This is a genomic window from Rhodococcus sp. 06-462-5, from assembly GCF_002258315.1.
GTDB lineage: Bacteria > Actinomycetota > Actinomycetes > Mycobacteriales > Mycobacteriaceae > Rhodococcoides.
Map to the genome: position 1 here is coordinate 57,672 of NZ_NOYD01000028.1, position 55,087 is coordinate 112,758.

General features: G+C 64.1%; 65 protein-coding genes and 1 tRNA gene (1 of these 66 running past the window's edge). 44 read left to right on the plus strand and 22 right to left on the minus strand.

Going from position 1 to position 55,087, the window contains the following annotated elements; genetic code table 11:
• Positions 1 to 1,447, plus strand: partial view of a VWA domain-containing protein gene (locus CH251_RS14805; protein ID WP_094613809.1) — the 3' portion only. The gene continues 500 nt to the left of window position 1, outside the view; only the last 1,447 of its 1,947 coding nucleotides appear in the window; its start codon lies beyond the left edge, outside the window; its stop codon occupies positions 1,445 to 1,447.
• Here the strand turns inward: CH251_RS14805 and CH251_RS14810 are convergent, their stop codons facing one another.
• From CH251_RS14810 to rpmB, 7 genes are all read right to left on the minus strand, one after another.
• Positions 1,448 to 2,020 (minus strand): DUF1707 domain-containing protein, encoded by a 573-nt coding sequence (locus CH251_RS14810; RefSeq protein WP_094613810.1) that lies wholly within the window; start codon positions 2,018 to 2,020, stop codon positions 1,448 to 1,450.
• A gap of 25 nt (positions 2,021 to 2,045) precedes the next feature.
• On the minus strand, positions 2,046 to 2,510 hold the full coding sequence (locus CH251_RS14815; protein WP_094613811.1) for a hypothetical protein: 465 nt from the start codon (positions 2,508 to 2,510) through the stop codon (positions 2,046 to 2,048).
• A gap of 46 nt (positions 2,511 to 2,556) precedes the next feature.
• Entirely contained in the window at positions 2,557 to 3,483 is a 927-nt protein-coding gene (locus tag CH251_RS14820; RefSeq protein WP_094613812.1) for an AEC family transporter, read from the minus strand.
• An 82-nt stretch (positions 3,484 to 3,565) separates the two neighbouring features.
• Entirely contained in the window at positions 3,566 to 3,820 is a 255-nt protein-coding gene (rpsR, locus tag CH251_RS14825; protein ID WP_008719028.1) for a 30S ribosomal protein S18, read from the minus strand.
• Between the two features lie 16 nt (positions 3,821 to 3,836).
• Positions 3,837 to 4,142, minus strand: coding sequence for a 30S ribosomal protein S14 (gene rpsN, locus CH251_RS14830; RefSeq protein WP_094613813.1), 306 nt, complete (start codon positions 4,140 to 4,142; stop codon positions 3,837 to 3,839).
• A gap of 2 nt (positions 4,143 to 4,144) precedes the next feature.
• On the minus strand, positions 4,145 to 4,315 hold the full coding sequence (rpmG, locus tag CH251_RS14835; protein ID WP_170944568.1) for a 50S ribosomal protein L33: 171 nt from the start codon (positions 4,313 to 4,315) through the stop codon (positions 4,145 to 4,147).
• Entirely contained in the window at positions 4,312 to 4,548 is a 237-nt protein-coding gene (gene rpmB, locus CH251_RS14840; protein ID WP_008719020.1) for a 50S ribosomal protein L28, read from the minus strand. The genes rpmG and rpmB overlap by 4 nt, the downstream gene beginning before the upstream one ends.
• 137 nt (positions 4,549 to 4,685) lie before the next feature.
• Here rpmB and mrf point away from each other — a divergent pair, with 137 nt between their 5' ends.
• The 6 genes from mrf (at position 4,686) to CH251_RS14870 (ending at position 10,816) form a co-directional block, all read left to right on the plus strand.
• Positions 4,686 to 5,918, plus strand: a complete 1,233-nt coding sequence (gene mrf / locus CH251_RS14845) for a ribosome hibernation factor-recruiting GTPase MRF (protein WP_094613880.1) — start codon at positions 4,686 to 4,688, stop codon at positions 5,916 to 5,918.
• Positions 5,915 to 6,175 carry a type B 50S ribosomal protein L31 gene (locus CH251_RS14850; protein ID WP_094613814.1) on the plus strand — a complete coding sequence of 87 codons (261 nt, stop codon included), beginning with the start codon at positions 5,915 to 5,917 and terminating at the stop codon, positions 6,173 to 6,175. Before mrf ends, CH251_RS14850 begins: the two co-directional genes overlap by 4 nt.
• 3 nt (positions 6,176 to 6,178) lie before the next feature.
• Positions 6,179 to 6,346 (plus strand): 50S ribosomal protein L32, encoded by a 168-nt coding sequence (gene rpmF, locus CH251_RS14855; RefSeq protein WP_032388658.1) that lies wholly within the window; start codon positions 6,179 to 6,181, stop codon positions 6,344 to 6,346.
• Positions 6,347 to 6,372: 26 nt separating this feature from the next.
• The gene (locus tag CH251_RS14860; RefSeq protein WP_094613815.1) at positions 6,373 to 7,431 is read left to right on the plus strand and encodes a VIT1/CCC1 family protein; all 1,059 of its coding nucleotides are present in this window, start codon (positions 6,373 to 6,375) and stop codon (positions 7,429 to 7,431) included.
• A 321-nt stretch (positions 7,432 to 7,752) separates the two neighbouring features.
• Complete coding sequence (locus CH251_RS14865; RefSeq protein WP_094613881.1) at positions 7,753 to 8,934, plus strand: RtcB family protein; 1,182 nt, start codon at positions 7,753 to 7,755, stop codon at positions 8,932 to 8,934.
• A 163-nt stretch (positions 8,935 to 9,097) separates the two neighbouring features.
• Positions 9,098 to 10,816 (plus strand): metallophosphoesterase, encoded by a 1,719-nt coding sequence (locus CH251_RS14870; RefSeq protein ID WP_094613816.1) that lies wholly within the window; start codon positions 9,098 to 9,100, stop codon positions 10,814 to 10,816.
• A 66-nt stretch (positions 10,817 to 10,882) separates the two neighbouring features.
• On the opposite strand, the gene CH251_RS14875 is transcribed toward CH251_RS14870, so the two are convergent.
• Both CH251_RS14875 and CH251_RS14880 read right to left on the minus strand, forming a co-directional pair.
• Positions 10,883 to 11,899, minus strand: a complete 1,017-nt coding sequence (locus tag CH251_RS14875; protein ID WP_094613882.1) for a magnesium and cobalt transport protein CorA — start codon at positions 11,897 to 11,899, stop codon at positions 10,883 to 10,885.
• Between the two features lie 109 nt (positions 11,900 to 12,008).
• Entirely contained in the window at positions 12,009 to 12,380 is a 372-nt protein-coding gene (locus tag CH251_RS14880) for a PASTA domain-containing protein (protein WP_094613817.1), read from the minus strand.
• Between the two features lie 31 nt (positions 12,381 to 12,411).
• On the opposite strand from CH251_RS14880, the gene CH251_RS14885 reads away from it, so the two are divergent.
• From CH251_RS14885 to CH251_RS14930, 10 genes are all read left to right on the plus strand, one after another.
• Complete coding sequence (locus CH251_RS14885) at positions 12,412 to 13,026, plus strand: trimeric intracellular cation channel family protein (RefSeq protein ID WP_094613818.1); 615 nt, start codon at positions 12,412 to 12,414, stop codon at positions 13,024 to 13,026.
• Between the two features lie 55 nt (positions 13,027 to 13,081).
• The gene (locus CH251_RS14890; RefSeq protein WP_032395747.1) at positions 13,082 to 13,768 is read left to right on the plus strand and encodes a response regulator transcription factor; all 687 of its coding nucleotides are present in this window, start codon (positions 13,082 to 13,084) and stop codon (positions 13,766 to 13,768) included.
• On the plus strand, positions 13,768 to 15,219 hold the full coding sequence (locus CH251_RS14895; protein WP_094613819.1) for a HAMP domain-containing sensor histidine kinase: 1,452 nt from the start codon (positions 13,768 to 13,770) through the stop codon (positions 15,217 to 15,219). Before CH251_RS14890 ends, CH251_RS14895 begins: the two co-directional genes overlap by 1 nt.
• A gap of 95 nt (positions 15,220 to 15,314) precedes the next feature.
• A complete protein-coding gene (locus tag CH251_RS14900; RefSeq protein WP_094613820.1) occupies positions 15,315 to 16,802 on the plus strand; it encodes a trypsin-like peptidase domain-containing protein in 1,488 nt (495 codons plus the stop codon).
• A gap of 89 nt (positions 16,803 to 16,891) precedes the next feature.
• Positions 16,892 to 17,389 carry a molybdenum cofactor biosynthesis protein B gene (locus CH251_RS14905; protein ID WP_037191958.1) on the plus strand — a complete coding sequence of 166 codons (498 nt, stop codon included), beginning with the start codon at positions 16,892 to 16,894 and terminating at the stop codon, positions 17,387 to 17,389.
• Positions 17,390 to 17,397: 8 nt separating this feature from the next.
• A complete protein-coding gene (locus CH251_RS14910) occupies positions 17,398 to 17,601 on the plus strand; it encodes a hypothetical protein (RefSeq protein WP_094613821.1) in 204 nt (67 codons plus the stop codon).
• Positions 17,602 to 18,162: 561 nt separating this feature from the next.
• Complete coding sequence (locus CH251_RS14915; protein ID WP_094613822.1) at positions 18,163 to 18,873, plus strand: MspA family porin; 711 nt, start codon at positions 18,163 to 18,165, stop codon at positions 18,871 to 18,873.
• 171 nt (positions 18,874 to 19,044) lie between these two features.
• Positions 19,045 to 19,473, plus strand: a complete 429-nt coding sequence (locus CH251_RS14920; RefSeq protein WP_094613823.1) for a hypothetical protein — start codon at positions 19,045 to 19,047, stop codon at positions 19,471 to 19,473.
• Between the two features lie 450 nt (positions 19,474 to 19,923).
• The gene (locus CH251_RS14925) at positions 19,924 to 20,541 is read left to right on the plus strand and encodes an MspA family porin (RefSeq protein WP_373454952.1); all 618 of its coding nucleotides are present in this window, start codon (positions 19,924 to 19,926) and stop codon (positions 20,539 to 20,541) included.
• A gap of 62 nt (positions 20,542 to 20,603) precedes the next feature.
• A complete protein-coding gene (locus tag CH251_RS14930; protein ID WP_256979083.1) occupies positions 20,604 to 21,335 on the plus strand; it encodes an MspA family porin in 732 nt (243 codons plus the stop codon).
• A 116-nt stretch (positions 21,336 to 21,451) separates the two neighbouring features.
• On the opposite strand, the gene mscL is transcribed toward CH251_RS14930, so the two are convergent.
• The 4 genes from mscL to CH251_RS14950 form a co-directional block, all read right to left on the minus strand.
• Positions 21,452 to 21,925: a large conductance mechanosensitive channel protein MscL gene (gene mscL, locus CH251_RS14935; RefSeq protein ID WP_094613824.1), complete on the minus strand. Its 474-nt coding sequence runs from the start codon at positions 21,923 to 21,925 to the stop codon at positions 21,452 to 21,454.
• Between the two features lie 43 nt (positions 21,926 to 21,968).
• Positions 21,969 to 22,631, minus strand: coding sequence for an SAF domain-containing protein (locus tag CH251_RS14940; protein ID WP_094613825.1), 663 nt, complete (start codon positions 22,629 to 22,631; stop codon positions 21,969 to 21,971).
• 89 nt (positions 22,632 to 22,720) lie between these two features.
• Positions 22,721 to 23,065, minus strand: coding sequence for an FmdB family zinc ribbon protein (locus CH251_RS14945; RefSeq protein WP_094613885.1), 345 nt, complete (start codon positions 23,063 to 23,065; stop codon positions 22,721 to 22,723).
• A gap of 152 nt (positions 23,066 to 23,217) precedes the next feature.
• Entirely contained in the window at positions 23,218 to 23,814 is a 597-nt protein-coding gene (locus tag CH251_RS14950; protein ID WP_094613826.1) for a 5-formyltetrahydrofolate cyclo-ligase, read from the minus strand.
• A gap of 107 nt (positions 23,815 to 23,921) precedes the next feature.
• Between CH251_RS14950 and CH251_RS14955 the strand changes: the two genes are divergently transcribed.
• From CH251_RS14955 to CH251_RS15010, 13 genes are all read left to right on the plus strand, one after another.
• Entirely contained in the window at positions 23,922 to 24,875 is a 954-nt protein-coding gene (locus CH251_RS14955) for a UTP--glucose-1-phosphate uridylyltransferase (protein WP_037192236.1), read from the plus strand.
• A gap of 33 nt (positions 24,876 to 24,908) precedes the next feature.
• Positions 24,909 to 26,168: a gephyrin-like molybdotransferase Glp gene (gene glp / locus CH251_RS14960; RefSeq protein WP_032395737.1), complete on the plus strand. Its 1,260-nt coding sequence runs from the start codon at positions 24,909 to 24,911 to the stop codon at positions 26,166 to 26,168.
• A 72-nt stretch (positions 26,169 to 26,240) separates the two neighbouring features.
• Positions 26,241 to 26,888, plus strand: coding sequence for a GNAT family N-acetyltransferase (locus CH251_RS14965; protein WP_094613827.1), 648 nt, complete (start codon positions 26,241 to 26,243; stop codon positions 26,886 to 26,888).
• 150 nt (positions 26,889 to 27,038) lie between these two features.
• Entirely contained in the window at positions 27,039 to 27,908 is an 870-nt protein-coding gene (glpR, locus tag CH251_RS14970) for a gephyrin-like molybdotransferase receptor GlpR (RefSeq protein WP_094613828.1), read from the plus strand.
• Between the two features lie 55 nt (positions 27,909 to 27,963).
• Positions 27,964 to 28,036, plus strand: a tRNA-Ala gene (locus tag CH251_RS14975).
• Between the two features lie 351 nt (positions 28,037 to 28,387).
• Entirely contained in the window at positions 28,388 to 29,230 is an 843-nt protein-coding gene (locus CH251_RS14980; protein ID WP_179273510.1) for a glycosyltransferase family 2 protein, read from the plus strand.
• The gene (locus CH251_RS14985) at positions 29,227 to 29,871 is read left to right on the plus strand and encodes an acyltransferase (protein WP_256979084.1); all 645 of its coding nucleotides are present in this window, start codon (positions 29,227 to 29,229) and stop codon (positions 29,869 to 29,871) included. Before CH251_RS14980 ends, CH251_RS14985 begins: the two co-directional genes overlap by 4 nt.
• A 166-nt stretch (positions 29,872 to 30,037) precedes the next feature.
• Positions 30,038 to 30,895 (plus strand): glycosyltransferase family A protein, encoded by an 858-nt coding sequence (locus CH251_RS14990; RefSeq protein ID WP_218828305.1) that lies wholly within the window; start codon positions 30,038 to 30,040, stop codon positions 30,893 to 30,895.
• A 263-nt stretch (positions 30,896 to 31,158) separates the two neighbouring features.
• Positions 31,159 to 31,611 (plus strand): GyrI-like domain-containing protein, encoded by a 453-nt coding sequence (locus CH251_RS14995; RefSeq protein WP_094613831.1) that lies wholly within the window; start codon positions 31,159 to 31,161, stop codon positions 31,609 to 31,611.
• Positions 31,611 to 32,045 (plus strand): effector binding domain-containing protein, encoded by a 435-nt coding sequence (locus CH251_RS15000; protein WP_094613887.1) that lies wholly within the window; start codon positions 31,611 to 31,613, stop codon positions 32,043 to 32,045. Before CH251_RS14995 ends, CH251_RS15000 begins: the two co-directional genes overlap by 1 nt.
• Positions 32,046 to 32,234: 189 nt before the next feature.
• Positions 32,235 to 32,909: a ScbR family autoregulator-binding transcription factor gene (locus tag CH251_RS15005; protein WP_179273509.1), complete on the plus strand. Its 675-nt coding sequence runs from the start codon at positions 32,235 to 32,237 to the stop codon at positions 32,907 to 32,909.
• 58 nt (positions 32,910 to 32,967) lie between these two features.
• On the plus strand, positions 32,968 to 33,138 hold the full coding sequence (locus tag CH251_RS27545) for a hypothetical protein (protein WP_179273508.1): 171 nt from the start codon (positions 32,968 to 32,970) through the stop codon (positions 33,136 to 33,138).
• A 75-nt stretch (positions 33,139 to 33,213) separates the two neighbouring features.
• Positions 33,214 to 34,116, plus strand: a complete 903-nt coding sequence (locus CH251_RS15010; RefSeq protein WP_094613832.1) for an SDR family oxidoreductase — start codon at positions 33,214 to 33,216, stop codon at positions 34,114 to 34,116.
• Here the strand turns inward: CH251_RS15010 and soxR are convergent.
• On the minus strand, positions 34,032 to 34,532 hold the full coding sequence (soxR, locus tag CH251_RS15015; RefSeq protein ID WP_082073774.1) for a redox-sensitive transcriptional activator SoxR: 501 nt from the start codon (positions 34,530 to 34,532) through the stop codon (positions 34,032 to 34,034). The genes CH251_RS15010 and soxR overlap by 85 nt on opposite strands.
• A 64-nt stretch (positions 34,533 to 34,596) precedes the next feature.
• On the opposite strand from soxR, the gene CH251_RS15020 reads away from it, so the two are divergent.
• Complete coding sequence (locus CH251_RS15020; protein WP_094613889.1) at positions 34,597 to 35,835, plus strand: arginine deiminase; 1,239 nt, start codon at positions 34,597 to 34,599, stop codon at positions 35,833 to 35,835.
• 4 nt (positions 35,836 to 35,839) lie between these two features.
• Here CH251_RS15020 and arsC read toward each other — a convergent pair whose 3' ends face one another.
• On the minus strand, positions 35,840 to 36,187 hold the full coding sequence (gene arsC, locus CH251_RS15025) for an arsenate reductase (glutaredoxin) (protein ID WP_094613833.1): 348 nt from the start codon (positions 36,185 to 36,187) through the stop codon (positions 35,840 to 35,842).
• Between the two features lie 62 nt (positions 36,188 to 36,249).
• Here arsC and CH251_RS15030 point away from each other — a divergent pair, with 62 nt between their 5' ends.
• From CH251_RS15030 to CH251_RS15040, 3 genes are all read left to right on the plus strand, one after another.
• A complete protein-coding gene (locus tag CH251_RS15030; protein WP_094613834.1) occupies positions 36,250 to 36,918 on the plus strand; it encodes an SDR family oxidoreductase in 669 nt (222 codons plus the stop codon).
• Positions 36,919 to 36,928: 10 nt separating this feature from the next.
• Positions 36,929 to 37,297: a GntR family transcriptional regulator gene (locus CH251_RS15035; protein WP_045196418.1), complete on the plus strand. Its 369-nt coding sequence runs from the start codon at positions 36,929 to 36,931 to the stop codon at positions 37,295 to 37,297.
• Positions 37,298 to 37,363: 66 nt separating this feature from the next.
• Positions 37,364 to 37,786, plus strand: coding sequence for a DoxX family protein (locus CH251_RS15040; RefSeq protein WP_094613835.1), 423 nt, complete (start codon positions 37,364 to 37,366; stop codon positions 37,784 to 37,786).
• Between the two features lies 1 nt (position 37,787).
• On the opposite strand, the gene CH251_RS15045 is transcribed toward CH251_RS15040, so the two are convergent.
• Entirely contained in the window at positions 37,788 to 39,299 is a 1,512-nt protein-coding gene (locus CH251_RS15045) for a dolichyl-phosphate-mannose--protein mannosyltransferase (RefSeq protein WP_094613890.1), read from the minus strand.
• 107 nt (positions 39,300 to 39,406) lie between these two features.
• On the opposite strand from CH251_RS15045, the gene rsmI reads away from it, so the two are divergent.
• Complete coding sequence (rsmI, locus tag CH251_RS15050) at positions 39,407 to 40,231, plus strand: 16S rRNA (cytidine(1402)-2'-O)-methyltransferase (RefSeq protein ID WP_094613891.1); 825 nt, start codon at positions 39,407 to 39,409, stop codon at positions 40,229 to 40,231.
• A gap of 4 nt (positions 40,232 to 40,235) precedes the next feature.
• On the opposite strand, the gene CH251_RS15055 is transcribed toward rsmI, so the two are convergent.
• Positions 40,236 to 40,664, minus strand: a complete 429-nt coding sequence (locus CH251_RS15055) for an SRPBCC family protein (protein WP_094613836.1) — start codon at positions 40,662 to 40,664, stop codon at positions 40,236 to 40,238.
• A gap of 14 nt (positions 40,665 to 40,678) precedes the next feature.
• Entirely contained in the window at positions 40,679 to 41,698 is a 1,020-nt protein-coding gene (locus CH251_RS15060; RefSeq protein ID WP_373454953.1) for an alpha/beta hydrolase, read from the minus strand.
• Between the two features lie 171 nt (positions 41,699 to 41,869).
• Between CH251_RS15060 and CH251_RS15065 the strand changes: the two genes are divergently transcribed.
• Positions 41,870 to 43,249, plus strand: a complete 1,380-nt coding sequence (locus tag CH251_RS15065; protein WP_094613893.1) for a wax ester/triacylglycerol synthase family O-acyltransferase — start codon at positions 41,870 to 41,872, stop codon at positions 43,247 to 43,249.
• 67 nt (positions 43,250 to 43,316) lie between these two features.
• Here CH251_RS15065 and metG read toward each other — a convergent pair whose 3' ends face one another.
• Positions 43,317 to 44,861 carry a methionine--tRNA ligase gene (metG, locus tag CH251_RS15070; protein ID WP_094613837.1) on the minus strand — a complete coding sequence of 515 codons (1,545 nt, stop codon included), beginning with the start codon at positions 44,859 to 44,861 and terminating at the stop codon, positions 43,317 to 43,319.
• Positions 44,862 to 44,882: 21 nt separating this feature from the next.
• On the opposite strand from metG, the gene CH251_RS15075 reads away from it, so the two are divergent.
• The 3 genes from CH251_RS15075 to rsmA all read left to right on the plus strand — a co-directional run bounded on the left by CH251_RS15075 (position 44,883) and on the right by rsmA (position 47,835).
• Entirely contained in the window at positions 44,883 to 45,710 is an 828-nt protein-coding gene (locus tag CH251_RS15075) for a TatD family hydrolase (protein ID WP_094613838.1), read from the plus strand.
• 103 nt (positions 45,711 to 45,813) lie between these two features.
• Complete coding sequence (locus tag CH251_RS15080; protein WP_094613839.1) at positions 45,814 to 46,941, plus strand: resuscitation-promoting factor; 1,128 nt, start codon at positions 45,814 to 45,816, stop codon at positions 46,939 to 46,941.
• Positions 46,942 to 46,959: 18 nt separating this feature from the next.
• On the plus strand, positions 46,960 to 47,835 hold the full coding sequence (gene rsmA / locus CH251_RS15085; RefSeq protein ID WP_094613840.1) for a 16S rRNA (adenine(1518)-N(6)/adenine(1519)-N(6))-dimethyltransferase RsmA: 876 nt from the start codon (positions 46,960 to 46,962) through the stop codon (positions 47,833 to 47,835).
• Between the two features lie 8 nt (positions 47,836 to 47,843).
• On the opposite strand, the gene CH251_RS15090 is transcribed toward rsmA, so the two are convergent.
• Positions 47,844 to 48,659 carry a DNA/RNA non-specific endonuclease gene (locus tag CH251_RS15090; protein ID WP_094613841.1) on the minus strand — a complete coding sequence of 272 codons (816 nt, stop codon included), beginning with the start codon at positions 48,657 to 48,659 and terminating at the stop codon, positions 47,844 to 47,846.
• A 12-nt stretch (positions 48,660 to 48,671) separates the two neighbouring features.
• A complete protein-coding gene (locus tag CH251_RS15095; protein ID WP_094613894.1) occupies positions 48,672 to 49,661 on the minus strand; it encodes a YafY family protein in 990 nt (329 codons plus the stop codon).
• Between the two features lie 95 nt (positions 49,662 to 49,756).
• On the opposite strand from CH251_RS15095, the gene CH251_RS15100 reads away from it, so the two are divergent.
• The 4 genes from CH251_RS15100 to CH251_RS15115 all read left to right on the plus strand — a co-directional run bounded on the left by CH251_RS15100 (position 49,757) and on the right by CH251_RS15115 (position 54,325).
• Positions 49,757 to 50,692, plus strand: coding sequence for a 4-(cytidine 5'-diphospho)-2-C-methyl-D-erythritol kinase (locus tag CH251_RS15100; RefSeq protein ID WP_032396229.1), 936 nt, complete (start codon positions 49,757 to 49,759; stop codon positions 50,690 to 50,692).
• Positions 50,692 to 52,488, plus strand: a complete 1,797-nt coding sequence (locus CH251_RS15105) for an ABC-F family ATP-binding cassette domain-containing protein (protein ID WP_094613842.1) — start codon at positions 50,692 to 50,694, stop codon at positions 52,486 to 52,488. Before CH251_RS15100 ends, CH251_RS15105 begins: the two co-directional genes overlap by 1 nt.
• 109 nt (positions 52,489 to 52,597) lie before the next feature.
• Positions 52,598 to 53,281, plus strand: coding sequence for a DUF4166 domain-containing protein (locus CH251_RS15110; protein ID WP_094613843.1), 684 nt, complete (start codon positions 52,598 to 52,600; stop codon positions 53,279 to 53,281).
• 45 nt (positions 53,282 to 53,326) lie between these two features.
• The gene (locus CH251_RS15115; protein ID WP_094613844.1) at positions 53,327 to 54,325 is read left to right on the plus strand and encodes an enoyl-CoA hydratase/isomerase family protein; all 999 of its coding nucleotides are present in this window, start codon (positions 53,327 to 53,329) and stop codon (positions 54,323 to 54,325) included.
• Positions 54,326 to 54,335: 10 nt separating this feature from the next.
• Here CH251_RS15115 and CH251_RS27955 read toward each other — a convergent pair whose 3' ends face one another.
• Positions 54,336 to 54,689 carry a hypothetical protein gene (locus tag CH251_RS27955; RefSeq protein ID WP_256979085.1) on the minus strand — a complete coding sequence of 118 codons (354 nt, stop codon included), beginning with the start codon at positions 54,687 to 54,689 and terminating at the stop codon, positions 54,336 to 54,338.
• Between the two features lie 70 nt (positions 54,690 to 54,759).
• Here CH251_RS27955 and CH251_RS27960 point away from each other — a divergent pair, with 70 nt between their 5' ends.
• On the plus strand, positions 54,760 to 54,984 hold the full coding sequence (locus tag CH251_RS27960) for a hypothetical protein (protein ID WP_256979086.1): 225 nt from the start codon (positions 54,760 to 54,762) through the stop codon (positions 54,982 to 54,984).
• The last annotated feature ends 103 nt before the right edge of the window (positions 54,985 to 55,087 follow it).

A 55,087-nucleotide genomic window follows, 5' to 3' on the forward strand; every position in this document is an offset into this window, starting at 1 on the left:
TGCAACCGACGAGGACCGTCAGGCCATCAGCGAGATGCTGGAAGACCTCAACGAGTTGCTCGACGCCCACAACAAGGGTGAGGACACCGGCGAGCAGTTCGAGCAGTTCATGGACAAGCACGGTCAGCATTTTCCGGAGAATCCGAAGAATGTCGACGAACTGTTGGACTCCCTCGCTCAACGTGCAGCGGCCGCCCAGCGGCTTCGCAATTCGCTCAGTCCCGAGCAGCGGGCCGAGCTCGATGCGTTGGCGCAGCAGGCCTTCGGTGACTCGAATCTGCTGAGCCAGCTCGATCAGCTCGATCAGAATCTGCAGCAGGCCCGGCCCGGTGAGGACTGGGACGGCTCGCAGAACTTCCGCGGCGAGAACGGGATGGGACTCGGCGACGGCACGGGTGCGCTTCAGGACATCGCAGACCTCGAGAACCTGGGCAATCAGCTCTCGCAGCAGTACAACGGGGCTGCCCTGGACGACATCGACGCCGACGCGTTGCTGAAGCAACTGGGGCCGGAGGCCGCGGCCGATGCGCGGATGCTCGCCGAGCTCGAAAAGGCGCTGCAGCAGCAGGGTTTCATGGACAAGGGTGCCGACGGCCAATGGCGTTTGTCACCGAAGGCGATGCGGCAGTTGGGGCAGTCGGCGCTGAAGGATGTCGCCGGAAAGCTGTCCCGACGCGGCGGCGAGCGAGACACCCGCAAGGCGGGCGCGATGGGAGAGCCCACCGGTGCGTCGCGGGCCTGGGAGTTCGGTGACACCGAGCCGTGGGACGTCACCCGCACGGTCAACAATGCGGTACTGCGCTCGGCGGCAACAGGATCTGGCTTTCCGGTGCAGTTGCAGGTGACCGATGTCGAGATCAGCGAGACCGAGACGCGAACGCAGGCCGCCGTGGCGCTGCTCGTCGACACGTCGTTCTCGATGGTGATGGACGGCCGTTGGGTGCCGATGAAGCGCACAGCACTCGCGCTGAATCACTTGGTGAGCACCCGATTCCGCGGAGACGATCTGCAACTCATCGGATTCGGCAGGCACGCACAGACATTGACGGCCTCCGAGTTGGCCGGGCTGGACGGTGCGTACGACCAGGGCACCAATCTGCACCACGCGCTGATGCTTGCGGTGCGGCATCTGCGACGTCATCCCAACGCGCAACCGGTGGTGTTGATCGTGACCGACGGTGAGCCGACGGCGCATCTGGAGCCCGACGGCCATGCGTATTTCGATTACCCACCGTCGTCGAAGACGCTCGGGCTGACCGTGCGTGAACTCGACACCGTCGCGAAACTCGGTGCGCAGGTGACGATCTTCCGGCTCGGCGACGATCCAGGCCTCGCGCGGGTGGTCGACAAGATGGCCGAGCGGGTGGGCGGACGCGTCATCGCGCCGGATCTCGACGGACTCGGAGCAGCGGTGGTGACCGACTACCTCAAGCGTCGGCGATCGTAGTTACTTCTCCGCTGCCTTGATCTCTACCGACACTCCGCCCCAGAAGGCGAAACCGGTGATGATCACGCGCGGCGCACCGGGGTGCGTCGCGCTGACGTGCTCGAAGCCGCCCATGATGCCCATGCCGCGGACTTCGACGCTCACTCCGGGCGGCACCGTGACCTCGATGCCGCCCATGATGGCGACGCAGTTGATGGTGGTTTCCTCGGAGGTGAACGACGCGCGGCGTAGGTCGAGTTCGATTCCGCCCCAGAATGCGAACGCGTCGATCCGCCCCGCCGGGGTCCACTCTCCTTTGCGCACGGCACCACTCATGATGGCGATCACGCGGTCGTTCGCGGAGCCACCGGAGGGTGCAGGGGCCGGAGGCGGAGACAGGACGAGGTCGCCGGTCAGCACGTCGAGTTCGCCGTAGGTCTTCGCCTGGTACACCGCGGCGGTGCGCTCGTCGTATTCGCTCACGGTCAGTTGGCCGTTGGCGAAAGCGTCGCTCAGCAACTGCGCGACGAGGTTCCTGTCCGCATCGGCTGCGCGAACCTGGCTTCGATCTCGTTCGGGGAGATGATCGCTCACCGATCGGACCCTACCTTTTGGAAGGTCAGGCCGCATTCAGGATCGTGCGGCTCCCCAGCGGTGAAGCAAGGGTCATCTGCATGGTGGCGTAGACGGCAACCATGATGCAGGACTTGTCCGCAGCGTCGGGCCGGGTTCCGGTACGCAGCTCGATGGTGACCGTGGTGTCGGTCTCGGTCACCGTTGCGTCGGCCCCGTAGCACTCGGGAGTGCCGGTGACGAAGTGGACCGCGATGGTGTTGGGGGAAATCTGGCTCCACGACTCGAATGGAGTGGTGGTGGCACGGATCAGATCGGCGGTCGGCTCGAACATCGTGCCGACGTCGCCGACGGGCACCTCGTGCGGAACCGGAGGTGCGCTGGGTTGCTGGGCGAACCCCACAGGGGTGGTGGATCCGACTGTCGGGGTTGTGTCCTCGTCGCCACCGGAGGCGGTGCTGCAGCCGACCAGCAGCAGGCACAACATGACACCTGCAGCGAGAAACCTCATGAATCCAACGTAGCGCTGGGAGCTGAGGAGAACCTTTGTGTTCGGCTCATGCGAGGAAGACCGTCACGAGCGCTATGACGGGGATCGAGACGAGCGTGGTCACGAACGCGGTGTCTCGGGCGAGCACCACCCCGCGCTGGTAGCGGCTGGCGAAGACGAACACGTTCTGGGCTGTGGGCAGCGCCGAGACGACGACGATGGCGAACAGATCGTGGCCGTCCAGACCGAAGACGAACTTGGCCATGAGGTAGCCCAGGAGGGGCTGGAGTGCCATCTTGAACACCGTGGCCAGAGCAACGTCCCGACGTGGACTGATGCCCTTCTGCAGTACCCGGGCACCGTAGAGGGACAGGCCGAAGGCGAGCAGCGCACCGGGGACCGATGCATTCCCGACGAGTTGGAATGGCTGCATCAATGCCTCGGGCAGCTCGAATCCGGTGATCGACAGCACCAGTCCCGCTGCGCCGGCCAGCACGATCGGGTTCCGGAACGGCGTGGTGACGGTCTTGAACAGGGAAACCTTGTCGATCTTGGTGGAGATGTCGAGAATCGTCACCGCGATCGGGGTGTAGATCATGATCTGGAACAGCAGCAGGGGAGCAACGAAGTTCGCGTCGCCGAGTACGAACACGGCGATCGGGATGCCCAGGTTGGCGGCGTTGACGTACGAACTCGCGAGTGCGCCGACGGTCGCGTCGGGCACGGTCCGTTTCAGCGCGAGCTTGGCTATGACGAAATAGATCGCTCCGACGAGCAGAGCCGTGGAGCCGGCGACGGCCAATACGGGCGAGAGGATGACCGACAGGTCCGAGTTCGCCAATGTGACGAACAGCAATGCAGGGGTCGCTACGAAGAACACGAGTCTGCTCAGGACGAACTGGCCGTGTTCGCCGAGCACCTTCAAGTGGGCTAGGAGGTACCCCAGAGCGATGACGACGAAGATGACGGTGAAGCCTTCTAGAACGCCGGACATCTACGAACTGCTCATCTCTTGCTAGGCAACGACAGAAAGGCCACGTAGCCGGATGGCTACGTGGCCTTTCTCGAAAGCTGATTCAGCGGCTGGTGAACGGCAGCAACGCCATTTCACGAGCGTTCTTCACTGCGACAGCGACCTGGCGCTGTTGCTGCGGGGTGAGCCCGGTGACCCGACGGCTGCGGATCTTGCCGCGGTCCGAGATGAACTGACGAAGGAGGTTGATGTCCTTGTAGTCCACCGTGGTGACCTTGGCGGCGTTCAACGGGTTCTTCTTCGGTCGACGGCCTGCCTCTGCGCGGACCTTCTTCGACGGTGCTCTCTTGACTGCCATCTGAAACCTTTTCCCTTTACCAGCTCGACTTGTGGACGCCTGGCAGTTCCCCGCGGTGAGCCATCTCGCGCATTTTCACGCGGGACAGCCCGAATTTCCGAAGGTAACCGCGCGGACGTCCATCCGCAGCGTCACGATTGCGTAATCGTACCGGACTCGAATCGCGCGGCAGACGCTGCAGTGCTGCTTGGGCCTGCGCGCGCTCGGAGTCGCTGCTCGAGGGCTTGCGGATGGTCTCTTTGAGCTCTGCTCGACGCGTTGCCCACCGGGCGACGACGATCTTGCGTTGCTCGTTCTTCGCGATCTTCGACTTCTTCGCCACTTCTATCGTTCCTCTCGGAAGTCGACGTGCTTGCGGACGACCGGGTCGTATTTCTTCATCACCAGTCGGTCGGGGTCGTTGCGACGGTTCTTGCGGGTGACGTAGGTGTAGCCGGTACCGGCGGTCGACTTCAGCTTGACGATCGGACGGACGTCCGTGCTCTTGCCCATCAGATCTTCTCCCCGCGTGCGCGCAGTTTCGCCACCACGGCGTCGATGCCGTCGCGGTCGATGGTCTTGATGCCCTTGGCCGAGAGGGTGAGGGTGACGCGTCGGCCGAGGCTCGGCGCGTAGTAGGTCTTGCGCTGGATGTTGGGATCCCATCTCCGACTGGTGCGCACGTGGGAGTGCGAGACCGATTTTCCGAATCCGGGGGTGCGGCCGGTGACTTGACAGTGCGCTGACATGAGCACTCCTTTCTTGCCGTTATGACAATCGTTTTCGACAAAGCGTGTTCACGAATGTAGCGTGCATTCACAAGTAATGACAATCGTTGTCGAGAAGGAGGCTGCTCGTGAACAACTCACCGGACGATCGAACCCCGATGGTCCTCGTCTCCGGCTGGACCGGAGCCATGGACGCAGTCGTGACATCTTTGCTCGCGCCGGGGACCGTCGCGGTCCGCCACGATCTGAGCCGCGTCACCGAAGGCGTCGTGCGCCGCACGCTCACCGTGCTGGGGGAGAACCCGCGCGAGACCATTCTGGAGCTGGCGCACGGCTGCGTCTCGTGCACGCTTCGGGAGGATCTACTGCCGCTGTTGCGCGCGCTGTCCACCCGCAGCAACGTCGATCGCATCGTGCTCGCCATGGACCCCGCGCTCGAGCCCGAGGCTCTGTGCTGGGCCGTGGACAACGTCGTCGTCGCGGGTGTCGTCGGGCGGATCGACGGCCCCGCCTCGCGTGACGTCCGCATCGAGGCGGTGGTCGACTGCCTCGACGCCGCAACCTGGCTGGCCGACGCCACCGGCGACGACGCCATGGCCGACCGAGGCATCGTCGCCAGTGGCGACGACGATCGAACCGTCGCGCAATTGGTGGTCGGGCAGGTCGACTACGCCGATGCGCTCGTTGTCACTGCAGGCCCCGACGTGGACGCGTGGGAGCGCGCCCGGCTCGCTGCCGTCCTGGCACGGTTGGCACCGAACGCTCCCGTCGTATGGGTGTCCCAGGACGCAATGGTCGACGCCCCAGCACTTCTCGCGAGTGTCCCTGCAGATGCCCGACGCGGTGCGATCAGCGATGCGCACTCACCGCTGCTGCGTGGCCAGCCGCCGTTGACTGTCGACTGCGGCGTCACCCTGGTCGAATTCACCGCGACGCGGCCGTTCCATCCCGAGCGGTTCCACGAGGCGATCGACGTACTGCTCGATGGCGTCGTCACTGCACGGGGGCGGGCGTGGGTGGCCACTCAGCCCGACGAGGCGCTCTGGATCGAATCGGCAGGCGGCGGGCTGCGGGTGGCGAGCGCCGGAAAATGGCTTGCCGCAATGACACCGGAGCAGCAGGAGCGCGTCGACGCCACCCGTCGGGCAATGGCGGCGCTGCGGTGGGACGAGAAGTTCGGTGATCGAGACACGTCGCTGGTGATCCTCGTCCACGAGGCCGACCCCACCGAGATCGACCGAACTCTGCAGTGGGCGTTGGTATCCGACGACGAAATGACAGACACTGCGGCCTGGTCCACCTGGAACGACCCATTCGGTCAGTGGCACGAAGACCCCTGCGAGAGCAGCGAATCCCCGTACGCAGAACAATCACGAGAGGCAACAGAATGAAACCAGGCATCCACCCGGACTACCACCCGGTCGTGTTCCAGGACTCGAGTACCGGCAACAAGTTCCTCACCCGATCCACCGTCACGTCAGCCCGCGAGACCGAGTGGAAAGATGGCAACACCTACCCGCTGATCGTCGTCGACGTCTCGTCGGAATCGCACCCCTTCTGGACCGGAGCCGCCCGCGTGATGGACACCCAGGGACGCGTCGAGAAGTTCGAGAAGCGATACGGCCGGCGAAGCCGAAAGGACGCCTGAATCATGGCTGTTCCGAAGAGGAAGATGTCGCGCTCGAACACTCGAAGCCGTCGGGCGCAATGGAAAGCCGTTGCCCCTGATCTGGTGACGGTGCGTTTTCAGGGTCGAGAGTTCCGCGTGCCACGCCGATTGGTCAAAGCAGTGCAGACCGGGGTGTACGACCCGAGCTGACTCGCAACGGGTCTATCTTCACTTTCATGAACGATGGACCCAGTGCGCGAGATGTGAAGCGGTGGCGCCAGTACCTCGCCGACGAGCGAGCCGAGGCCGCCGTCTATCGCGATCTGGCAGGCCGACGCACCGGCGAGGAGCGCGAGATCCTGCTCGCACTCGCCGATGCGGAAGGCCGCCACGAGCAGCATTGGCGAAATCTGCTGGGCGATCGTGTTGGAATGCCGCTCAAGGGTGACATCCGCACCCGCATCCTCGGGGTGTTGGCACGTCGCTTCGGTTCGGTGTTCGTACTCGCGCTGGCCCAACGAGCCGAAACCCGTTCTCCGTACGCCACCGACGCCGACGCCACGGAGGCGATGACGGCCGACGAACAGATCCACGCCGAGGTCATCAGGGCACTGGCGGCTCGCGGCCGCAATCGACTGTCCGGAACGTTCCGGGCCGCGGTGTTCGGTGCCAACGACGGACTGGTGAGCAACCTTGCTCTCGTTCTGGGTATCAGCGGCTCCGGGGTGTCCAACCAGATCGTCCTGGTCACCGGTCTCGCGGGACTGCTTGCAGGCGCGCTGTCGATGGGTGCGGGCGAATACGTCTCTGTCCGTTCACAACGCGAGTTGCTCGAGGCGTCGTCGCCGGACAGTGGGGCGCGCGATGCCGTCCAACACCTCGACGTCGACGCCAACGAACTGGCGCTGGTCTACCGAGCCCGGGGGATGACCCACGAGGAGGCCGACGCCAAAGCGGCGGAAGTGCTGCGAGTGCTCCCTGCCGACGAGATGGCCCCCGACGTCGACCAGCACGAGTCCATCGGAACCGGCCTCGGTGCCGCCGGCGCCAGCTTCTGCTTCTTCGCCTCCGGTGCCGTCATCCCGGTGCTGCCGTATCTGTTCGGTCTCGAAGGCTATGTGGCACTTGCCGTTGCCGCCGTCCTCGTCGGAATTGCCTTGATCTGCACCGGCCTGGTGGTGGGACTGCTCAGCGGTGGGCCACCGGTCAAACGTGCTCTGCGACAACTGGCTATCGGCTACGGCGCGGCCGGGGCGACGTATCTGCTGGGCTTGGCATTCGGTGGGGGAGTGTAGGGCCCGGCGTTCTGGGCGAGATTGCACACTATCGGGCCCCATCGACGGGATTCCGTCGATGGGGTCCACCTCTGTGCATTCAGTCCCATCCCCGACGTCCCGAGTAATTCGCTCGCGTGGACGAGGGATCGATCGATAGGGTTCCGGTCATGCGTGCAACCGTTCTGTCTGGTGCCGCTCTCGACACGAGAGCCGGTATGAGCCCTGTGCTGCGCGCGTATTCACCGGAGCGATGTGCCGCTCTCTGCGGCAAACAAGCTCCGCTGGTGAATCGACCCATCGAATAGCGCCCTCTTGTGCAAGGGGGCAGGAAGGAACATCATGCCCCCGAACAAGGTGGGCTTGCGTTTGCTCAATTGGGCCTCACAGCTCGAGGACAAGACTCTGGAGCAGGCTCGTGAAACATCGTCGATGCCGTTCGTGCATCCGCACGTCGCCCTGATGCCCGACGCTCACAGCGGGATGGGAAGCGCAGTGGGAACGGTGATTCCTACACTGGGCGCAGTCATTCCGGCCGCTGTCGGAGTCGATATCGGTTGCGGAATGATCGGCGTCCGAACGGAATTCACCCTCGACGACGTCGACGGCCGTAATCTGACGGACCTGCGACTCGCCATCGAGGCAAGCATCCCGCTGTCGCCGGGCAACTACAACGTCGGCGTCGACCGGTGGGATTTCACCGCTCCGAAGCTACTCGAACTCGAGGAGTTGGCGGCCAAGGACGGTGTGGAGCTGAATCATTCACCGCAGTGGCGCGAGCAGCTCGGTTCGTTAGGAGGCGGAAATCACTATATCGAACTGTGCCTCGACGAGACCGATCGGGTGTGGCTGTTTCTGCACAGTGGGTCGAGGGGCGTGGGTAACAAGATCGCCAAGAAGCACATCGCGATCGCGCAGCGTCTGTGTGCGCAGTGGTGGATCCCGTTGCCCAACAAAGACTTGGCGTACCTGCCCGAGAGCTCCCGTGAATTCGGGCAGTACCTCCGAGAATTGAAGTGGGCGCAGCGGTTCGCATACCTGAACAGGGCCGAGATGATGGACAGGTTCAGTGCGGTATTTGCCGAGTGGATGGGAACCGACGACCACCGCGAGGTCGAGCGGATCAATTGCCATCACAACTACACGGTGAAGGAGAGCCACTTTCAGAAGGACGTGTGGCTCACCCGAAAGGGCGCGGTCGACGCACACGAGGGTGTCAAGGCGATCATTCCCGGGTCGATGGGAACTCGTTCGTACGTGGTCGTCGGCAAGGGCTCGAAGGCGGGGTTGTGCTCGGCGCCTCACGGTGCCGGTCGACAGTTCTCTCGGACCGAGGCCAGGAAGCGGTTCACTCACGAGAACCTGCGGGAGCGGATGGTAGGGATCGAATTTCGCGACAGTGCAGACTTCATCGACGAGATTCCCGACGCCTACAAGCCGATCGATGTCGTGATGGAGGACGCCCGTGACCTGGTGAGCATCGAGCACGAACTGCGGCAGATCCTCAACGTCAAGGGGACCTAGATCGACCTCCCGTCGTGCATAAAAATTCGTAGTGGGGTACGAAGTTCCGTGCACGACGGGATTGTCCGCGTTCGTCCCGTTGTGCATCGGTGTTCTCGTGTTGTTCACCCAACAACTTCGCTTGGTTAACGGATAGTGAGAGCGTCACCGTCACCATCGAGGCATGACGCTCAATCCCGCAGGCGAGACCGTCGCGACCGGAATCCCGGGCACGCTCGCCGAGAACATGACCATGGCCGAGCAGCACGATTGGCATCGGTCGTTCCTGCGGCGACACCCCGTCAGTCGACGAAATTTCCTGGTGGGAGCGGCCGCGACGGCCGCCGCGGTTGGCGTCGGGAACTCGGTGTTCGCGCGGACCGCGTACGCGCAGGACGCCCCTCTGGCCGTGGCGGGACGGCACATGGGATTCGGAAACGACCCGGCGACGCAGCTGCGGTTCTCCGCGCAGCTCTCGCGTAATCCCGGGCTCACCGGGGTCTTTCTCGATCACGGCCCCACGCCCGCACTCGGCGCTACGACGTCGGCCGAGGTGCGCAACCTGATCAGTCAGGTGCCACAGACCGACGGTGGAATTCTGTCGGCGGAGCAGTACTACGTACACGTACCCGTCGACAATCTGACGCCCAAGCTGCCGCACTACTACCGCTGGCGCACCGCCGACGGCTTCGTCAGCGATATCCGGAGCGCGTCTCCGGCCTTGCCGTCGGGCCGCATCGCACCGTTTCGATTCACGATGATGGGCGATCAGGGCGTCGACGAAACCCCCTCGCAACCGCCAGGTTTGGTCGCCGGCGACTACGACGACCAGTACTACAAGGCGGACAACGAGCCGTCGGTCAAGCACGCGCGAAACATCAATCGGCAGATCGCGGCCTCGCACCCGGATTTTCACATCCTCGCCGGTGACATCGCGTACGCGGACCCGTCCGGTGCCGGACTGCCGCCGCAGTTCGCGAAGCACGGTCAGACGCCGCCGAAGGGGTTCGACAAATTCAACCCGTTCGTCTGGGACGGCTACTTCCAGGCGATCGAAGCCAGTGCATCGACCGCGCCGTGGTTGTTCGCCACCGGCAACCACGACATGGAAGCGCTGTACAGCCCCAACGGCTACGGCGGACATGCCGCGCGGCTCGATCAGCCGACCAACGGACCCAAGGGATGCCCGTCGGCGTACTCGTTCGTCTACGGCAACACTGCCGTTCTGTCGCTCGACGCGAACGACGTCAGCTACGAGATCAAGGCCAACACCGGGTACAGCGGAGGAGCCCAGAGCAGCTGGGTGGAACAGACACTGGCGAAGTACCGCGCCGATCCGAACATCGACTTCATCGTCTGCTTCTTCCACCATTGCGCGTATTCGACCACGTCGACGCACGCGAGCGACGGCGGCGTGCGTGACGCCTGGGTTGCGCTGTTCGACAGGTACGAGGTGGATGTAGTGCTCCAGGCGCACAATCACGTCTTCGAGCGCACCGATCCCATTCGTGGCAACCGGGCGACTCGGGTCGCCGGTGACAACGCCACGGTCAAGGGAAAGAACGACGGCACCGTGTATTACACCGTCGGCGGTGGTGGTCGTCCTCGGTACACGTTCCAGGACGGCGAGGGTGTGAGCTACCGCGGCAACGAGTTACCCGACACCGCAGTTCCCAACAGTTACGTATGGGCACCCGACGGCACCAAATCGGCCGAGTCCATCACCTGGTCTCGGGTGCGATTCCTCAACTACTCGTTCGTCAGAGTCGATGTGGTGCCGGGTATTCCGGGCATCACCGCCAGCAGGATGACGATCGGTGCGATCGACGAATACGGCAACGAGTTCGACCGTCTGACGTTCGAGCGAGACATCCCGGTGGGTCCGGTGTTCGGTTCGTCCTAGTGCCTGCGGCAGTGGTGTGGCTGAGTGCCGTGGAGGGCACCTAACCGCACCACTGCGCGGAGCGCACTACAACCACTTCTGACGCTTGAACACCACGAACAGTGCAGTGGAGCAGATCACCATGGCGATCAGAGCCATCGGATAGCCGAGCTGCCACGTCAATTCCGGCATGTCCTCGAAGTTCATGCCGTAGATGGCGGCGATCAGCGAGGGCGCGAAAAGGATTGCGCCCCAGGACGAGATGCGTTTGACCTGTTCGTTCTGCTCCAGGCTGGCCACGGTCATGTTGCGCATCTCCTCGTTCTGCTGCTGCGCAACGATGGTCGAGTGCACGGTCAACGCATTCTGCAGGTTGGAGCGGAAGGACTCGATGCGGTCGGACACGCGGATCGCGTGATCGTGCACGTCGCGCAGGTATCGCTGCAGTTCCACGTCGACGTTGTACTTGTCCGAACCTCGCTTGAGTGATTCGATCATCTCGACGAGCGGCTTTGCAGCACGGTCGAATTCGGACACCTCGCGGAGCAGTGAGTAGATGCGACGCGATACCGACGGGTCGCCGGTGAACAGCTGATCCTCGATCTCGTCGATGTCGTTCTGCAGTCCGGTCACCACCGGTACGTACTCGTCTACCACTTGATCGAGGATGCCGTAGAGGATCGCCTCGGGACCGAGTTCGAGCAGTTCAGGGGAGCCCTCCAGGCGCTTGCGCACCATTGCCAGATCGGGGGATTCGGCATGGCGAATGGTGACGACGAAATCGGGTCCGAGGAAAATGTGCAATTCGCCGAATTCGACCTTCTCGGTCTCGTCGACGTATCGAGCGGGCCGCAGTACGACGAACAGTTGCTCGGCGTACCGTTCCAGCTTCGGCCGCTGGTGGGCGGCAATGGCGTCCTCGACAGCGAGGCGGTGCAGACCGAACTCGCCTGCCACCGACATGATTTCGGCGACCTCTGGGCGGTACAGCCCGATCCACGCCATTCCGTGCCGCTCGCGCATCAACTCGAAAGTGATGTCGAGGCTCTCGGGATTGGCAGTACGTTTCCCGTCGACGTAGACGGCATTGTCGATGATCGGCACTTGTTCGTTCACCTCGGCTCTGCGAAATTCTGCTGCGCACCGAGACTATCGCCTGTGGCAACAACGCCGACAGTCCAGCCGCCGTCGACGACTGGACCGTGCGTCCGAGCTAGTGAACAGTTCCGGTGATCACGAGAATTGCGGCGTTCTTGTCGACCTCGACCCCCTTCTGGTAGTTGGTTCCGATTGCTGTTCCGTCGGTGTCGGACCCCTTGATGTTGACGGTTGTGAATCCGAGATCCTCCAGGGTCTGTTCGGCTGCGGTTGCTGTCATGTCGTAGACGTCCGGGATCTTGATCAGGTTGTCGGAGGTCGACGCGTTGGCGACGGCTCCACCGCCCAGCGTGAGTGCTGCAGCAGCTGCGACGGCTGCGATCGACTTCTTGAATCCACTGCGCATGATGTGCTCCTCGTTGTCGTGATCGGTGATGTCTCGAAGTTGCTCGCCGATGCTGTGGTGGACCTCGGATGTTGCTGTCAACTCCCTGTCAGCGCCGTGACATGCTGGTCCGATGCTTCTCGACGTGCTCGGATTGATCGGTATCGCGGCCTTCGCGGCCTCCGGTGCGTTGATCGGAGTGCATCGCCGGTTGGACCTGTTCGGGGTCTGCGTCGTCGGAATCACGACGGGCATCGGCGGCGGAATCATCCGCGATCTGCTGCTCGGCATTCACCCGCCGACGTCCCTGGACACGTGGCCGAACCTCACCGTCGGCTTCGCCGCCTCGCTGGTCGTGTTCGTTGCGCACCGACAGATGGGCAAGGTTCGGCGCGGAGTTCTGGTGCTCGACGCGTTCGGGATGGGACTGTTCGCATCGACCGGTGCGACGATCGCGTTGGCTGCAGGCGGAAGCGCGTTGGCGGGAGCTCTCATCGGCACCACGACGGCGGTGGCAGGCGGCGTGATCCGAGACGTGCTGGTCAACGAAGTTCCCCTACTGCTGCATCGGGACCTGTACGCCCTGCCTGCCTTGCTCGGGGCGACGGCCGTCGTGTTGGCCGATGCTGCGACCTTGCCGGAAAATGTCGGTCTGATCGTGGGAACACTGCTTGCGACGGGGTTGCGTCTGCTCGCGCTGTGGCGAAAGTGGAACCTCCCGCTGGCAAAGAACCTGCCTACGCTCTAGTCGCTATCCGCACCCCTCTCAGACATATCTCAGTCGACCAGGACAAACTGTACGAATGCGGATATTGGTGGTCGACGACGATCGAGCAGTGCGTGAGTCGCTGCGCAGGTCGCTGACGTTCAACGGGTACACCGTGGACCTTGCGGTCGACGGTCTCGACGCGCTCGAGCAGGTTGCGGCCGCGCGTCCCGACGCCTTGGTACTCGACGTGATGATGCCTCGCCTCGACGGCCTCGAGGTGTGTCGTCGATTGCGCAGCGTCGGTGACGACCTGCCGATTCTGGTGTTGACGGCACGGGACTCGGTGTCCGAGCGCGTTGCCGGCCTCGACGCCGGTGCCGACGACTACCTCCCCAAGCCGTTTGCGCTCGAGGAGCTGCTGGCTCGCCTGCGTGCGCTGCTTCGGCGTACCGCGATGGAAGCGGGCATCGATTCGGAGACCATGACGTTCGCGGACCTGTCGTTGGACCCGGTCACTCGTGAGGTCTCGCGCGCCGAACGCTCGATCAGCCTCACCCGGACCGAGTTCTCGTTGCTCGAGATGCTGATGACCAATCCGCGCCGAGTGCTCACCAGAAGTCGCATCCTCGAGGAAGTCTGGGGTTACGACTTCCCGACGTCGGGCAACGCGCTCGAGGTGTACGTCGGTTACTTGCGGCGCAAGACCGAGGCGGAGGGGGAGTCGCGGCTGATCCACACCGTTCGCGGTGTCGGGTACGTCCTGCGCGAGACGCCCCCGTGATGGTCGCGTCGTTCGGGCGCAAGTCGGCGGAAAATGTCGGCTCCTCGCCGACGGCGATGCGACCACCGATGCCGCTGACTCGGTCGGTGTCGCTGCGGTGGCGGGTGACGTTGCTCGCGGCCTCCGTCGTCGCAATTGCGGTGGCGGTCATGGCCATTGCCGCGTACACGGTGGTCTCGCGAGCATTGTACGGCGACGTGGACACTCAATTGCGTTCTCGCGCATCGGCTTTGGCGGAGTCTACGCTGGTGTCCTATGACCCGCGGTTCGTCGCCGGAGCCACGCTGTACAGCACCGATGTCAGTGTTGCGCTGATCTATCCGGACATGTCCAGCTACAACCCTCCTGGGCCCAAGGTGCCGATCGGCGATGCAGAGCTCGCTGTCGTGAGCGGAGAACAGGAATCGTCGTTGCGCACGCTCGACGATCAGCGGGTGCTCGCACTACGCACCAAGGACGGCAGCACTCTCGTCGTCGCACAGAGACTGCTGCCCACCGGGGAAGTTCTCGACCGTCTGGCGTGGGTGCTGTTGATCGTCGGTGCCTGCGGAGTGTTGTTGGCGGCCGGAGCGGGTATGGCCGTGGGACGCACCGGTTTACGCCCGATCGCCCGATTGACGGCGGCAGCGGAACGGGTGGCACGCACCGACGACCTCACGCCGATACCGGTGACCGGCGACGACGAGTTGGCGCGTCTGACCGAGAGTTTCAATACGATGCTCCGCGCACTGGCCGAATCGCGTGGTAGGCAGAGCAGATTGGTCGCCGATGCGGGCCATGAACTTCGCACCCCGTTGACCTCGCTGCGGACCAACATGGAGTTGCTCATCGCGGCGGGACGCCCCGGAGCGCCGTCCATCCCGGACGAGGACATGGCCGAGCTGCGGACCGACGTGGTGGCGCAGATTCAGGAATTGTCCACTCTGGTGGGTGATTTGGTCGATCTGGCGCGAGAGGATGCGCCGGAGACGGTGTTCGAGCGAGTCGATCTGGCCGATGCCGTCGAACGCAGTCTCGAGCGAGCACGCCGCCGTCGCAACGAGATCGACTTCGATGCGACGCTGATGCCGTGGTTCGTCTACGGGGATCAAGCAGGACTGTCGCGGGCCGTGCTGAATGTGCTCGACAACGCGGCCAAATGGAGTCCGAGCGGTGGTGAGGTGCGAATCGCCATGCGGCAGATCGGCGATGGCCTGCTGGAGTTGACGGTGGACGATGCGGGCCCCGGTATCCCCGAGGAAGATCGCGAGCTGGTGTTCGAGCGCTTCTATCGCTCGACGGCGTCGCGTTCGATGCCCGGATCCGGTCTGGGACTTGCCATCGTGCGGCAGGTGGTCGTCAAGCACGGCGGGACCATCGGGGTGGAGGTGTCCGAGCGGGGCGGCGCGCTGATTCGAATCGTGTTGCCCGGCGAGGGTGCTCCTGATCCCACGACACTCTCGGCAAACTGATAGCCGGATCTCAGCGCGCTCTCAGTACCGCCCTGCACAGTGAGTAGCAAGAAGGCGGGCGGACCTTTGGGTCCCTACTGAAGGAAGCAGCAACGATGAGCGACGACCGTAACGAATCCGAACAGAGCGGACAGGGTGCCGGTGGCGAGCAGCATCCGGCGGACCGGGCTTCGCGCGGCGACGAGCAGAACTACTCGGCCCAGCAGCATCCGACTCAGCAGCATCCGACTCAGCAGTTCCCGCCGCAACAGGGTTACCCGCAGCAGTACGCCGGCTACGGGCAGGGGGCCTACCAGCCCGGCTACGGCCCGTATGGTCAGCAGGGCGATCCGCAGCACACCCAGGCTCACCCCGCACAACCCCAGCACGTTGCACCGCAGTCGAATTCGGCACCGAGCGCAGTGAAGTCCCGCCCGGGTCGGTCGGTACTGGTGGCCGGAGCCATCGCGCTCGTTCTGGTCGGTGGCGGAATCGGCGGCGCGGTCGGTGCGATCGCCACCAACAACGCCAACGGCAACGGCGGGGGAGTGACCAACTCGTTGAATTCCACGGTCACTGCTGCTCAGCCGGCCGCCAACTTCCCCGACGGCTCGGTTCAGGCGGTAGCGAACAAGGTCCTGCCGAGCGTCGTGCAGATTCAGGTCAAGGGTTCTCAGGAAGAGGGTGAGGGCTCGGGCGTCATCCTCAGCAGCGACGGCTTGATCCTCACCAACAATCACGTCGCGACGGGTGCGGGTGCCAACGGCAAACTCACCGTCGCATTCTCCGACGGATCGGTCGCCGACGCGACGATCGTCGGTGCCGACTCGGTCTCGGACATGGCCGTCATCAAGGCCGAGGGCAAGTCCAACCTGACGCCGATCGAACTCGGTTCGTCGTCGAACCTCGAAGTAGGCCAGCAGGTCGTCGCCATCGGCTCCCCGCTCGGCCTGGCAGGCACGGTCACAACGGGCATCGTCTCCTCGCTGAACCGGCCCGTGTCGACGTCCGGCGAGTCCGGCAATCAGAACTCGGTGATCGACGCCATCCAGACCGACGCTGCCATCAACCCGGGTAACTCCGGAGGCGCACTCGTCAACACCGACGGACAGCTGATCGGCATCAACACTGCGATCGCCACGCTCGGCGGCAGTCAGGGGTCCGCGCAGAGCGGCTCCATCGGACTCGGGTTCGCCATCCCGGTGGATCAGGCCAAGCGCATCGCCGACGAACTGACCACGACGGGCAAGGCAACCCAGGCCATGATCGGTGTCCAGGTGCCGTCACAGGACGACGCCAACGGCGCAACCGTCGTCGAGGTCACCGAGGGAGGACCGGCAGCGGCTGCAGGCATACCGAAGGGTGCGGTGATCACCAAGGTCGACGATCGCATCGTCGCCAGCGGTGACGCGTTGATCGCAGCCGTGCGGTCACACGCTCCAGGGGATTCGGTCACCATCACCTACACCGAGGGCGGCAGTGAGAAGACCGCTCAGGTGACTCTGGGCACGGCAGAGCCCGCCGCGGCGCAGCCACAGACTCAGACGCAGCAGCAGGAGCAGCAACTGCCCTTCCAGGTCCCGTCGTTCCCGGGCGGTCGCTGATGCTACGAGAGGCAGGCAGGCGCGGCACGGTTGCAACGATTTACGCACAGCGTGAGCCGGGTGGAGGCCTTACTACTACGGTGAGCGGTATGGAACTCGACGCACCACTGGCAGGGCGCGCGTTGGTCGTCATCGTTGACGACCGAACAGCGCACAGCACCGAGAAGGACTCGAAGGGCCCGCTCGTCACGGAGCTGCTGACAGAGGCAGGTTTCCTCGTCGATGGCGTCGTCGCAGTGACTGCGGACGAAGTGGACGTGCGGAATGCACTCAACACCGCGGTGATCGGCGGTGTCGATCTGGTGGTCTCCATCGGGGGCACCGGTGTCTCGCCTCGCGATGTCACTCCGGACGTCACCGCGGAGGTGCTCGACCGCGAGATTCCGGGTATCAGCGAGGCACTGCGATCGTCGGGGCTGGCAGCAGGTTCGCTGGACGCAGGTCTGTCCCGTGGGCTGGTCGGTGTGTCCGGAAGCACCCTGGTGGTCAATCTGGCCTCGTCGCGGGCTGCGATTCGCGACGGGATGGCGACGCTGACGCCACTGGCGAGTCAGGTTATCGCCGAGCTGTCGGGATTGGACGCATAGCGATACCGATGAGCGAAACGCCGAACGACGATCGATCGGCCGAAGACGACGCGAGCCGGGCCCGAGCAGAACGGGCCCGGCTCGCTCGCATCTTCGGTGAGGTCCTACCGGAGACGACCGGAGACGAGCGGGGAGACGGCGCAGGCATTGAATCCGGCGGCTCGGCGTCGGACGAATGGTTGAAGCAACAGCGACCACCCCATTACTTCTGATGTGATCCACGACACATTTATTGGCCCGGAATGACAGGTCTGTTAGTTACTCGTTTACCTGCCGTTAGCGGCCGGGCGGGCCGCTGAGGCCGAGGGCACGGGCGGATCCGGGGTATCTGGACCGTCTGTAGCACCGATCGAACGGGCTCCTCGGTAGGGCCCGGATTGCTGTCTTCCCACATCAGGGCTGTTTTACCCACGGTTTCGATATGTAACGGTTTGGAGTCTTCGGAAGATGGTGTGACGCGGGTTACCACCAATCGTCATGTGAAAGTTGTTCACGCCGCCGAAACACATCACGAGAGAGCAACTTTCCGATGCCGATCGTAGGGATTGTCACGATCAGGCATCTCCTCTAATGTTCCCCTCAGCTTCCGACAACCGGGGTGTGGGACCAACCGGTCCCGAGCCCTGAACTCGGAACTGAACAACAGGATGAGGCCGCCACGGTCGCATCCGGCTCGGGCTCGTCTGCACTGACGCAGGCGATCTAGTTCGAGGGTGAAAGCCACAAGCTTCCCCGTGCGACACCGCGCTGGGACTGAACATGATGAGGAATAAATGACGGAGATCCAGAAGTCGCGGCGTAGCCGGGGACTCAAGTCCATGAGCGCTGCGGTTGTCGCCGGCGCGTCGGTCGTCGGCCTGGTACTCGGTACCGGAACCGCGTCCGCTGCAGTGGACAGCACCAACACGGTCGTCGATGCCAACGGCAACGTCATCACCGTCTCGCTGTCCGACACCTTCATCAACAGCGTCTCGCCGCTCGACGGCAACCCGCTCACCCGTGAGTGGTTCGCCAACGGTGTCGCAGGCTGGACCGTCACCGGTCCGGACGCCGACGACTTCGAGGGCACCGTCGCAATCGGCTACCAGGTCGGCTACCCGATGAGCCTCGGTGGATCGATCACCTTCGGTTACACCACCCCGAACATCAGCCTCGGTGGCGGAAGTGACACCAACTTCGATGGTGGCGGCTTCACGGACGGAACCCTCAGCAGCTCGTACTCGACCAGCGACCTGCTCCCGTCGCTTGGCTTCTCCGCCGAGATCGCTCCCGGCCCCGGCATCGTCGACGCCACCGCTGCCTCGGGCAACGTCCAGGGCACCGAAGGTGACGCTGCAGGTGCCTCCGGCACCATCCAGATCGCCAACGCTCACGGCACCGCTACCGGCATCCTCGGTAACGTCCGCGTTCGTCCGTACGTCTCCGTTACCAGCTCCACCGGTGACGTTGCTGTCACGTACGGTGCCCCGTGGACCTTCAACTGATCTCGATCGGTTGATCACCAGCAGCACCCTCGGCTGACCTAGCCGAAATCGATTGGGCCCGCCCGGGTTTCCCGGGCGGGCCTGATTGCTGTGTATCCGAAAGATCGAACGAATCGACACCGCAGGACAGTGCTTCGGTACCGCCTGCGAGAAGGGTCCCGGGGACCGACAATGAAAACGAAAGCTCTCTCTGCCGTCGCCTGTGCGGCATTCCTACTTCTGGCCGGATGTAGCAGCGAATCCTCGGATGCAGCATCAGGGGAGAATGCCGATACCTGCACGGCGTTCGCGACGGCGCACAATGACTTTGTCGCCACCGTCGAAGCCGTCCCCACCGATCAGGCCGGTGTCGAGAAGTGGACCGCGGACAAGGCCGCTTCGCTGAGTGAATTCACCACCCAGTCGGAGCAGGCGACAGGCGATGTCAAGAATGCTCTGACGACACTGGTGGCCGATCTGCCTGGCGATTCGTTGGAACTCTCCGAGCCGGACAGCGAATCCGGCCAGAAATTCGTCGACAATTCCAATGCCGTTGCATCGGCTTGTGAAGCGGACGGCACGGCCGTCACGCTCGACGAGTTCCCGCTGTTGAAGTTCTAGTTCGGGGGAAGCGCTCGACGATGCCCTGCAGTCTCACGGATTGCAGGGCATTGTCGTATCAGTCGAACGAATGATGTGCAGAAAGATATCGCCGGAACACGACGGTGTCCGTACACAATTCGGTTTGTTGCATACATTGTGTATTTGAAGTGCGTTCTCTTGCTTTGTGTCAGCACAATTCGAGCGATCGCTCCGAATGCGGACGTCGAGTTGCGAGCGCAGTCGCTGTTTAGGTAGCGCAAGCAGGGAAGGTATCTGTGAGCTGCTGAAACATGCATCGATATTGCGTCCGTTGTGGATGCTTCGCGCCGATTTGTACAGTATTCTTCTGCGAGAAAAGATGTCTCCCGATCGGTCCGGCCATCGGATGGGGCATCGGCCGGTCATATGAGGGGAATCATGAACAATATTCGTCACTCCGCGCTGCGCATAGTTGGTCGAATCGCTGCAGTGAGCGCGGCTTCGGCCGTTGCCATCGGAATGCTCTCGGTCGGCGCAGCCAACGCCGATACCTTCGTTCCATTGCCGAACGGTGAGAAGGTTGCGGGGCCGTACAAGATCTCGCACGTCGACGAGTCCGCGGTCATTTCGCCCGCGATCGCGAACAACCCGCTCAATCGAAACGGTTGGGTCACCGGCACCGCCACCGCCGACGTTCCCGAGGGAGTGACCGGAACCCTGAAGACGGGCTATCTCGTCGGTTGCCAGCTCGACATGGATGATCTGAGCCTGGACATGAACGCAGGCTTCGGTATCGAAGGCGGCAACACCAACATCATCACGCTGTTCCCCATCCCGTTCCTCATCGGCGGCGAAGGCGAGACCACCAACAAGTTCGAGGGCGGCGTCGGAGTCAACGTCCCCATCAAGGACAAGGAAGTGGCACAGGTCGAGCTCGGCAGCAAGGACGTCAAGGGTCCGTTCACCGCAATTCAGTACCAGGACGTCGGGATCTCCGTGGAGAACTGCGGTGGCTACGCGCAGGCTCGCTCGTACACCACACTCGAACTCACCGGCAACTACCGCTACAAGGGCACGCTCTACGGCCAGCCGTTCAGCCTCGGCTGAGCATCCCACCATTTCATTCACCCTCGCCTAGAGCGCGTGTCACTTTCCCAAAAGGGGTAGCTATGCAGAACACCACCACCATGCGGCGTGGATTCCAGACGGCCGCAGCCGGAGCCGTCGGCGCGATCGCCATCGGGTTCCTGTCCGCCGGAGCGGCCAACGCCGACACCTTCGTCCCACTGCAGGACAACGAGATCAGCAAGACCCTGATCGACGGAACCACCGTCACCGTCAAGGGATTCGGCCAGAGCGCGCTGATCTCGCCGTCGATGGGAGCCACACCTACCCAGCGCAACGTGTGGGTCACCGGCAACTACACCGTCGAGACCTCCAACGCCAGTGGTGGATCCATCGAGCCGGGCTTCCTGGTCGGCTGCCAGGTGGATTTCAGCGCCGCGATCGGTGCCGACGGAAACGCATCCTTCGGTCAGGGCAACACCATCGGCCTCGAGCCGGGCGACCTGAGCTCACTGACGATCAACCGCACTCAGCCGAACACCTACGACATCGGTGCAGGCGTCGAGCTGAATCTCGCCCCCGGCCAGTTCAACGACGTCAAGCTCGTGGCCGACGAGAAGTCCGCCGAGATCGACGGTGTCACGGTCGCGACCGAGGTGTCGAACAAGTTCTCGTTCGACGGCAACGGCGGTGGCTACACCTACGCCGACGAAACCCTGAGCGTCGCTGGATGTGCCGGCTACGCCGAGGCACGTTCGTACGTGAAGGTCACCATCGACAACGATGCCGTCACGGCAACCACCACACTGTGGGGACAGCCGTTCAGCATCGGCTGACGCCACGGCCGAGATTGAGCTAGGGAGTCGGCCTACGCACCCCACAACGAATGAATGCGCCATTCACGCTGTCAGACAGCGTGAATGGCGCATTCATTCGTCGAAGCAGGCCGGTGTCAGTCCTTGGAATGCTTGCCCAGATCCGGTGCGGCGTCGATTGCCTCGCCGCTACCGCCGGTGGTGTCGGCTGCCGTCGAAAGCTTCTGTCCCGCTGCGGTTCCCCCCGCGAGGATGTCGCGAATCTGTACCAGCACGTCGACGTCGCTCAGTTCCTTCTCCGGCTGGCTCACGAAGCGCTTCTTCGCCGTGTTCACCGGGAGGATCAGTACGAAGTAGACGACTGCCGCGATGATCACGAAGTTGATGACCGCGGTGATGACTGCGCCGACGTTGACGAACGATTCCGGCGACGACGTGATCTGAAATCCGAAGCCGTATTCGTTGCTGCCACCGAGCGCAGCGACGAGGGGGTTGATGACGTTCGTCGTGAATGCGGTGACGATCGCGGTGAATGCCGCGCCCACGACCACGGCGACTGCGAGATCCACGACGTTGCCGCGCAGTAGAAAGTCCTTGAAGCCCTTCAGCATGAGCCCTTCTCCCAACGTTCGGTTTGTTCTGTCTCGAGAGACGTTAGTGCAGGGTGACGGTGATTGCGCTGACCAACGAGGCGGCTGCGACCGTCGTCGCATCGTTAGTCGGTAGAGCCAGTAGTACGACGCGATCTCGCTGCCTGCTGCCACCGGCGTCGGCGGAAACCAGCACGACCATCGCTCCCGACGCCAGCACCCGTGCCGCGGGAACGGCATTCGGGTCTTCCTGAGACTCGACCGTCAACACGTCGACGCGATCGCCTTCCCGCAGTAGGTCGGTCACCGCAGCGTCGGCCAGATGCACCGGTACGACGCGTGCCTCGGTCCCCAGAGCCGTCGTGGCGGTCCGAGATCCTAGTAGGCGTACGTCGGTGAGCAATTCGCCCGCTCGGACCGGTCCGGTGAGCGTCCGGCCGTCCACGGCCTCGGATTCGGCGAGTGCGCCCTCGGGGACGTTCGCCCGGTCCCACTCGGCCACCACCACATCGGTCGACGTGAGTACGGTGCCGGGCGTCAGGTCGCGTCCGGCCGTGATCACCCGTACTCGGTCGTCACCGGCAGCATCGTCGACGAACAGAACGGCGGCAGCGGCGACCAGAACTCCCGCTGCGATCCGTCTGAATTTCGTGGATCCGACCCACGCAGGACGCAGGGTGATGCGATCGAGCAGCGTCGAGTCGAGTCGATTCTTGCCGGCAGCCATGGCCGAAACGCTATCGCCGACGCAGGTGTCTCGGACACCGAAAAGGCCGGGCTGTGGATAACGGCCCGGCCTGTGGATGAAGCGGAAAGCTACTGGCTGGCAGCAGCTTTCGTGGTAGACGAGGGAGACGAAGAGTTCGACGACGACGAATCCGAAGATTTCTTCTCGGCGGGCTTGGACTCGGACTTCGAGTCCGACTTCGCGGCGGCCGCATCGGACTTCTTCTCGCCTGCACCCTCGCTCGAAGTGCTGGAGCCACCGCGGCTGTCGGTGCGGTAGAAGCCGCTGCCCTTGAAGACGATGCCGACGGAGTTGAACAGCTTGCGAAGCTTGCCCGAGCACGCGGGGCACACCGTCAGTGTGTCGTCGGTGAAGGACTGAACGATGTCGAAGCGGTTGTCGCACTCGGTGCATGCGTATGAGTAAGTGGGCATCGTGTTTCCTCCGCGCTGGTCACCGAGGAAATTCGCCACTCTGCTGGCCGAGGTCGAACACCGTCGGTGTCTTGTCTGTTCGTCGAACTGTCGAAACTGGGGAGAGCACTAGCACTCTACAGTCAGGAGTGCCAACGAATCGAATCGTAGCGTTATTCCGTACCCAAGCGTACGAGTCCGTTGCCGGGGGTCAACACGTGCGTCACCCGTCTGTCGTGCGGCTCGGCGGGTAGGCGATCGACCACTTCGCTCTCGCGCACCACCGCGACCAGCATGGCGTCGGGTCTGCACAGGTCGAGGGTGCGGTCGTAGAAGCCCGCGCCTCGGCCCAACCTGGTTCCGCGCCGGTCCACGGCCAGCGCGGGGATCAACACCAGTGAGCAACCCGACACCGCGTCGGGATCGAGCGTCGGCCCCGACGGTTCCAACAGCCCGAACGGGGCCGTCACCAACGACTCACGTCCGGCGTACCGAGCCCAGCGCAACGGACCCGGCTCGTGCGCACTCGGAAGCAGAACCGTCGACCCGGCCGCGGCCATCGCGTCGAGCATCTCGACCGAACCGGGCTCCCGGCCGACGGGAACGTATGCGGCGATCACCGAGTGTTCGGCCGCCAATTCGCCCAGGACGTGACAGAGTGCAGAGGACTCCTTTGCGCGTTGCGCACCGTCGAGCAGTCGGCGTTCGGCGAGAACATACTTTCGCCATCGATCCTTGGACGTGTTCTCCGTGAAATCGGGAACGGTCACAACGATTCGTCCTCCCTTCCTGTGCTGTCGTTCAACGATATGCACTCGGGGGTAAAACGCGGCACACGGCAAGCAGATCACCAGAAACCATGGATAGGGTGAGCACCATGACAGAAGCCGTTACAGCGACGACCGCCGCCACGCCCGTGCATTTCCGCACGGCCATCGTTCCCGCAGCGGGCATGGGTACCCGGTTCCTGCCGGCCACGAAAACCGTTCCGAAAGAACTGCTTCCGGTGGTCGACACTCCCGGTATCGAGCTCGTCGCAGGCGAAGCAGCAGATTCCGGCGCGCAGCGACTCGTGATCGTCACGTCCCCCGGCAAGGACGGCGTCGTCGCCCACTTCGTCGAGGACCTCGTCCTCGAGAACAAGCTCGAGGCCAGCGGAAAGCTCGAGATGCTCGAGAAGGTTCGGGTTGCCCCCGGTCTGCTCGATGTTCAGTCGGTCATTCAGCACGAACCGCTCGGACTCGGACATGCCGTCGCCTGTGCCGAGGAAGTTCTCGACGACGACGAGGATTCCGTTGCCGTTCTGCTTCCCGACGATCTGGTGATGCCCCGCGGTGTGCTCGACGTCATGGCTCGCGTGCGCGCCAAGCGCGGTGGCTCGGTGCTGTGCGCCATCGAGGTCCCCGACGACAAGGTCTCCTCCTACGGCGTCTTCTCCGTCGAGATCGTGCCCGACGCGGTCAACCCGAACGTCCTCAAGGTCACCGGTATGGTCGAAAAGCCCAAGCAGGAGGACGCCCCGTCCAACCTGGCTGCCGCGGGCCGCTACCTGCTCGACCGCGCGATCTTCGACGCCCTGCGCCGGATCAAGCCAGGTGCAGGCGGCGAACTGCAGCTCACCGACGCCATTGCGCTGCTCATCGAAGAAGGCCATCCCGTGCACGTGGTGGTGCACCGCGGATCGAGACACGACCTCGGAAATCCCGGGGGATACCTGCGCGCTGCGGTTGACTTTGCTCTACAACGTGACGACTACGGTCCAGCGCTGCGCGAATGGCTGAACGAACGCTTGAGCGACAGCTGGGCACCGGAACTGACCACGTACGAATAGCATCGCGGGTCGATGCCATAGAGGAAGGGCCAGATGCGCTCGGTCGAAGATCAACAGACCAGAGTGACCGCCGCGGCGGTGGCTCCACGGCCTGTTCGGGTCGCCATCTCGGAAGCACAGGGCCTGCTGTGTGCAGAAGAAGTGGTCACCGAGCGTCCCCTTCCCGGTTTCGACCAGGCAGCGATCGACGGCTATGCGGTGCGGAGCGTCGATGTGGCGGCCGCGGGCACCGACCTGCGCAACGAGGACGACGAACGCATCGATCTGACGCTGCCCGTCGTCGGCGAGGTGTCCGCCGGATCGCGTCAACCCATCCGGTTGCAACCGCGTCAGGCAGTACGAGTCGACACCGGTGCTCCGTTGCCCACACTGGCCGACGCAGTGTTGCCCTTGGATCGAACCGACAGTGGTCGCGCCCGCGTCAAGGTGTTCCGTCCGGTGCGGTCGGGTGACTACGTCCGCAAGATCGGCGACGACGTGCAGCCCGGTGACGTCGCGGTTCGCGCAGGCACGATCATCGGCGCAGCTCAGGTGGGACTGCTCGCCGCCGTCGGTCGCGACAAGGTGCTGGTGCATCCTCGGCCGCGGCTGTCGGTGATCTCCGTGGGCGGCGAACTGGTCGACACCGATCGGACTCCCGGGCCCGGCCAGGTCTACGACGTCAACTCCTATGCGCTCGCCGCCGCAGCGCGCGATGCCGGGGCAGACGTCAACCGTGTCGGGATCGTCAGCACCGATCCCAAGCGGCTGCGCGAGGTGGTCGAGGGTCAACTGATTCGATCCGAAATCGTCGTCATCGCCGGAGCAGTGGGCGGCGGCGCATCGGATGGTGTCCGCGAGGCGCTCGGCGAACTCGGCGACATGGAAGTGGAGCGAGTTGCCATGCACCCCGGATCCGTCCAGGGCTTCGGTCAACTCGGACGCGACGAAGTACCCACCTTTCTGTTGCCGGCCAACCCCGTCAGCGCACTGGTGGTCTTCGAGGTCATGGTGCGTCCGCTGATTCGCATCGCTCTGGGCCGACGGCAGCCGATGCGACGGACCGTCACCGCCCGAACCGTCGCGCCGATCACCTCGATCGAGGACCGCAAGGGATTCCTTCGCGGTCAGCTCATGCGCGACGAGGGGACCGGCGAATATCTGGTGCAGGCACTCGGCGGCGCACCCGGATCGTCCTCGCACCTACTCGCGACACTCGCCGAGGCGAACTGCCTGGTCGTCATCGATCCCGAGGTCACCGAAATCCGCACCGGCGAAGAAGTGAAGGTCTCGTTCCTCGCTCAGAGAGGCTGACGCCAGTGGTGCGGACAAGTGCCGCCTGGGGCACTCAAGCGCACCACTGCGCGCAGCGCATACGATCGACGGATGCCGCGAACGTGGTCGAGCCACCCAGGTTGGCCGGCGAAATTGGGTCCAGTGAGAGTGGCCGGCGGAACCGTGACCGTGCGGCCGGTGCGGATGCGCGACGCGGCCGCCTGGAGCCGGATTCGCACCGCGGATCGCGCCCACCTCGAACCCTGGGAGCCCAGTGGAGAGGGCAGCTGGAACTCGCGGCATCACATCTCCTCGTGGCCGAGCCTGTGCTCGGGGCTCAAATCCGAGGCGCGCAAGGGACACATGCTGCCACTGGTGATCGAGGTCGACGGCGAATTCTGTGGCCAGATCACCACCGGAAACATCGTGCGGGGAGCACTCCGATCGGCCTGGATCGGGTACTGGGTGTCCAAGGAGGTCAACGGCAAGGGCGTGGCGACGGCGGCCTTGGCGCTCGGGCTCGACCACTGCTTCGGTCCGGTCGGGCTCCATCGCGTCGAAGCGACGGTGCGACCGGAGAACCTTGCCAGTCAGGCAGTGCTGCGCAATGTCGGTTTTCGCGAAGAAGGGCTGCTCTACAAGTACCTCGACGTCGACGGCGAATGGCGCGATCACAAGCTCGTCGCGATCACCTCGGGCGAGGTGCAGGGAACTGTCGTCGAGCGGTTGGTTCGCGCGGGCCGGGCTGCGTGGGCGTGATCTTCACTGCCGCGGCGCGAGTACTCGTGTTGTCAAAGTGACAGGAGTGTAATTCGGGTCGGCGCGTCTGCGTCGTTCTCGTTCCTCCTCCGCATAGCCTGAAGACGTCTTTCACTGTCGCCGTCGTCCAAGGGGAGGAGAACAACGCCGATGCCGAACTCGATCATCTGGATCGGTCTCGTAGCCGTCTGGCTCTTCGTTCTTCTGCCCATGCTCATGACCAAGCGTCCGCAGATCATGCAGACCACGGACGCTGCGCTCGCCACGCGCGTGCTGCATCGGGGTGGCACGAAGCGAAAGCAGCGCGGCCCCGCGACCGGGCACCGCAGCGATCCCGACTGGCGACCGGAAGACGACCTGCGAGTCTCTGCGCCGGCCCGAGAGATCTTCGGTGCCGCGATCGCGACTGTTCGTCCAGACTCACCCGATCTACCCGGTACCGCGGAGGACCCGATGGACACTCACGCAGCAGACAGCGACCTCGACAGCGAGGCACCGGACACGGAAGCACCGCGCGGAAGTTCGCCCGCGCACGAACCCGGTGTCGTCGACGACGATTTTGTCCCTCGCCGACACGGCCGCGGCGGTTTCGATCCCGAGGCCGATGCGATCGCCCGGGCCGCGCGGTACGCATTTCGGCAGCGCGCAGTTCTCGGGCTGGTCTTCGCGGCGATCACCACCGCGGCCCTGGCCTTCATCATCTCCCCGACGGTCTGGTGGCTGTGTGGACTGTCCGTCGCCGTCCTCGTCGGCTACCTGTACTACCTGCGTCGTCAGGTGCAGATCGAGGAAGAAGTGCGCAGGCGTCGGCTCACTCGGATGGGCCGATCCCGCCTGGGCGTGGAATCGGAAACCGACGACGAGCTGGAGCTCGTCCCGCAGCGACTGCGTCGCCCCGGTGCGGTGGTACTCGAGGTCGACGACGAGGATCCCGAATTCGAGCATCTCGATCACTACGAGGAGCCGTTCCAGGCACGTCGTGACGACGACCGGGACATGCGCAGAGCCCAGGGCGCGTAACCGACGCTCGAAGCGGCTTTGCTAGTGTTACCCAGCCGGTCTGCATGACGGCGAAGGGGCTGTGGCGCAGTTGGTAGCGCGTCTCGTTCGCATCGAGAAGGTCAGGGGTTCGATTCCCCTCAGCTCCACCGACACGAAAACCGTCACTCACCCGAGTGGCGGTTTTTTCGTTGTTCCTTCAATGGCGAAACGAGTGTTACCGCGAAGTGAATTCGAAATGCATTTATATCGACCGAACTAGGTGGTCTGTTCGGGATTCGATTCTCGAAGACGCGGCTCGATAAACTCGCATTGCAGAATAGCCGTGAAAAACCTTCGATTCGATTGCTTTGAGCGCTGCGTGCCAACTCGAAGAATCTTTCAGGTCGCTGAACTGCGGTTATGCAACTCGGACAGCTTTAGGCAATTTCTGGAACATGTCGTACGTTCGAAGACGTGGCTGTGCAGAATTCAATGTCCGAATTTGTCAGGGGATCGAAATGAACACGCTCAGTGTGGTAATTCCGGTGCTCGACGAGGTCGATCATCTGGGTGAATGCCTGACTCTGCTGCTCGATCAGGGCGACGATATCGACCGCATCGTCGTGGTGGACAACGGGTCGACCGACGGAACGCTTCAGCTGGTCGACAACGTCCGCGCGGTGACGAACAAGGTCGTGTTGGTGCACGAGCCCAATCGCGGCGTGGTCCATGCTCGCAATACCGGATTCGACCTGGTGGAGTCGTCGATCATCGGTCGGATCGACGCCGATACCCGTGTTCGACCCGGGTGGGCGCGCTCGATCGTCGACTTCTTCGACGAGCATGCCACCGTGGCGGCCACGGGCGGCCGTACGTTCCTGTACGAATCCCCGTGGGCTCGACCTCTGGCGTGGATGCACTCGCGCGCCGAACGACGTGAGCCGTCGGTGCGCTCGGCCCTGGCGGTATCGGGCAACAACTTCGCGATCCGCGCATCCGCCTGGCGCACGGTTCGCGGGGCGGTCAGTGAGCGAACCTGCGTCCACGAAGACATCGATTTGTGCCTGTGCCTGGCCGCCGAGCACTTGCCTGTTGCCCAGAACGGGTGGATGAAGGCCGCAGTGTCCGGCAGGCGCGCAACGACATCGCCGGTGAAATACGTCCACTACGCATTGGCGGGCTACCGCTCGTACGAGGAGCACGGTCTCGCGTCGCGCAAGCTCGGTCGTATCGTGGCCATGGATTGGCTGATGCACACCCTGCGGTGGCCGATCTCGCGCGTGTTCGCCGCAGTACCGTGCCGGGCCCTACCGGTAGACGATCGTGCCGAGTCCGACGAACGGATGCGAGCCGCCGCGTGACGGCCGGTTCGCGTATTCGCGAGTGGATGCGCAACCCGTCGGACGTCCGCTGGGCCCTCGCTCAGATGCGTCAGGCGACCGTGGTCTCGTTGGCGAATGCGCCCTTCTTGCCCGCCGTGCTGCGCGCATCGGTTCTGCGGCCTGCGGGTCTGACGACGACCGGTCCGTGCCTGATGTACGGCGGTTCCATGATTCAGGGGCGAGCATCGGTTCGATTGGGCACCGGCGTGTTCGTGAACTTCGGCTGCTACTTCGACACCGTTGCCGACATCGTGATCGGTGATCACGTCTTCATCGCGGATCACGTTCGCATTCTCACCAGCACTCACGAGACCGGGCCGTCGCATCATCGCGCAGGTGCATTGCGGGGAGAGTCGGTGGTGATCGGTCCAGGAGCGTGGATCGGATCCGGCGTGGTCGTGATGCCGGGCGTACACATCGGGGCCGGCTGCATCATCGGGGCGAACTCGCTGGTGACGTCAGATTGCGAACCGGACGGTGTGTACGTCGGGTCTCCCGCGCGGCGTCGCCGAGAGTTGAACGACCATCCCGCAGCGCAGGAGTGGATCGGGGAGAAGGCCGATTTTCGTGATCGGGAGGCAATGCAAAGATTGATAATTCCTCCGAATTCCGAATTCTGATTCATAAAGTCCGAATAATTCTACGGGTTCTTTTCTTGAAGTAATGATGTAGCATCGTCAACGTCAGCGGCTCGAATTCAAATGCGTTCAGCGCGTAAGGGTTTCGAGCTACACGATTGCCAAAAATGTGTCAGGGGTTGGCGTTGTGAATACTCTTTCCATTGTTGTGCCTGCGTTCGACGAGTCGGCTCACATGCGCGAATGCCTGGATGCATTGCTCGTTCAACGCGAACGCATTCACGAAATCATTGTCGTCGACAACAATTCGACGGACGACACCGCGACCATCGTCGCGGAATACGCGCGGCGATTTCCGAAGGTGGTGCTGCTGCGGGAGTCCGAGCGCGGCGTCGTGCACGCACGCAACACCGGTTTCGATCACGCCTGCGGATCGGTCATCGGCCGCATCGACGCCGACACCCGTGTGCAGGCCGGCTGGGTCGACTCGGTACTCGATTTCTTCGATCGACGACTCGACTATGTCGCAGTCACCGGGCCGATCTACCTCTACGACTCGCCGTGGGCGCGGCCGTACCGGGCTTTCGTCGACCGTTCCGTGCGCAACAGGCCTTCGGAGCAGTGGGTTTCTGCCGCATCAGGCAACAATTTCGCTATTCGGAGATCCGCGTGGGAAGCCGTTCGCGGGCGCACCAGCTTGCGAACCGACCTGCACGAGGACATCGATCTGTCGCTGTGCCTCAACAAGCTCGGTCTGCGGATCGCGCAGATCGAGCCGATGCGTGTCGAGGTGTCCGGACGTCGGTTGCTGACGCCACCGCTCGAGTATCGGCACTATGTTCAGAGCTCGTATCGCACGTGGGCACATCATGGGCTGGCCAGTGGTTGGTTGCGCAGATTGCTCATTTCGGACCTGGTGCTGCACACGGTGCACTGGCCACTGACGCGAATTCTGTCGTCGTGTGAATCTCGGATTCTCCCGGTCTCGCATTCCGGAGCGAGCACTACGTCCGATCTGTCGGAGATCCGCGACGAGAGTTACGCTGCCGCGGCGCGCCGACGGTAAATGCTTCGGCATTGCGGTTGCCCGACCTCTCGCTGATCGAGCACACGCGGGTGGGCCGAAGTGACCAGTGCGACTCGGACGCCCATGAGCTTCGAAGGAGGAGCCGTCGGCGGCAGCTGTTGCGGCGATCGAAACGGGTGCGAAGTTTGGTTGATCGATCGACGATCCACCTACCAGTCGCGCCGGTAGATTGACGGGCGATATTGTGAACGGGCCGGTTCCGAGCACAGGATCTGCCCCTGCAACTTCTCTACGGAGTGTGAATGTCGTTCGAGATCGTCGACCTCGCTGAAACGTGGGTCGCTGGTCTTCCCGTTCGCAGCCCCAAACGGGCGCTCGGTCGCCTCAACGACCCGGCGCTCGACCAAGCGTGGTCCGCTGTTCTCAATCAGGAGACCTCCGGTCCGCTCGCTTCCATTTATACCGACTTCGCCCCCGGTATCGGTTCTTACAATACGCAGGTAGTCGGTTATCTGTGTTCTTCGCTCGGTCAGGTTGCCCGCGGACATTTGGTTGCGAAAGTGCCCGCGGCCAGATATGCGCGCTTTTCTGCGGTGGGGTCTTTCCCCGAGGTTCTCACTCGATTGTGGACTCAGATCGATCACGCCGAAGAGCAGGGCGAGATCGTGCGATCGTTCACCGGCGATTACGAGTGCTATCCACACGCGTACAAGATCGACCTCTATCTGGCGATCACTGCGCCCGGCGGTTCGTGATGACCTTCCGTGTCACGGCACGCAGCGCGGAACTGTTCAGTGGGTTGGTGGCACCGCTGGTGGAGCCCGGCGCGGAATCGAGCGGCAGCGAGTGGATGCGATTCTTGCGAGATCGGGTGCGCGAGAGGCATATCGACGCAACTCAGGTGAGCACGGTGTACGTCCCGGATCCGCACGGCACGGTCAATGCGGTGGTCGCGGTCTCGGTGGACTCGCCCGGTGACGTCGCGGTGGGCGATGTGTTCGTCTCGGTGCCGACCGGCGTGTTCGCTGTATTCGAGCCCAGCGGCGCATTGGCGGATCCGATCGAGGACGTGTGGGCTCAGGTCGACGAGTGCGTCGTGTCCGGATCGATATTTCGCGCCTACAAAGAGGAAGTCGAAGTCGTTACAAATGCCGGAGAGGTGGAACTTTTCATTTCAATCGTTTTGTAAACGAGCCGTTCTTCATGCAATTGTCACTTTCGAATCACAAATTCGCCTCCGAACCGGTTACTATTGTCGAGCGCTGGCAGCTCGATATGTCGAAGTGAATTGCACGTTCATCTCGATCGGCCGACGGGCGGGCAAAGCGTACAGAGCGTCGATGTCATGGCAAGGTCGACAGAGCAGGGGTGTACCAACATGGTGAGACAACTCAGAGCAGAAGCCACACGAGCGGCCGCACTGCGCGCTGCAGCAGATCTCTTTCTCGAGGTGGGGCACGCGAATGCCACGCTGAGTCAGGTGTCAGCGCAGTCCGGTGTGACCAAGGGTGCGCTGTACTTCCATTTCGCGTCCAAGGAAGAATTGGCCCGCGCGATCGTCGACGAAGGTCACGAGCGAGTGTCCACCGCGTGCGCAGGCCTGGTCGACAGCCGCAGCCCGGCTCTCGAGTCCGTCATCGGAATCTCGTATTCGGTACTCGAACTGGCGGCATCGGACCCCTTGGTTCGCGTCATGTACCGGCTGCAGATGGAGATCGACGGATCCGACACCGCCCGCGGCAGTGTGTTCGGCACCTGGGGAAACATCTTCGAGCATCTCTTCGAGCGAGCCATCGAGCACGGTGACGTCGCAGACCATCTCGACGCGGGCAACGCGGCGCTGCTGGTGTGCGAAATGCTCGCCGGCGTCCTGATGGTGTCCGAGGCGCAGTCGCGCCTCGAGGATGCCCCATCACGCATGGAGAGGGTCTGGAACACGGTCCTTCCGTCGTTGGTGCCTGCCGACAAGCTCGCCTACTTCCGCGAATTCGCGGCCCGCAGTCTGTCCAGTTTCGTGCGCGAGAACATCACGTCGGGATCGGTCACCGTCTGAAAATGTCGTGATCTCGGAGTGCTTGCCGCACTCCGGACATCCGGGCACACTGTGTGATATGGAACACATTGAGCAGAGGCCGCGGATGTCCGACAACGAGCTCCGGAAAGCGATCGGCACCCTCCAGCAGCGGGCGGACGACGCACGCAAACACGGTGCCGAAGACGACGCTGCGCGCATCGAGCGAACCATCGCCGACTACCGAGACGAGATGTCGCAAAGATTGTGACGACCCTCTCGGTCGTCACCGCGTAGGGTCGAAATCGACCTGATACGTGGCAACCGGTGGGGGATACAAGCTTCGATGGCTACATACGATCTGCGCGGCAAGAAGACGTTGATCACTGGAGCAGGCAGCGGAATCGGCCGGGCGACGGCCATCGCTGCTGCAGGGGTGGGAGCCGAGCTCTTTCTCACCGACATCAACGGGACCGGTTTGGCGGAAACGGTGGACCTGGTCGGTCGCGCCGGCGGTACCGTCAGCCACTCGTTGCCTTTCGATGTGTCCGATTTCGAGGCCGTGACCGCGTTCGCGGACGACATTCACGCCGAGTTCGGCAGCGTGGACGTCGTGATGAACGTCGCCGGTATCTCGGCGTGGGGAACCGTCGAGAATCTCGAGCACCGGCACTGGAAATCCATGATCGACGTCAACCTGATGGGTCCGATTCACATCATCGAGAAGTTCCTGCCTCCGATGATCGAGGCCGGACGCGGTGGCCATCTGGTCAATGTCTCCTCTGCCGCCGGATTGATTCCCCTGCCGTGGCACGCTGCCTACAGCGCCAGCAAGTACGGCTTGCGCGGGGTGTCGGAGGTGCTCAAGTACGACCTCAAGCGCCATGACATCGGCGTCAGCCTCGTCGTGCCCGGCGGGGTCAAGACCGGACTGGTGCAGACGCTTCAGATCGCCGGCATCGATCGTGACGATCCGCGCGTGCAGAAGTTGCAACACCGGTTCGAAAAGCGTGCCGTGGAACCATCGGTTGTCGCCGATGCCATTCTGGCTGGAATCGCCAAGCGCAAGTACCTCGTCTACTCCTCCAACGACATCAGATTCGGATACTGGGTCGCCAGAAAGTTCGCCCCGCCCTACGAGTTCGTCCTGCAGAAGGCAAACGATCAGTTCTCCAAACTGCTCGAGCCGCGTCGAGTCGAGGGTTCGTCGAAATCGACATCAAGCGTGCGCGCACCCGGCCCCGAATAGGACAGCTCGTCGTGCGGATTGGCCAGCGCGCAGCCGGCCAACGACAGGCAACCGCACCCGATGCACCCGGTCAGGTTGTCCCGAAGCCGGATCAATTGCTCTATCCGAGAGTCGAGTTCGCGATGCCACCGCGTCGAGAGCCTGGCCCAGTCCTCGCGCGTCGGCGTCCGCTCGTCCGGTAGTTCGCTCAACGCCTGGCGTATGGTCGCCAGCGGGATCCCGACCTTCTGCGAGATCCGGATGAAGGCAACCCGTCGCAGAGTTTCGCGATGGAATCTGCGTTGGTTGCCCGAGGTTCGGCGGCTGCTGATCAGCCCCTGTTTCTCGTAGAAGTGCAACGCCGAGACCGCAACTCCGCTGCGCTCGGACAGCTGGCCGGGGGTCAGTTCACGGACGTTCCACTCGGGCATCGGCACGACCTCGACAATACTTCAGGTCCTGATCCCAGCGGTGGCCGTCGAATGGGTTTACCGTTCGTTCATGAGTGTCGATGCGGCTGCGGGCCCGTTGGGTGCCAACTCCGAGGTAGGGGTGCTGCGCACCGTCATGCTGCACCGGCCGGGAGACGAGCTTCGACGCCTCACGCCGCGAAACAACGACCAACTGCTGTTCGACGGTCTGCCGTGGGTCGATCGCGCACAGGACGAGCACGACGCGTTCGCCGATCTCCTGCGTGGTCGCGGGGTCACGGTTTTGCTGCTCGGCGAGCTTCTCATCGAGGCCATGACGGTCAGCGGCGCAGCGCGAATGCAAGGTATCTCCGCCGCTGTCGATGCCCGACGGCTCGGCCGGTCGCTCGCCGAGGACCTCGCCCAACATCTGCGGGGTGTGCCTGCCGCCGAATTGGCGCAGATCCTGATGGCGGGCATGACATTCGACGAACTGCTCGAGGCGGAGACCGGGGAGCCGCAGCTCAGTGGGGCATCGCTGGTGCGGCGAATGCATCACGGTGGGGACTTCGTGATCGATCCGCTGCCGAACCTGCTCTTCACTCGCGACTCGTCGTTCTGGATGGACGATCGAGTGGCGATCACCTCGTTGGCTCTGCCTGCCCGTGTGCGGGAGACATCGCTGACCGATCTGATCTACGCATTCCATCCGATGTTTCGGGGCGTGCGGCGCGCGTACGAGTCGCGGACCGCTCCGGTCGAGGGTGGGGACGTGTTGCTGCTCGCCCCGGGTGTGGTGGCTGTCGGAGTGGGGGAGCGCACCACGCCCGCCGGCGCAGAAGCGTTGGCGCGCAGCCTGTTCGAGGACGGTCTGGCGCACAGTGTGCTGGTGGTGCCGATCGCGCAGGAGCGCGCGTCGATGCATCTGGACACGGTGTGCACCATGGTGGATACCGACGCCGTGGTGATGTACCCGGCTATTCAGGACACGTTGTCCGCCTTCACCATTCACCGCGAGGACGCAGGCGTCAGTATTCGCGGTGCCGACCCGTTTCTCGAGGCCGCCGCCGATGCGATGGGCATCGGCAAGCTGCGGTTGATCGACACCGGACTCGACCACGTCACCGCCGAGCGCGAACAATGGGACGACGGCAACAACACGCTGGCCATTGCGCCGGGAGTCGTCGTCGCGTACGAACGCAACGTCGAAACGAACGCACGGCTCGAGGCGTCGGGCATCGAGGTTCTGCGGATCTCCGGATCGGAACTGGGCTCGGGCCGCGGCGGTCCGCGGTGCATGTCGTGCCCGGTGTCCCGCGAGAGGTTGTAGCGCTCTACAGCACGGACTGCACCTTGTCGGCGGGGCGAGCGAGCACGGTGCCCTTGTCGGTCACCACGATCGGGCGTTCGATGAGTATCGGGTGCTCGGCCATCGCCGCGATCAGCGTGTCGGCGTCCGCGCCTGCGAGCCCCAGTTCCTTGTAGATGCTCTCGCGAGTTCGAATGGCCTGACGGGGTTCGAGTCCGGCGTCGGCGAGAAGCGTGCGAAGTTCGTCCGCGGTGGGAGGGGTCTCCAGGTACCGGATCACCCTCGGAACAACACCTGCTTCCTCGATCAGTTTCAGCACTGTGCGAGAGGTGTTGCATCGCGGATTGTGGTAGACGGTTGCCGAGCGGGTCATGTTTGCGATCCTGCCACGCGGGTAGCCACTCCGACAGATTCACGCCAGGAACGGGAGTGGTTATGACCGACAAGCGGATTGTCATTGCAGGTGGCCACGGCCAGATCGCACAACATCTGACTCAGCTGCTCACAGCGCACGGAGATCGTGCGGTGTCGCTGATTCGCAACAGCGATCACGTCGATGCCGTCACCGCGCTGGGCGCGCTGCCGCAGGTGATCGACCTCGAATCGGCTTCGGTCGAGGAACTGGCCGCAGTGTTGGCCGGTGCCGACGCGGTCGTGTTCGCGGCAGGCGCAGGCCCCAACAGCGGCCCCGAGCGCAAGGACACGGTCGACCGCGCGGGCGCGGTACTGCTGGCCGATGCAGCCGAGAAGGCCGGTGTTCGCCGCTACGTGCTGATCAGCTCGTTCGGTGCGGGTGAGCCGGTCGCCGAGGATCTCGACGACGGTTGGAAGGCATACATCAAGGCCAAAACTGCTGCAGAAGAAGATGTTTCGGCCAGAGCTGGATTGGACTGGACGATTCTGCGTCCGGGCAAGTTGACGGATGACGACCCCACGAACTCGGTGGCTCTCACCGAGCCGCCGCTGGACTCCGGCGAGGTGACACGTGCCGACGTGGCCGCCGTGATCGCGCAGCTGCTCGACACCGGCGCGGCTGTGCACAAGACGTTGATGCTGACGTCCGGTTCGACGTCGATCGTCGACGCAGTCGACGCGCTCGGATAGGGCACCGACTGTGCGCGTACATATCGATTCGTCGAACACCACCCCGGTGTTCGAGCAACTGCGGATGCAGATTCTGGGGCTCGTGCGATCGGGCGATCTCATTGCCGGTACCAAGATTCCGACGGTGAGGGGTCTGGCCGAGGAACTCAAGATCGCGCCGAACACGGTGGCGAAGACCTACCGCGAGCTCGAGCAGCAGGGGATCATCGAGACGAGAGGCCGATCCGGGTCGTTCGTCGCGTCCGGCGGCGATCCGTCGCGTGACATCGCGGCCCGAGCGGCGACGGAGTTCGTCAGGACGGTCCGATCCATCGGCCTGGACGACGACCAGGCCCGTTCGTTTCTGGAATCCGCGCTGAAGGGTGCAAGCGGCAACTGAGTTGACGCTTCAACCTACTTCTGTCAGGGTGGTGCTGCCCGTACCGCCCTGCCAGAAGGATGTGTCATGAATTCCACCGTCGTCCGCGACGCCGTCGCCCTCGTTGCTCGTATCGGCCTGGGTATCGTTTTCATCGCCCACGGCTGGCAGAAGCTCAACACCTACGGACTCGACGGCACCGCCGCGAGCTTCGAGATGATGAACATCCCCTTGCCCACCGCGTCCGCCTACTTCGCGACGTTCGTCGAACTGATCGGCGGCGGAGCTCTCGTGTTGGGTATCTTCACCCCGATCGCGGGTCTGCTGCTGTTCCTCGACATGCTCGGTGCTGCGATCTTCGTGCACTTCGAGAACGGCGTGTTCGCAACGGAGAACGGCTACGAACTCGTCGTCGCCCTCGGCGTCGGCGCGCTGCTGCTCGCCGCATTCGGTGCCGGACGCGTCAGCATCGACGGCGTCACCAAGGGAAAAACCGCCATCTTTTCCTAACTCAGCGCCAACTCGGCAGCCACAACTGTTCCTGCCACATCTGTGGCGTGATCGGCATTGCGGTCAGGATCGGCCACAGCCAGACGAAGTTGGCGATCACCACGGCGAGGTACAGGGACACCAGCAGTAGTCCGGTACCTCGCCGTTCGGCCGACGCGGTCGCTTTGCCGATGATGTCGCCCAGCACCAACGCGAAGCCCATCACCATGAACGGGGCGAGTGCCACCGCGTAGAAGTAGTACATCTGCCGGTCGAGTGTGGTGAACCAAGGCAGCAGTGCTGCGGAGTACGCGACGAGCACGGTGGCGTAACGCCAGTCGCGTCGGACGAACACCGACCAGATCACCCAGGCCAGCATCGGCAGAGCCAGCCACCACATCGCGGGCGTGCCGATCAGCATGATCGCCTTGACGCACGAGGACGCCGAGCATCCGGACACGTTCTCGCCGTCGGCGAAGTAGTACAGCATCGGGCGCAGGCCCATCGGCCAGGTCCACGGCTTCGATTCCCATGGGTGCCGGTTGCCTGCCGAATTGGTCAGGCCCTCATGGAATTGCAGCACACTGCCGCTGTAGAACCACAGGGAACGCAGCGCGTCGGGAACGAACGAGAACGGCCCGCCGACGCCGACACCGTCGCCGACCTCGTGCCGGTAGACGCCGGTCTCGGAGGTGAACCATGCCCACCACGTCATCAGATACACCGCGATCGGAACGACCACCAGGGCATACAGCGCAGGCCCGATGTCGCGCAAGGCCGTTCCCCGCCACGGGCGTCCGACGCCGTACGAGCGCCGCGCCGCCACATCGAACGCCACGCTCAGCAATCCGAAGAACGCGATGAAGTACAGACCCGACCACTTGGTGCCGCAGGCGAGACCCAGCATCACGCCCGCCCCGAATCTCCACCACCGCACCCCCATTCGCGGCCCCAGAACACTGGCATCCATTCGACCTTCGGCGCGCACTCTCGACAGTCGCCGCCGCATGTCGTCGCGGTCGACGACCAAGCAGCCCAATGCGGCAGTGACGAAGAGAGCGAGGAAGATGTCCAGCATGCCTATTCGGCTGCTGACGAACGTCACACCGTCGACGGTCAGCAGAATTCCCGCGATCGCACCGACGAGCGTCGATCGGGCGAGCCGTCGCACGATTCGAATCACCAACAGCACCAACAGGGTTCCGGCCACGGCCGAGGAGAAACGCCAACCCCACCCGTTGTAACCGAACAGCGCTTCCCCGACGGCGATCAGCTGCTTGCCGACCGGAGGATGCACCACCAATCCGTACGCCGGATTGTCTTCGAGCCCGCCGCCGGTGAGAACCTGATACCCCTGAGGGGCGTAATGCTTTTCGTCGAAGACCGGGGTTCCCGCGTCGGTGGGGTACCGCAACATCGTGAAACGCGTGATCGCGCAGATGGCGGTGATGACGATGGTGACGATCCAACCGCGTCGGGCATCGGTGTCGTGGAACCAGTCGCGCGCGGCAACGGTCGGCCCGGGACTGACCATCGACCGGTCGCCGGAGCGCTCAGAGGTCAGCAAGGTCACGTACCGATCGTAGGCGTTGATCGGTAGTGCCCGACAAACCGCTGCACCGCGTGCGGGACACTGGAGTCATGCTCATCCTTGCCGCCACCCCGATGGGCGACGTCGGTGACGCCTCACAGCGCCTGCGTGATGCCCTCGGCAGTGCCGATGTCGTCGCCGCCGAGGACACCCGGCGTACCAAACAACTCGCGTCCTCACTCGGCGTGGTGATCGCAGGAAGGGTCGTCAGTTTCTACGACCAGGTCGAGACGGCTCGCCTGCCGGCGCTGGTCGAGGCCGTGGCCGAGGGCAAGACGGTGCTGCTGGTCACCGACGCCGGGATGCCGTCGGTGAGCGATCCCGGCTACCGCCTCGTTGCGGCATGCGTCGAGGCAGGTCTCCCGGTGACCTGTCTGCCCGGTCCGTCCGCCGTGACGACCGCACTCGCGCTGTCCGGTCTGCCCGTCGAACGATTCTGCTTCGACGGGTTCGCGCCGCGCAAGCAGGGGCAGCGTCGTACCTATTTTCGGTCGGTGCTCGCCGAGCCCCGCGCCATCGTCTTCTTCGAGGCACCGCACCGTCTCGTCGCATGCCTCGAGGACGCGGTCCACGTACTCGGTCCCGACCGCCGCGCCGCGGTGTGCCGGGAGCTGACCAAAACCTACGAGGAGGTCCGACGCGGCGGCTTGGGCGAGTTGCTCGAATGGTCGCGGGGCGGCGTGCGCGGCGAGATCACCGTCGTGCTCGAAGGAGCCGTCGCCGTCGCCGAGGAGCCCGAGGATCTCGTGGCCGACGTGGAAACGCTGGTGGCGTCGGGCATGCGGTTGAAGGACGCCTGCGCCCAGGTGGCGGTCGACGGCGTCTCCAAACGTGAGGTCTACGAGGCAGTTCTCGCCGCGCGTAAAGAGCAGTAGCGCGTCAGCCGACGACCTGCTGACGCAGACCCTCCGTGGCGGCCTCGAGGATGGTCTTGGTTCCCTTCTTCACCAGGAAGCCGGGAAGTGGGACCTTCGGGTCGACTGTCAGCTCGAATTCGACGTGGGTGCTGTTGCCCTTCGGCGTCAACGTGTATCGGCCGTCCTGGGCCTTCTGCTGGGTGCTCTCGACGAGAGTCCAGGACACCTCGTTCTCGGACCACGTGTACTCGACGAGCTGTTCGTCGTTGACTCCGATGATCGAGACCTGCATCTTCACGTGGTGTGGCTTACCGTCGTCGAACCGATCGACGACCTCGCACTTCTTGTGCACCGGGGACCACGAGGGAATGCCCTCGACGTCGGCGAGAACCTCGAGTACTGCCGCTGCATCCGCGTCGATGTCGACGGACTTGTTCACTGTGACTGCCATGGGGAGAACGTATCTCAGCTTTCTCTACTGGGGCTGACGTTCCGCGCGAACTCGCCGATGGCTCGGAGTGCGCGGCGTGCCTCGGGGACGAAATCGGCTGCCTGGAACACGTGGACCTGATCCTCGTACACCTGTAGCTCGCAGTCGACTCCGGCGACTGCGAGGCGCTGAGCCATGAGTTCGGCGTCGGCATAGACCATTTCGGTCGAACCGACCTGGATCAGCACCGGCGGTAGGCCGGTGAGATCCCCGTCGACCGGTGATACCCGCGGACCGACTTCACCGTCGACGACGATGCGCGCATCGACACGATCGGCCAGTGCGGTGAGTGCGGGAACCGCGTTGGACGGAAAGACCGAACATTTCGACGCGTTCTCGTGATCGAGCTTGCGGGTGGGGTCCATGTCGGTCAGGGGGGACATGGTGAAGATTCCCCCGGGTGCGGGCAGTCCGACGGTGCGCAGCGCCAGGGTGACCATGAACGCGAGGTATCCGCCCGCCGAGTCGCCGCCCAGGATGATCTGTTCCGGCCGGTAGCCGGAATCGAGAAGGAAGCGGTACGCGTCGACGCCGTCCTCGACGGCATGGCTGATCGGATTGCGCGGCATCATGCGGTAGTTCACCGACAGCACCGCGCCGTCGACGTGTTTCGAGACTCGCGAGGTCATTCGGCGATGGGTGCGCAGGCCGCAGCAGACGAAGGCACCGCCGTGCAGGTAGAGCACCACGCGATCGGACCCGGTGCCCTCGGCGCGGATCCATTCGGCGTCGCATTCGGCGAGCATGACGCGGCTGCGGGTGGTGCCGCTGATCTGGGGGACGAGCAGTCCGGCGTAGTCGACCAAACCCATCGGCCACGGAAGGGACGGCGTTTGCGCCCAGATCGCCAGGAACGGCCGGACGGTGAGCTGAAGGCCCTTGGACAGCATCTGCGACTGCAGGCTCGCGCCACGGACGTAATGCCTGCGTGCGGTAGCTGCTGGGTCGGTCTCTTTCACTACGGTGAGCGCCGGATTCATGGCCGTCGCCTCCATCCCCGTTGTCGGTGCGCGGCGCGTGTGCGCCGTGCGTCGGAACCCCGCTCTATTTGGAACCCCTGGTAACGGACAATAGCGGGTAGCTTTTCGTGACCGGACGTAAGGTCGTGTTCTGAGTCACATTCGGTGCCGTACCGTGACCAAAAACAAATGGAAAAGGGACAGCTCATGGCACTCATGCCCATCACGGAATCGATGTTTCTGATCGCCGAGTCACGGGAACACCCGATGCACGTGGGCGGTCTCGAGTTGTTCGTCCCGCCCGGTGATCCGCACGACTTCGCCGAGGAAGTACACCGCAAGTTCACCACGGGTGAGGTACACGAGCTCTTCCGTAAGCGCCCCGCGCGTCCGGTTCAGATCATGGGAAATCTGGCCTGGGCCTTCGACCCGGACGTGGACTTCGAGTACCACGTTCGCCGCACGGTGTTGCCTGCTCCCGGCCGAATTCGTGAGCTGTTCCAATTTCTCTCGCTCAATCACAGCGCACCGCTCGATCGGTACCGGCCGATGTGGGAGCTGCACATCATCGAGGGGCTGGCGGACGGCCGAATTGCGTTGTACACCAAGGTGCATCACTCGCTGGTCGACGGTGTCAGCGCGCTGAAACTCATGCAGCGCACGCTCACCACCGATCCCGACGATCGAAGCGGGGTTGCCACCTGGGACCCGTCGCTGTTCGGTAAGCGCAAGAAGCAGGTCGCCAACGAGCAGCCGGGACGGCTTGCTCAGCTGGGCAGTGGGCTCTCGATGGGACGCAAGATCGCGGGCGACCTCGTCGATTTCGCTCCGGCCTCGGCACGAATCGGAGTGCGCGCGTTGAAGAAAGAAGGGGCGCAGCTGCCGTTGCAGGCGCCTCGCACCATGTTCAACGTGCCCATCGGCGGTGCGCGCCGCTTCGCTGCCGAGAGTTGGTCGATCGAGCGCATCCGCACGGTCGGAACGGCTCTGGACGCCACGCTCAACGACATGGTGCTCGCGATGTGCGCCGGAGCTCTGCGCGCGTATCTCATCGATCAGAACGCACTTCCCGAGGAACCGTTGATCGCGATGGTTCCGGTGTCGCTACGCAAGGAGGAGGACGACAAGGACGCCGGGAATTCGGTGACGACCATCCTCTGCAATCTGGCCACGGACGAGTCCGATCCGATCGTGCGGCTGGAACGGATCAAGGATTCGACCGTCAAGGGCAAACAGATGATGAGCGAACTCAACACCCTCGAGGCGCTCGCCGTCGGCGCAATCACCATGGCCCCGTTGCTGTTCGGCCCGGTGCCGGGGTTCGTCGACTACACCCCGCCGCCGTTCAACGTCATCATCTCCAACGTTCCCGGATCCAAGGAGGATCTGTACTGGAACGGCGCGAAACTCGACGGCATCTACCCGGCGTCGATCGTGGCCGACGGGCAGGCGCTCAACATCACCGTCGCCAGTAACGGCGATTCGCTGAACTTCGGTCTCATCGGATGCCGACGCAGTGTGCCGCACCTGCAGCGCATGCTGACGCATCTGGAGAACACGTTGGAGGAGCTCGAGAAGACCTTGTGAGTGCCTGCGGCAGTGGTGCGGTCGAGTGCCGCAGGGGGCACATAACCACACCACTGCGTGGAGCGCACTACTCGTACTTGGGGAACACCGGCGTCGGGGTCGGTAGTGCAGTGCCGGGCACCGAACGTGTTGCGATGTCGGTGAATTGGCGATTCGACGCGCCGAGCAGGTCGAGGATGCGCGACGCGGAATCGGGCATGACGGGCTGCGTCAGGATGCTCACGATGCGCAGTACCTCGATCGTCACGTACAGCACGGTGGCCATGCGATCGGGATCGGTCTTGCGCAGTACCCACGGCTGCTGCAGCGAGAAGTAGCGGTTGGTCTCACCGAGCACCGACCAGATCGCTTCGAGCGCGGAATGGATTGCCTGCACCTCGAATTCGCGTCGACAGATCTCGAGGAGTGCATCCGCGCGAGCCAGCATCGCCTCGTCCTCGGCGGTGAAGTCGCCGGGCGTCGGAAGCTTTCCTTCCAAATTCTTGGCGACCATCGTCAGCGAACGCTGCGCGAGGTTGCCGAGTTCGTTGGACAGGTCGGCGTTGACGCGCGCGACGATGGCCTCGTGGCTGTAGCTGCCGTCCTGACCGAACGAGACCTCGCGGAGGAAGAAGAAGCGCACCGGATCGAGTCCGTAGTTCTCCACCAACGACTTCGGGTCCAGAACGTTGCCGAGAGACTTGGACATCTTCTCGCCCTTGACGTTGAGGAACCCGTGCACGAACACCCGCTTGGGCAGTTCGATGCCCGCGGACATCAGGAATGCCGGCCAGTAGACGGTGTGGAAGCGGGTGATGTCCTTGCCGATGATGTGCAGATCGGCCGGCCAGAATTTCCGGAACGACTCCGACTCGACGTCGGGGTAGCCGGCACCGGTGAGGTAGTTGGTGAGCGCGTCGACCCACACGTACATCACGTGCGCGGGATCGCCGGGTACCGGCACACCCCAGTCGAACGTGGTTCGGGAGATCGACAGATCCCGCAGGCCGCCCTTGACGAAGTTCACGATCTCGTTGCGACGGGTGTTGGGTGCAATGAAGTCCGGCGACGCGTCGTACAGCTCGAGCAGTTTGTCCTGGTACTGCGACAGCTTGAAGAAGTACGACGACTCCTCGGTCCATTCGACCGGAGTGTTCGTCTCCGTCGCGACGCGCGAGCCGTCCTCGGCGAGGGTGGTCTCGGCCTCGGTGTAGAACGCCTCGTCTCGCACCGAGTACCAGCCGGAGTAGGAATCGAGATAGATGTCGCCGTTCGCCTCCATCCGCCTCCACAGTTCCTGGCTGGCGGTGTGGTGATCGGCGTCGGTGGTGCGGATGAAGCGTACGTACGAGATCTTCAGCAGGTCCTGAGCGGTCTGGAATGCGTCGGAGTTGCGTGCGGCGAGCTCGCGTACGTCCACGCCCTCGGTCTGTGCAGTCTGCTGCATCTTCAGGCCGTGCTCGTCGGTGCCCGTCAGGAATCGCACGTCGTAGCCGTCGAGGCGCTTGAAGCGCGCGATGGTGTCGGTGGCGATGTACTCGTAGGCGTGTCCGATGTGCGGAGCGCCGTTGGGGTACGCGATCGCCGTGGTGACGTAGAACGGTGGCCGTGGGGCATCAGCTGGCGCAGTCATGGTGCGCCTACTCTAACCAGCGTGAGCAGAGACCGTCCCGCACCACCGTTGCCCGAGCCCGTCGGCACTCTCGTCGATGCGCACACCCACCTCGACGCGTGTGGGGCGACCGACGCGGCGAGTGTGGCCGCGATCGTGGACAAGGCCGAGTCCGTCGGTGTCACGCGGGTGGTCACGATCGCCGACGATCTCGAGGCCGCGCGCTTCGCCGTCGACGCGGCGTCCTGGGATCCGCGGGTGTGGGCCGCGGTGGCCATTCATCCCACGCGCGCGAACGTGCTCGACGACGCAGCCAAGGCCGAGATCGAGCAGTTGGCGTCGGATCCTCGTGTGGTGGCGGTCGGGGAGACCGGGCTGGACTACTACTGGCCCGGCAAGCTCGACGGTTGCGCCACGGTGGCCGAGCAGCACGAGGGCTTTCGGTGGCACATCGATCTGGCGAAGCGTCTGGGCAAGCCGTTGATGATTCACAATCGTGAGGCCGACGAGGACCTGCTGGCCGTTCTGACGGCGGAAGGTGCTCCCGAGACGGTGATCTTCCACTGCTTCTCCGGTGGTCCCGAGACCGCGAAGGCCTGCGTCGACGCCGGCTACGTTCTCAGCTTCTCGGGGACCGTCAGTTTCAAGAATGCGCACGCGTTGCGTGAGGCTGCGCTGTTGGTACCCGACGAGTTGGTGCTGGTGGAGACCGACGCGCCGTTCCTCACGCCGCATCCGTATCGAGGTGCACCCAACGAGCCGTACTGCCTGCCGTACACCGCGCGGGCGTTGGCCGACATTCGCGGCCAGGATCCGGCGGAGCTTGCTGCGCACGCCACCGCCAATGCCGAGAGGGTGTACGGCCTCTAGCTGCTGAAGTTGCGGCGTGGGTACTAATTCGTTACCGTACCGTGACCGAACTCGGGCGTTTCGACGCCGAAGTCACGCTCGCAACCGCCAGGAATACGAAACTTTGTCGACTATCAGACGCCTCAACTCCGCCCGCTCGACCACTCTCTACCTGGTCATCGCGGCCCTGTTGATGACGCTCGTCGCCGGCGGTGTGATGGCCGTGAGCCGTCACAAGACCGTGACCATCGACGTCGACGGCGACATGATCTCGCTGAGCACGATGAAAACCGACGTCAGCAGTGCGTTGGCCGACGCCGGCTATGCCCCGTCGGACAAGGATCTGGTCGTTCCCGCTCCCGATTCCGGTCTGAGCGACGGCGACACCGTTGTCCTGCGCCGCGCCCGCGAGATCACGCTGAACGTCGACGGCAAGCCCGAGGACATCTGGACCACCGCACTGACCGTCGAGGAAGCACTGCAGCAGACCGGCCTGGCCGAGGACGTGCACGTGTCCGCCTCGCGCTCGGAGCGACTGCCGCTCGACGGCACCGAGTTGGACGTGGCACTTCCCAAGCAGGTCTCGCTCGTCGACGGCGGAGCACCCGCCGCGCCGATCACCCTGGCTGCACCGACCGTGCGTGAATTTCTCGAAGCAGCAGGCGCGCCGCTCGAAGAAGCCGACACCGTCAGCCCCGATCCCGACGCGACCGTGACCGACGGCGCCGAGATCGTCGTCACGCGTGACCGCACCGTCACCAAGACCGAGACGACCGATACCGATGCGCCGGAGCAGCGCATCGAAGATCCGACGATGAACATGAGCCGTACCGTCGTCGAGAACCCGGGTGCGCCTGGCGTCTCCGACATCACCTGGAAGATCAACATGGTGAACGGCGTCGAGGTCGGTCGCGAGAAGCTCGACGAGACGGTTCAGGTACCCGCGCAGCCGAAGACCGTTCGCGTCGGAGCCAAGCCGGGCACCGAGGTACCGCCGGTGGAGAACGGTGCGATCTGGGACGCGCTCGCGCAGTGCGAGGCGACCGGCAACTGGGCGATCAACACGGGCAACGGTTTCTACGGCGGCGTGCAGTTCGACCAGAACACCTGGGAACGCCAGGGTGGCCTCAAGTACGCACCGCGCGCCGACCTCGCCACCCGCGAGGAGCAGATCGCAATCGCCTCGGTGACGCAGAAGTCGCAGGGCTGGGGCGCATGGCCCGCCTGCACCTCGCGTCTGGGTTACCGCTAGTCCCGTAGAGTTTCCGCCGTGTCCGAACATGTGAGGGGATCCGCGGCCCTGCTGGGTCCCGCCGAGGTCCGCTCGTTGGCCGCCGAGCTCGACGTGCGGCCCACCAAGCAGCTCGGGCAGAACTTCGTGCACGACGCCAATACTGTTCGACGCATCGTCGCCTCCGCGGGAGTGGGCCCACAGGACACGGTCCTCGAGGTCGGCCCCGGCCTCGGTTCGTTGACTCTGGCGTTGCTCGATGTGGCCGATTCCGTCATCGCCGTCGAGATCGACCCCAAGCTCGCGAACCGCTTGCCCACCACGGTGGCCGACCGGGCTCCCACTCTGGCGGATCGGCTGACGGTGATCGAGGCCGACGCGCTGCGCGTCCGAGCGGCGGACATTGCGGGGGAGCCGACTGCTCTGGTGGCCAACCTGCCCTACAACGTCGCGGTTCCCGTGCTGATTCATCTGTTCTCGGAATTACCGAGTCTTCGCGTCGCCGTAGTGATGGTCCAGGCCGAGGTGGCCGATCGACTCGCGGCGGTACCGGGAAGCAAGATCTACGGCATCCCCAGCGTCAAGGCCAGGTTCTTCGGAGACGTCAAAAGAGCAGGTGCAGTGGGCCGTTCGGTGTTCTGGCCGGTACCGAAGGTCGAATCGGGACTGGTGCGCATCGATCGGTACGCCGAGCCGCCGTGGCCCACCGACACCGCGCATCGCAAGGCCGTGTTCGCGGTCATCGACGCCGCATTCGCGCAGCGACGCAAGACATTGCGTGCAGCTCTCGCCGGTTGGGCCGGCTCCCCGGTGGCGGCCGAACGCCGCTTGCGTGAGGCCGGAATCGACCCGACGGCGCGCGGCGAGACCATCGACGCTGCCGCTTTCGTCCGCTTGGCCGCCACCGAAGCCTGAGGCGCTCCCTACAGGTGGACGTCCGACAGGCGCGTCAGCTCGGTCCACTTCGACGCCTCCGCACGAGCCGCGGCCACCGGTGCGTAGCGATCGGCCTCGATCAGCACACCCAGGTCCAGGCCGGTCATCGACGCGATGTCGGCCACCGGAACCTGGTACGTCCGGTAGGGGCCGAGGGGCGGGGGATCGGTCTCGAGTCGTAGCGGCTTGTCGAGGATCGGGTCGAGAGACGGCGACTGGTCGAGGACGTATCCGGTGCATGCGGGAGTCGAATCCTGCGACCATGCCGCGATCTTGAAGAATTGCCGCGGAATGGCGACGCCTCGGTAGACCGGATCGTCGTCGGCGAAGATGCAGCCGCTGAAGACCGAGAGCTTCCGGTCGTACTGCTCGGCGTTTCCCAGCACGTAGTCCTCGAGCCCCAGCCACAGCGTCTTCGACTGGTTCAGCGTGGCCGTCTGCGGGGCGCACACGGTGTAGTGGAACGTGTCCTCGTTGGCGCGCTCGGCCACCGCACGCTCACCCCACACCGGATCTCGCCTGCGAACCAGATGCCCGCGATCGAGATCGTTGTTCCTGTACAACTCGTTGCCCGCCTGCTGCGCAGCCGGTAGCCGATCGTCGAGTCGCCAGTTGTCTCCCCGCCCGACATCCTGCAGGCTCGCACCGTCGATGTTGACGCCGGTGACCGCGGCGAGGCGTCGGGCAGGGTCGATGGACACCGAGAAGTGCGTGTACGGAAGTACCACCACGTCGGCGCGATCGGGCAACGGAACGTCGATGTCGGCCAGGAACTTCGGGTCGAAACCGAGTGGTGTCGTCATCTGCCCATTGACTCACGTACCGGTTACCGGAGGGTGAACCGCCGCGAGGTATCGCTCGTTCAGCCTCGCGTGCCGCTCGGCCACGATGCGGCACTCCTCGCGCAGTTCCGGTGGATCGAGCACCGTGAAATCGGTGTCGAACGCCGCCAGCCACCGCGCGATCGAGGGCAGTGAATCTCCGGCCAACACCACCGCGCAGGTGCGCTCGTCGATGGATTCGAGTGTGCCCCATTGCTCGTCGATCATCGGAGCAATCGTCTCGATCGGGGCGTGCAACGCGATCCGCGCCTGAACTCGGGCGTACGCACGATCGATTCCCTTCGAGACGAACGCCGCCGCACCGCCCGGCGGCAGCTCGCGGGGCGTGAACCGCGGACCCGTCGGAATCTTCGGCGTCAGGCGATCCACTCGAAACGACCGCCAATCCTCCCGCAGCACATCCCAACCCAGCAGATACCAGCGCGCTCCCGCCCGCACCAGGCTGTACGGCTCCACCTCGCGCCTGGACTCGGAACCGTCGTGCTTGCGGTAGTCGAACCGCAACCGCTCGTGTCCGTGGCACACCGCCGCCACCGTGGACAGCACCGACGCATCCACCGCCGAACGCGGTGTCCTGTCCACCACGTCGATGCGCAACGCGTCGAGCCGATGCTGGATGCGCGAGGGCATCACCTGCCGCAACTTCGTCAACGCCCGCAACGACGCCTCCCCGATGCCCGCCACCGAGCCCCCGGCGGCGGACTGCAACCCGAACGCCACCGCCAGCGCCTCGTCGTCGTCGAGCAGTAGCGGGGGCATCTCCGCGCCGGGACCGAGCTGATAGCCGCCACCGACACCCGGCGTCGCATTGACCGGGTAACCGATGTCTCGCAGCTTGTCCACGTCTCGCCGCAGCGTGCGAGGAGTGACGTCGAGTCGCTCCGCCAATTCCGCGCCCGCCCAGTCACGACGCGTCTGCAGCAGAGACAACAGTCGCAACAACCGAGCCGATGTTTCCTTCATGACCACACGATGCCACGCAATGCGGACGTATTCTGTCCGCATGGGGCACCCTGGTGGTGAACTCGGCCGCTGTTTCTCCACTACTGTGGTTACTCGTGCTGTCTGTCGTTCCCACACCCGTTGTCGTTCGGGCCCCGTCGAAGGTGAATCTGCATCTGTCGGTCGGTGACCTGCGTCCCGACGGCTTTCACGAGCTGACGACGGTGTTCCAGGCGCTCTCGCTCTCGGACGAACTGTCGGTGATTCCGGCCAAGACACTGTCGGTTCGGGTGCGCGGCGACGACGCGAGGGTGGTTCCCACCGATTCACGGAATCTGGTGTGGAAGGCCGCCGAGTTGCTGGGGCGTCGGGTCGGGCGCGAGCCGTCGGTGGAGATCACCATCGACAAGGGAATTCCGGTGGCCGGCGGGATGGCAGGCGGAAGTGCCGATGCTGCCGCGACCCTGGTGGCACTGAACGCGATGTGGCATCTCGATCTCTCGCGTGACGAGCTCGACGAGGTGGCGGCCCAACTCGGCAGCGACGTGCCGTTCTCGTTGCACGGCGGTACTGCGGTCGGAACCGGTCGCGGGGAGAAGCTGCTTCCGGTGCTCTCGCGCAACAGTTTTCACTGGGTGCTGGCGTTGGCGAAGGGCGGTCTGCAGACGCCTGCCGTCTACAACGAACTCGACGAGTTGCGCGCCAAGGGTGACCCGCCCCGTCTCGGCGGCACCGAGGATCTGATGCATGCGCTGGCGTCCGGCGATGCGCGTGCACTCGCGCCGTTGCTCGGCAACGACCTGCAGGCCGCCGCGGTGTCGCTGATGCCGCAGTTGCGTCGCACGCTGCGTGCGGGAGTCACCGCCGGGGCATTGGCGGGCATCGTGTCCGGCTCGGGCCCCACCTGCGCGTTCCTGTGCGCCGACGCCGACGCGGCGGTGTCGGTGAGCGCTGAATTGTCCGGTGCCGGTGTGTGCCGCACCGTCCGTGTTGCGAGTGGACCGGTTCCCGGTGCTCGTGTTGTCACTAGTGAATCGATTGGTTTTTCCTGATGGTCAATCTCGTCAATCTCGAAAACGTCAGCAAGTCCTTCGGCGTCAAGCCACTGCTCGACGGCGTCTCCCTCGGCGTGCAGGAGGGCGAACGCATCGGCATGGTCGGTCTCAACGGCGGCGGCAAGACGACCACCCTCGAAGTTCTCGCCGGCATCGAACCACCCGATTCGGGACGCGTCAGCCGGGTCAACGGCCTGCGGATGGCCGTCGTCACGCAGCGCGGCGTGTTGCCTCCGGGGTCGACCGTCGGCCAGGTGGTCCTCGACCCACTCGGAATGGCCGAGCACGAGTGGGCGGGTGACTCTCGGGTGCGAAACATCTTGACCGGCATCGGTATTGCCGACCTCGGGCCTGCAGGCAGTTCGGGACTCGACGCGTCGATCGACAACCTCTCGGGTGGCGAGCGTCGACGAGTTGCGTTGGCAGCGGCCCTGGTTCAGGACCTCGACCTGCTGGTGCTCGACGAGCCGACCAACCACCTCGACGTCGAGGGCGTGCAGTGGTTGGCCGCGCATCTGGTCAGCCGCCGCAGTGCGCTGGTGGTCGTCACCCACGATCGCTGGTTCCTCGACACCGTCGCCAATCGGACGTGGGAAGTGGTCGGCGGCGGCGTCGAGGCCTACGAGGGTGGCTACAACGACTGGGTGTTCGCCCGTGCCGAGCGGTCCCGTCAGGCCGACGCGTCCGAGGAGCGTCGACGCAACCTCGCCCGCAAGGAACTGGCGTGGCTGCGCCGCGGTGCTCCGGCCCGAACCTCCAAGCCGAAGTACCGCATCGAGGCGGCCGAGGCTCTGATCGCCGACGTTCCCGCTCCGCGTGACTCGGTCGCGTTGTCCTCGTTCGCTCAGCGTCGTCTCGGCAAGGTCGTCATCGAACTCGAGGACGCGCGCCTGGAGACTCCCGACGGCCGCGAGCTGGTGAAGGACTTCACCTGGCGTCTGGCTCCCGGTGAGCGCGTCGGCCTGGTCGGTGTCAACGGTTCGGGTAAGACCACGATGCTCCGCACCCTCGCGGGTGAACTGCAGCCGGCTGCAGGCAAGCGCATCCAGGGCCAGACGGTCAAGATCGGTTGGCTCAAGCAGGAATTGGACGACCTACCCAAGAAGCTGCGTGTTCTCGATGCGGTCAAGGAAGTGGCCGAGCGGATCACGCTGGGCGACCGCGAGATTTCTGCCGGGCAGCTCGCGGAGCGGCTCGGCTTCACCCCGGCGCGTCAGCGCACCCCCGTCGGCGATCTCTCCGGCGGTGAGCGTCGTCGGCTGCAGCTGACGCGCGTGTTGATGGCCGAGCCGAACGTGCTGCTGCTCGACGAGCCCACCAACGATCTCGACATCGACACTTTGCAGCAGCTCGAGGACATCCTGGACGGCTGGGCCGGCACTCTCGTGGTCATCAGTCACGATCGGTACCTGATCGAGCGCATCTGCGATTCCACCTGGGCACTGTTCGGCGACGGCAAGCTCACCAACCTGCCCGGCGGCATCGACGAGTACCTGCGTCGGCGCGCGGTTCTCGCAGCCGATGCCACTCCGGATTCGTTGACCACCGGAGCGGTGCCGAAGAAGGCGACCAGGGATGCGGCCTCCGAGCGCGCGGCCCGTAAGGAACTGAGCAAGCTCGAGAAGCTCGTCCTTCGACTGTCCAAGCGTGAGGTCGAGTTGCACGCCGAACTGGTCGACGCGTCCACCGAGCAGGGCAAGCTCGTCGCCCTCGACACGGAGCTCAAGCAGGTCCTCGCCGACAAGGATGTCGCCGAGGAACGATGGATGGAACTGGCCGCCGAGCTGGAGTAGAGCCTGCGGCATGTGAACGGCTGAATAATGGGTCGTTCCGCAGGCTCCACTCCTGTCCCGTAGCCCACTACGAAGTTTCGCTCACCTGCGCGCAGCGCATACTGGAGTCATGACATCGGTCGTCGCGGAAGTACTCGGTTCGGATTTTGCCCGCCTGCATCCCAAGGTGCAGTGGCGCTTCGGATTGCAGTCCTCGGACGGTCTCGCTCAGTTCGGGGTGGGCGTGATGGAGGAGATGACGCATTCTCGGCTCGTGCCGTCACCGTTGCTGTGGGCCGGACGCAAGCGTGGTCTCTTTCCCGCCGGTGTCGGCAACGACGTGCCGTTCACCATCGCCAACTACGCTTATGTCGACGAACTGGGCCGCGAGACACTGTCTTTCGTGCGTCGCTTCGCTTTCGCCGGTCGCCCGCAGGGAATGAATTCGGTGATGGTGTCCTCCGCCGAGTCCAACACGTATGCGTTGGACTACCTGGGTTTCTCCTCGGACATGGTGGTGCACACCAGGTGTGAGGTCGATGCCGACGGTGGCCTGGTGCTCGAGAGCGAGGTGCCTCGATTCCTGCTCGGCCCTCTCGCGCCGAAGTTGCCGAAGGTGGCGTCGGCGGTGACGATCGGTCGGGAGTGGTGGGATGCGGCCGAGGAACGACATCGCATCGAGATCGAGGTCAAGAGCCCGGTGCTCGGACAACTCTTTCTGTACCGCGGTTGGTTCACCGCAGAAGAGCGGCCTTGTCTCACCGCCGACATTCCCGGTGACGCGCGTCCGCGGTCGGTCGAGTCTCGCGAATAGCGCTACTGTTACGCGTCGAACGATGTGCGTGTGAAGGAGTCAACAGTGGCCGTTGTCGAAGCAGAGATCGTCGGTGCTGTGGGGCATATCGTCCTGAACCGGCCGGAGGCTCTGAACTCGTTGAACGGTGCCATGATCGACGGCATCCGCGCCGCCCTCGATGCGTGGCGAGACGACGACGCGGTCACTTCTGTTCTGGTGACGAGCAGTTCACCGCGGGCGTTCTGCGCGGGCGGTGACATCAAGGCGATTCGGCAGGCCGTCGTCGACGGTGACCACGAGGCCGGTCCGGCGTACTTCGCGGCGGAATACGACCTCGACGAGTTGATTGCCGGCTACCCCAAGCCCTACATCGCCGTCATCGAAGCGGCGGCTTTCGGTGGTGGCCTGGGAATTTCGATTCACGGCAGCGTCCGCATCGTCACCGAGAACGCCGTATTGGCCATGCCGGAGACGGCGATCGGTTTCGTGCCGGATGTCGGGTCGAGCTATTTTCTCTCGCGCCTACCGGGCCATGTCGGACGGTACCTGGCGCTGACGGGAACTCGGATCACCGGATCCGATGCGCTCGCACTGGGATTGGCGACGCATTTCTGCCCGAGCGAGGTCGTGTCCGAGCTGAAGGCAGACATCCTCGCGGGCGTGGATCTGCACGAGGTGTTGGATCGGTACACCACTGCACCGTCGACGACCGAGCTGTCGTTCGACGCGGAGGCGGTGGCAGCGGTGTTCGAGAGGAAGTCACTCGTCGACATCATCGATGCGCTGGTGTGCGACACGCCTTGGTCGAGAACGACGAAGACTCAGTTGGCGACTCTGTCGCCGACGTCCCTGATGGCCACCGACGCGCTGATCGCACGGGGGGCCGACAGTACGTTGCGTGAATGCCTCGATCGGGAGTTGCGGATGGCGACATGGATCATCACCGAACCGGACTTCGCCGAGGGTGTTCGCGCAGTGTTGGTCGACAAGGACCGGACACCGCAATGGAAGCCTCTGGTACTCGAGATGGTGCGACCAGAGGCATTCCAGCAGCTGTTGTGACCGGTACGGGTCAGCGGTAGCCCTTGGCGGGGTTCTGCAGGTCCAGCACGATGGTCTGGCCGTTGGAGCGCACGTGGATCTCGGGGTTCTGCAGACCACCCGAGACGAGGTATTCGCCGAGGAGCTGGAGCAGCTCGTCGGGACCGACGGAGGTGTCGGGGGTGCGGATGTCGCCGGTGCGGCTGCCGAGCTCGTTCTGGGTCAAGCGGCCTGCGATGCGGACCGAGGCGACGCCCATGGCGGTGCGACGGTCGGGTCCCTGGCCGCGACCGAGCGACGGCGAGGAGCCGGCGCTGGAGCCGTGAGACGTGGAGCGGCCGTTGGTGGGCAGGCCGTGTTCTGAGATCTGATCGCTTGTAGTCACTTCAACCTCGTTCGATTCCGTGGCGGGCTTCTCTGGACGACGTCGATCCGCGCGGGGGGTCGTTGAATCCGTGACGGACGACGTTGCTGGTGCAGGCGTTGTTGCGGACGCCTTATCGGTGGACGTGGCCACTGCCTCCGACTTCTCGGTGGTAGAGGTCTCGGCCGCCTTCTCGGCGGGCGCTGCCGCCGAAGAATCGGTGCGGCCACCGGCGGGTGAAGTGGAGTCGGACTTCGGCGGCGTCGCCAAACGATGCGCAGGAACGCCACCGACCTTGATCCCGGCCAATGGGTAGTTCGATCCCTTAGTCATGTCGTTTTCCACTTCATCGTGATCCCAGGTGGTTCCGCGCCGAGATGTCACGATCGGGCATCGATCAGGACGGGCTACTCGGCGTC

Excerpts from the sequence above, each read along its gene's own strand:
- rsmI (WP_094613891.1), top strand. The coding sequence starts at position 39,407 with ATGCTCATCCTTGCCGCCACCCCGATGGGCGACGTCGGTGACGCCTCA.
- CH251_RS15045 (WP_094613890.1), bottom strand. The coding sequence starts at position 39,299 with ATGGTCAGTCCCGGGCCGACCGTTGCCGCGCGCGACTGGTTCCACGAC.
- rpmB (WP_008719020.1), bottom strand. The coding sequence starts at position 4,548 with ATGTCAGCGCACTGTCAAGTCACCGGCCGCACCCCCGGATTCGGAAAA.
- CH251_RS15000 (WP_094613887.1), top strand. The coding sequence starts at position 31,611 with ATGACCTTCCGTGTCACGGCACGCAGCGCGGAACTGTTCAGTGGGTTG.
- CH251_RS14930 (WP_256979083.1), top strand. The coding sequence starts at position 20,604 with ATGCAGAACACCACCACCATGCGGCGTGGATTCCAGACGGCCGCAGCC.
- CH251_RS14915 (WP_094613822.1), top strand. The coding sequence starts at position 18,163 with ATGACGGAGATCCAGAAGTCGCGGCGTAGCCGGGGACTCAAGTCCATG.
- CH251_RS15005 (WP_179273509.1), top strand. The coding sequence starts at position 32,235 with ATGGTGAGACAACTCAGAGCAGAAGCCACACGAGCGGCCGCACTGCGC.
- CH251_RS14910 (WP_094613821.1), top strand. The coding sequence starts at position 17,398 with ATGAGCGAAACGCCGAACGACGATCGATCGGCCGAAGACGACGCGAGC.
- CH251_RS14885 (WP_094613818.1), top strand. The coding sequence starts at position 12,412 with ATGCTTCTCGACGTGCTCGGATTGATCGGTATCGCGGCCTTCGCGGCC.
- CH251_RS14900 (WP_094613820.1), top strand. The coding sequence starts at position 15,315 with ATGAGCGACGACCGTAACGAATCCGAACAGAGCGGACAGGGTGCCGGT.
- CH251_RS27545 (WP_179273508.1), top strand. The coding sequence starts at position 32,968 with ATGGAACACATTGAGCAGAGGCCGCGGATGTCCGACAACGAGCTCCGG.
- CH251_RS14895 (WP_094613819.1), top strand. The coding sequence starts at position 13,768 with ATGGTCGCGTCGTTCGGGCGCAAGTCGGCGGAAAATGTCGGCTCCTCG.
- CH251_RS15110 (WP_094613843.1), top strand. The coding sequence starts at position 52,598 with ATGACATCGGTCGTCGCGGAAGTACTCGGTTCGGATTTTGCCCGCCTG.
- CH251_RS15010 (WP_094613832.1), top strand. The coding sequence starts at position 33,214 with ATGGCTACATACGATCTGCGCGGCAAGAAGACGTTGATCACTGGAGCA.
- CH251_RS14955 (WP_037192236.1), top strand. The coding sequence starts at position 23,922 with ATGACAGAAGCCGTTACAGCGACGACCGCCGCCACGCCCGTGCATTTC.
- CH251_RS15020 (WP_094613889.1), top strand. The coding sequence starts at position 34,597 with ATGAGTGTCGATGCGGCTGCGGGCCCGTTGGGTGCCAACTCCGAGGTA.
- CH251_RS15030 (WP_094613834.1), top strand. The coding sequence starts at position 36,250 with ATGACCGACAAGCGGATTGTCATTGCAGGTGGCCACGGCCAGATCGCA.
- CH251_RS14980 (WP_179273510.1), top strand. The coding sequence starts at position 28,388 with ATGAACACGCTCAGTGTGGTAATTCCGGTGCTCGACGAGGTCGATCAT.
- mrf (WP_094613880.1), top strand. The coding sequence starts at position 4,686 with ATGGTCCTCGTCTCCGGCTGGACCGGAGCCATGGACGCAGTCGTGACA.
- metG (WP_094613837.1), bottom strand. The coding sequence starts at position 44,861 with ATGACTGCGCCAGCTGATGCCCCACGGCCACCGTTCTACGTCACCACG.
- CH251_RS14890 (WP_032395747.1), top strand. The coding sequence starts at position 13,082 with ATGCGGATATTGGTGGTCGACGACGATCGAGCAGTGCGTGAGTCGCTG.
- CH251_RS14940 (WP_094613825.1), bottom strand. The coding sequence starts at position 22,631 with ATGGCTGCCGGCAAGAATCGACTCGACTCGACGCTGCTCGATCGCATC.
- CH251_RS14865 (WP_094613881.1), top strand. The coding sequence starts at position 7,753 with ATGCCCCCGAACAAGGTGGGCTTGCGTTTGCTCAATTGGGCCTCACAG.
- CH251_RS14995 (WP_094613831.1), top strand. The coding sequence starts at position 31,159 with ATGTCGTTCGAGATCGTCGACCTCGCTGAAACGTGGGTCGCTGGTCTT.
- CH251_RS15065 (WP_094613893.1), top strand. The coding sequence starts at position 41,870 with ATGGCACTCATGCCCATCACGGAATCGATGTTTCTGATCGCCGAGTCA.
- CH251_RS14905 (WP_037191958.1), top strand. The coding sequence starts at position 16,892 with ATGGAACTCGACGCACCACTGGCAGGGCGCGCGTTGGTCGTCATCGTT.
- rpmF (WP_032388658.1), top strand. The coding sequence starts at position 6,179 with ATGGCTGTTCCGAAGAGGAAGATGTCGCGCTCGAACACTCGAAGCCGT.
- arsC (WP_094613833.1), bottom strand. The coding sequence starts at position 36,187 with ATGACCCGCTCGGCAACCGTCTACCACAATCCGCGATGCAACACCTCT.
- CH251_RS14945 (WP_094613885.1), bottom strand. The coding sequence starts at position 23,065 with ATGCCCACTTACTCATACGCATGCACCGAGTGCGACAACCGCTTCGAC.
- CH251_RS14850 (WP_094613814.1), top strand. The coding sequence starts at position 5,915 with ATGAAACCAGGCATCCACCCGGACTACCACCCGGTCGTGTTCCAGGAC.
- CH251_RS14965 (WP_094613827.1), top strand. The coding sequence starts at position 26,241 with ATGCCGCGAACGTGGTCGAGCCACCCAGGTTGGCCGGCGAAATTGGGT.
- CH251_RS14860 (WP_094613815.1), top strand. The coding sequence starts at position 6,373 with ATGAACGATGGACCCAGTGCGCGAGATGTGAAGCGGTGGCGCCAGTAC.
- rpsR (WP_008719028.1), bottom strand. The coding sequence starts at position 3,820 with ATGGCAGTCAAGAGAGCACCGTCGAAGAAGGTCCGCGCAGAGGCAGGC.
- glpR (WP_094613828.1), top strand. The coding sequence starts at position 27,039 with ATGCCGAACTCGATCATCTGGATCGGTCTCGTAGCCGTCTGGCTCTTC.
- CH251_RS15105 (WP_094613842.1), top strand. The coding sequence starts at position 50,692 with ATGGTCAATCTCGTCAATCTCGAAAACGTCAGCAAGTCCTTCGGCGTC.
- CH251_RS14815 (WP_094613811.1), bottom strand. The coding sequence starts at position 2,510 with ATGAGGTTTCTCGCTGCAGGTGTCATGTTGTGCCTGCTGCTGGTCGGC.
- CH251_RS15040 (WP_094613835.1), top strand. The coding sequence starts at position 37,364 with ATGAATTCCACCGTCGTCCGCGACGCCGTCGCCCTCGTTGCTCGTATC.
- CH251_RS14820 (WP_094613812.1), bottom strand. The coding sequence starts at position 3,483 with ATGTCCGGCGTTCTAGAAGGCTTCACCGTCATCTTCGTCGTCATCGCT.
- CH251_RS14870 (WP_094613816.1), top strand. The coding sequence starts at position 9,098 with ATGACGCTCAATCCCGCAGGCGAGACCGTCGCGACCGGAATCCCGGGC.
- CH251_RS15055 (WP_094613836.1), bottom strand. The coding sequence starts at position 40,664 with ATGGCAGTCACAGTGAACAAGTCCGTCGACATCGACGCGGATGCAGCG.
- CH251_RS14920 (WP_094613823.1), top strand. The coding sequence starts at position 19,045 with ATGAAAACGAAAGCTCTCTCTGCCGTCGCCTGTGCGGCATTCCTACTT.
- glp (WP_032395737.1), top strand. The coding sequence starts at position 24,909 with ATGCGCTCGGTCGAAGATCAACAGACCAGAGTGACCGCCGCGGCGGTG.
- CH251_RS15090 (WP_094613841.1), bottom strand. The coding sequence starts at position 48,659 with ATGACGACACCACTCGGTTTCGACCCGAAGTTCCTGGCCGACATCGAC.
- mscL (WP_094613824.1), bottom strand. The coding sequence starts at position 21,925 with ATGCTGAAGGGCTTCAAGGACTTTCTACTGCGCGGCAACGTCGTGGAT.
- CH251_RS15060 (WP_373454953.1), bottom strand. The coding sequence starts at position 41,698 with ATGGAGGCGACGGCCATGAATCCGGCGCTCACCGTAGTGAAAGAGACC.
- CH251_RS15095 (WP_094613894.1), bottom strand. The coding sequence starts at position 49,661 with ATGAAGGAAACATCGGCTCGGTTGTTGCGACTGTTGTCTCTGCTGCAG.